The sequence below is a fragment of the Domibacillus antri genome, from assembly GCF_001936625.1.
In the GTDB taxonomy this organism is placed as follows: domain Bacteria; phylum Bacillota; class Bacilli; order Bacillales; family Domibacillaceae; genus Domibacillus; species Domibacillus antri.
Window position 1 is genome coordinate 1 of record NZ_MSDU01000048.1, and the last position, 55,885, is coordinate 55,885.

Sequence of the window (55,885 nt, forward strand, 5' to 3'; positions counted from 1 at the left end):
TAATCGTCCACATCCAATAGCGTATTTCTAAATCGTGCGACTTCGGAGAAGCCGCATTCCATTTTTCCTTATCGACTTGTGTTACGTGCGACACAGTATCGGACTTATGCGTCGTAACTTCCTGGTCAAGTTCGGGCAGGCTTCTAAGCATTTTCCGCTTATCGATGATCATACTCTGATCAATTGCCGTTGCACCGGCCGGGACAGGCACCGTAGATAAATGCATCGCTCCGGCAGGTAAAGCAGGTTCGGTCGGTGTTGCGGCAGGTGTGCCGGCTATATACTCGATGACGCCACTCTCGTTGATAAAAATAATGTCCTCACGCGGATTGGTTGAGTCCGCGGCTGTTACAGTAATTGTTGCCGCAGCAGTATAGGCAAACCGTTTCCCGTCCGGCATGTAAATAACACCGGGCTGGACTTGCACATTCATATCCGGCGTGGCTGAAGCTGTTGTGTTTAAACCGGACTGTACTCCATAGCCGATGTTTTCGGTTTGGCGGGCTTCGTCTTCTTCTTGTAAATTTCTTAGTTGTGTAATTGGCACCCTTCCATTCACATCTAGGGTTGCAACACCTTCGGCCGTACCTTTCTCTCGTGTTGAAATAAAGACGAGTGATTCATCGATCACGGCCGTTATATTCGCTACATTATCGGTTGTTATCTGTACATCTATATTCTTTTCTATCACATCGGTACCGGTACCCGGCGGAATATATTCAGCTAAATCACCAGCGTTTGCATAACAAAAAAGGATTTCGCCTTGATCTGGATCGTTGGCAAAAATCCCCATTTCTCTAAAATAAAATCCTTCTGTTAGGTCTGCATTTCGTAAAAAAGATCCGACCGTTGTTTTTCCAAAAGGAGTAGTTTTTAATTTTGCGATGGGAAGAGATTTGATTTCTCTTTTTAACGCATTCAGGGCCAAGATAGAACTGCTTCCTAAAGTTCCATCACCGACAGCCATTCGAGTGAAGTTCAGCTGCACTCCTGCTAATGCCTTTGACATTAAATTCTTCCCTCGATTTGTAAAAATAATGCCGCCAAAAGCACTCATCTCATCACCTACTTAATTAATATATTCTCACCAATATGGACGACACCGCCGAAATAATTACCCATGTGCTCTGTTTGACGAATAATCACGTTGTCCAGGACAGAGCGGCGATTTTTCACGGTATTTAGGGCTTTAATAAAGGAATGAGCTCGTTCATTCGTTACCTCATCGTTATTTGTGACCACACGGAAATGATAAGGGAGTCCATCATAATCAAACCATTCCTCTACCAATCCCTCACCGAATATGGTTGTGATCAGTTCTTCCACAGCGGCAGGCGTCCCTTTTATTTCATGCAGATAATCTGATTTTGCGATGAGTTCCCTTTTAACCACTTCTGGTAAAGACGGTTCATAAAAATCAACATGATTTTCGTACGCAACAAAATCAAGGAGATGCGCCGGAATGGTTTTTTTAGGATCAACTATATCCGTCCGTTGCAACGCATCTTTTAATTGCGTATTAAGCGCATCCGCAAGAGCAACAGTGAAAGTATCATTTTTTAACGCAGTCGGCAGCAGCTTTTTCAGATCGATATTTTCTAAAGAATTAGTCATCTGTTAACCCCCCATATGTGACAGTCACTGTTGTGTCTGATGCAACTTGTATTCTTGACAATGCGGTATATCCAACAGGAGCCGTAAGGTTCACACGTGAGGCTCCCGCTTCTTTAACAAGAGCAATGAGCTCACCAGAATCAATCCCTCTGCCTAATTTGCTTTTTTGCCATATACGATACTCTTCAACCGCTTTTTGTACGGATGCTTGAATGGATTCAGTCATACTCTCCTTTTCAGAAGAAATGAAATATTCCAAAGTAATTGTGTAAGGGACTAATTCAGGTGCGACGACTTGAACTTTATCCGTTAGCGGTCTCACCTTCTTAGCGCTGCACTTTTCGCTCACTTGATCTAAAACTGCCTGGTTCGGTATTTCCCCATTTGCCATGAGCGGTACGATCCTAACTACGCCATCCGACGGCGAATCAACAGCTACATCGACGATTAACTGATTTGCCGATTTCGCGTGATAAATATACGCTTCGTCTGGTCCTGCTGTACTGTAACGTTCATTCGACAATCGAATACGCTCTGCATAAGGATCATTGTCCTCTAAGTCAGCGCCGCCCGATGAAGTAGTGATGTTATACACTTTGGATACAAACGAGAGCGGTTTAACAGCATTAGATATTTGCCCAGGAAGGAAATCGTTACCGATCACACCTTTTTGAGTACAAGTCAATGTAAGGTCGATCTGAGTGGCTGCAGAATCCACCGTCACAGACTCTGTCGTTTGAAAAATAATCGTACTGTCATTTTCGGCCGATATCTGATACCCCGCGGGAATGACCATTGTCGCAATCGGATTGACTTCAAACCGGAAAACGCTTGTTGCTGCAATTGGTTCCAGACGTGGCACGTTTTTATCAGCTCCTTTAATATCCAAAAAATCGTCTTCGGCATAAGCCAAAGTCGTCTGTTTCGCTGTGTAGTCGATTTTATTAAACATAAGAGAAAACGCGTATGCGATCGCTTTAACAACCTGTCTCCGTGGATCTGCTTGTGACAGTGAAATACTCATTTTAGACTCCACTTCCGCAACAATCTCTGTTTCAATTTCATCTACATCTTTATCTACAAACTGCACATCCGGAAGATTAAACCGTACCATCCGCTTTCATCACCTTTACCACTGGAATGAGTTGTCCATTTATTTCATTCTTCTCATATTTGACATGCTGCACCCGAAAATAAGGTTCGCGGGATTCAATCAGTTGAATAATTTCGCTAGAAATCAATGCCTCGACTGTATTGTTTATCGGAGCATCCACAGTTTCCCCTGACAATCCAAGCTCTTGATCTAAGACACATTCCGTTTGCCAAACAGACAAGAGAAAGCGGACATTTTGCTTAGCTGCCTCTTCTCCCGTTGCTCCCCAGTTAATCTCTGATGATATTTCAAAAGGTTTAAGTTCCATCTACACTCACACCTTTTCAAACTTTACATATTTTGTATTTGCCGAACAATACACGCCCCCGCCTAACGCATACCATGTAATGTCGGTCTTTTTACTGCCATATACTTTATATGATTGTCCTTTCCTTAAAACGCGAACGATTTTCGATTTTAAAGAAGGCCCGCTCCTTAAGTTGAGTGGTGCTTTAATAGTTACTTTTCCGATCGCCCCTTTTTTCGATGCGTTTGTTGGTTTGGATTTTATCGACGAAGCTTTTACCTTCTGTGGCGGCTTATATAGAATGGGATACTCTATTAATAACAACTCAATATCCGCCGATATGAGCCGTCCTTCATTATCACGGATTCGGTAAATTTCGTTTATTTCGTCTATTGCCCAGTTAGAGGCACTGATGGATGCGTTACTCATTATAAATTTAGATGTGATGCCGTCATTTTTTGCCCGGCGTAATCTCAGAATTTCTGCTGATGGATTAGCGCCAAGCGATGCAGATAAGCGAATAATAAATTTGATTTTCTCAAGATCTGCCCCCATAAATTCTAGGATAGACTTTCGTGACACAATTTTATGTTCCTGCCAGTTTGCCGAACCGAACCGCTCGAAGTCATCTAATGTTAAAACTTTTGCGGAAGATACTTCAAACACAACTCCTAAAAAACTTCCGATTACACCCATTCCTCACCACCTCATACTTTCCCGATTATAAAACCTTCACCTTTACTGTTAGGCAAATAAACAACAAGTACCTGATCACCGACCATCAACTGAAAGACATCGCCCCGCTGAACGATCGGCAGTTCTGAACTGACTGCATTCTCTCGATCATCATAGGTTATACGAGCGGTTGATCCTGATATAGAAGAAACTGTTCCGACGCGAATAATATCTTTCATCTTTAATATCCCTCCAGGCATCGACGAACTTCAATATATGTTTCCGTTCCGTTTTCAGCAGAGAAAGAGTACCGAACCTTTGTAACAATGTATTTCCCATCGAATTTTCCATATCCTTTTACATTAACCGTCATACCGGCATAGTAGCCGCGAATTCCAGCGAAAAGGAACGAGCCCGTACAAGCTTCCTTATTCGCCGCCCGCAAGCGTTTTTTTGTTAAACGCATTGCTTCTGCCGTATTTTTCACCTCTTCATTAATCACTAATGTCCGGCCAGCCCTAATGGCCTTTGGTGGGACAAAGGTATGCCTGATGGTCTTTTTACTCTTGGGATTTTTATATGTGACTTTAGCCGCCCGGTATTGCTTGGATAGTGACTCATCAAGAGAAAAATCTTTTAAATTTACATCTTTTGCATTAATAGTCCTTTGTGCTACTGCTTTTTCTAGTTTCGCTTCATCAATAACAACGATCGTATTTCTGCTGATTTTCAGCGTTAAACCGGCATCTTCCGTTATTTTTTTTAAATACTCGATATCCGTTTCACCGGACTGTTCCTCCCGTTCAATTTCCGGGCTATCGTCGGTTTGATAGTAAAGTTTTAATCCGTTCACCTTCGCAATATCTTCCATTATGGTTTCAAGTCTCGTTTTCTCCCAAGCACGGTGATGACGCTCTCTCAATTTGGATGTAGGCGGCAAAGTGATGGCACCCATGCGGAATCCTGTTGGATCTATCTCAAATTCGTCAATTTCAAACTGCCCCATCGGTTTCTTTTCAATCTTTACGTCGCCATTCCAATAGAGCAGGTTAATATTCGCAACAAGTACTGCTCCCTGCTCCGGCCGCCATGCTCCTTGCCAAAGCTTTCGGCTGTTTTCGAGGAAAATGTCAATGCTGTCCGCTTCTCCACTTAAATTGTCAGTTATGACCCATTCTTTTAAAAAGGGGTGGATATATTGATCAATTGTTTGATTAAGATAGCGGAGCCCGAGTGTTGTTCTACGCCCCAACATCGTTATCGACTCCTGAAGGTTCTTCCTCATCCTCTTCAACAATATCATTCATCCACGGCGGATTATCTACCGTTTCAACATCAACGATATCCGGTATATTTAAAGTGATACCAGGCGGAAAAATTAGAAAATCTCTAAATTTTTGATTTTCGTCCAGCAGCAAGGGGAATAAATACTCGCTCCCAAGCTCTTTATACGCAACTCTTGACCATGTATCGCCTTTTATTGTCGTGTATTGTTTCATTTGAACGACAACCTTTCTTTGTTCCGCTTATATTTCTTCATATCACGTTCAAAATTGGCTCTCTCTCTTTTAAGAATTGGTTCAACTTCGCGCTCACTCACACCGCTAATGACCGGCGCATAGGTGAATGAATCTCCACCTGATGATGCGGCCGAAATCTTACCGCCTTTCTCAAATAAAGAACCAGCACCAATGAGTCTTCCGGTTTCTTTCCATAAACTTAGAGCGCGCGGATCCCGCTTCCTGATCGGGATGTTCGCCTCGTCATAACCTGCCTCTGCAACCATCCCTACATGCGGGCTCCTTGCAATGCCACCGCGAGCATATTTTTTCGGCTTCGCTCCACCAACCGATGCTGATACACTTGGTGTCGGAACAGAAGCGATTCGGGCAGCCAACGAGTTAAGCGCTGATTTCACGGCAGCTGCACCTGATTGAATACCATTAATCGATGCGACCCAACCCGATGCCTGACCAGCGATAGAAGCGAGAATGGATAAATTTCCTCGAACCATATTTCCCGCTGCAGTAAGTGGAAAAATCGCTCCTACCATCCAGCCGCTTGCTTGTGCTGTGATCGTTGCCAGAATAGACATGCTTGAATTTAAATTCATGCCGTGTGCTTGTAATCCGTAGAACGTACCGACCACCCATCCAGAAGCCTGAGCAGAAATAGAAGCAAGAATGGATAAGCTACTATTTAAATTCATGCCGTGTGCCTGTAAACCATAAAATGTTCCGACCATCCATCCACTGGCTTGAGCTGTAATGGAAGCGAGAATAGACATACTTGAGTTCAGATTTTGGCCACTACCTTGTAACCCATAAAAGGCACCTACAACCCAGCCGGAAGATTGAGCCGTAATGGAAGCAAGGATGGTAAGATTACCGGCCACTATTTTAGCCTGTGCCACTGCTTGTTTTATTGCTGAATCCAGACCGGCTGTTTCTACTTTTCCTGCACCTGATGCTATTTGAGTATTCGCACTACTACTTCGGGCCGCATCGACGGCTTTTCCTCCTAAAAACTTACCGCCTAGGTAACCAACAGCACCACCCGCCAAACCACCCAGTATCGTACCGACTCCAGGAGCGAGCATTGTACCAAGTGCCGCTCCTACCTTAGCCCCGCCCCATCCTCCAGCAAGCCCTGTTGCAGATTGAGCGGTAGCTTTTACTTTGTCATTCGATTTAGCAATGGAATAAGCTTCGCTTGCAAGTGTTAATGGAAGGGCTACTTTCCCTAAAACACCCCCGAACTTCGCTAATTTTCCGGAAGATTTTAATAAACTTTTGTTTGCTGTTGCCTGTATCTTGGCTCCTTTTTGCGGGAAAGGGACTACATTACCCTTAGCGCTGTTTTTCGGAACACCGGACTGAACAACAGGTGCTTTTTTTGTTGGTATTGGTGCAGTACCTCCTCCACCACCCGGTCCCGGCCCTTTCGGTATATTCTTCAGTGATTTCTTACCTGCCCGATTTGCCGCGTTGACCCTGCCTTTAGCAAGCAATTCTTTTGCTGCCAATAAAGGAGAAATCGCGGTATTGACAGCAAATTTCAAACCAAGAAAACCTAATCGCGCGGCCACCAGTGCGGCTCCGGTCCCGACAATCGCTTTTGTGGCATCCGGATATTTAGCTGCCATATCCGCGAGTTTCGTTGTGAAGTCGGCTGTAGCCGACATGCCCTCATTTAAAGTTGGCAGTACAACATCACCAATTTTAACGGCTGCTTCTGTTCCAGAGTTTTTCAGCATTTGCAATTGAGCATTGCTAGTTTGATTACGAGCATCTGCCTCACGCTGAGAGGAACCCTTCGCTTCTTCTGCATCCACAAGCTTTAAGTGCTTTCGATATTCCTCAAGTCCGCCGACAAGAACAGCAACATCATCGCCGTATTCCTTGCCGAACAATCCAGTTAAAACAGACGTTTGTGTTTCACGATCAAGCTTCTTGATCGAATCGAGAACCTTGAGAATGGTGCTTTGCGCATCTGTAGCCATACCTTTAGAAACTTCTTCTGAGGTCATGCCTAACTTTTCAATGGCTGTTTGAAAGCGCACCGGTTGTTCTTTCGCTAATGCTAACTCACGCATCAACGCAACACCGGCGGTACCTGCAACCTCTTCCGTTTTACCGAGTGATAGAAACGTACTGGAGAGTGCAGCTACTTGTTTCTCAGTCATATTTAATGCTTTACCCTGACCGGATATCCGCATCATTGTTTCGACGATTCCGCGGCCGCTCGCTAGTGTTTTATCATCTAAATAGTTGATGATATCGCCAAGACCGCCAATTTCAGAAGGCTTTATACTAAATGTGTTGGCCAGCTTCCCCATAGATGTACCGATTTCTTCAGGTGCCATCTCAAACGCTTCGCCGAGATTTGCAACAATTTTTGTAAAGCCGACTAATTCGTTTTTAGGAACGCCCATTTTTGCTGAGAAAGCCATTAGCTGAGCAAGTTCGCCATTCGCTACACCCATTTCACGACCCATCTTAAAGACTTCATCGCGCATTTCATAATAGGTGGATGTCAGTTTTCCATTGCCATCTCGTGCCCCCTCTACTTGCTTCGCGACACCGAGCATCTGCGTTTCAAAATCCATAGCCGTTTTCGTGGCAATTACTAAAGGGGTTGCCACAGCCGCTGTATCAACAATTTGACCTCGAACCTCACTACTATCTCTTTGAAGTTGTTGTCGACGGCTCTGCGCTTCGGCCATACGACTTTGAGCCTGCGCTGCGCGTTCCATGTTTTTAGTTAAACGCGCGTGTGTAGACTGGTACCGCGAGGCTGAAATAGAGCCGTTTTTATAAGCTCTGTCCAGGTCTCGCAGACCAGATTTTAAATTTTTAGTCGTATCATTAAGCCGGCTTAATTCCTTATTTGCGCTTGAGAAAGCTGAACGGAAGGAGCCAGCCAGGCTGCCAGCAATATTAAAACTTATTTCAAAAACCTTTTTAGCCATTCGGACTCAACTCCTTCGATGCTTCAATTGTGGCATCAAGCCACAATTCCAATTCTTCAAACGGCATTGATAAAAAGAAAGAAGGTGGCGAATAATTTACTCGTGCCACCTTCAAAATCAGTTTTCGGTATTCGTGGAGATCTCCTGGCTTGGAGATTCCGATCTCACTAAAAAAAGTGCAACCTGTCCGGTTACTTCCATGAAGTCAAACATAGATAAACGTTCCAGATCATCCGGAATCATTTTAGCCGCTTTCGCCGCTAAAATTGAAAGACCCTCTTGTGTGTAAAGAGGATCGATTCCCCCGAATCCTTTTGAACGAACTTCACGATCAGCATCCAAAACATCCTTACCTGTAAGATTTTCCAAAGGTAAATTAATTTCTTTAATTTCCTTTCCATCGATTTCAATTGCGTTACGTAATTTCACAACTGTCATGTAAAATCTCCCCTTTCTTATAAACCTAATGCCTGACGAACTTCTGCGAACTGGTCAACGCCGTCAACGATAAATTTATAGTTGTATTTATCAAGCTCTATCAGCGTCTCTCCGTCCTGTTCGATTTTAATATAGACGGTCTCTACTTCCGTTGTTCCTTCGGTTGGGGTTGACGTTTCAAGCTTACCGGGCTCAAGATTTTTCGTTGTACCGCGAACCACAACACGCAACTTCGATACGCCAACTTTGCCAGTAGCTGCGTCATTGACTTGTAATGCTGCACGAATATCAAAACTATGGACATTTTGACCAAGAAGCATCCATAGTTCTTTTACAATTGATCGCCATGACAGTTGTAGCTGCATGCTTTGAAAGTGACCAATCGTTGGGGTGTCCACTTCTCCAAGTATACCGATACCTCTTACCGTCTCCGTCATGTTTTGAAAATTAGGAAGCGTGACATCTGCCAAGGCTCTAGTATCAATATTTTCATCAATATATACCCGCGCCTGAATGAGACGTTCCGGTATTGTATTTACTCCCATGTACTATTCCTCCTTAATTAAATAAAGTTCCTAAATAAGACATATCGAACTCAAGAATAAATTCAAGATCCTCTGCCGGAGTCGGAGATGCGATAAATACATTCAGCCGCACTTTTCCATTTACCAGATCCGTCGTTGGATTTTCGCTTTGTCTAAATTCCACACGACCGCCCAATAGAGCTCCGCGGGCAGAAAGACCGTTAAGCCAAATGTTCAATGTATCTACTACATTGTCAATTAGAGTCCGATTTGACGGGTTATCAACCTTTTCCCAAAACGTAAGAATAATTGTGTTGTTTACCCAGTTGAACATGCGGCGTAAAGGTATAAAGTTATCCTTTACATCGCCACTAGCTGGATATGCTGCTGTTCGATTCCCCCATAACTTCCATCCACCAACAAAATTCAGCGCTGTGACGATACCTTGACCATTTAAGTAATTCGCTTTTGGCAAATCTAAAGTGACGGATTGTCCGTTTTTCAGTACGGTATCCACCGCTTTAATCGGTTTGTTAGACGGACTCACGAATGGAATGTCACCATTAACAGCATCCGTCAAACAACTAACAGCCGCGGCTTGCGTCGATAGGTGGTAAATGTCCGCGTCCATTTTCACTTTTGGCCAAAACACAAATTGAGCAGGAGCCGAATAATTGTTATCGTTTTTCCACTGCGGAACAGCCGTATAAACTGCTGCGGCTTCTGTATCGGCATCATTTAATGTCACCGCTTTGAAAACAGAGTTAATATTCGTTGCTTTTGCTGCCATGACGGCAGCTATTGATGGTTTTTGACTGAATCCCGGTGCTAAAATCTGTCCTGGAACAAGTCTGAATTTAGGAAATACACTATTGATAAGTTCCAATCCGGTAGCTTGTCCTGTTGTGCTGTTGGTTCCTCCGATAATATCTGCATCTGTAACAAGAGTAGTATTTAAATAGCTGTAAGACGCGGTTACTGCAGCAGCTGACGTTAAAGCACCCCCCGTAATCGGTGTAATGATAGCGTATCCGGCATCATCAAAAGACAATACATAATCTGTACCTTCTACAGCTGCAGTTGTCCCCGCTTTGACCGTAACTGTATTGAGTAAAACACCGCTTTGATTAATTTTATACACTCCATTTTCCGCAACAGTTGCCCCGTCGGTAACGGTTGTTGTATGCGTTTCCGGATTAAGTGTATTAATAAATACAACGGGGGCCACTTCAAATAAATCAAAGTGTGACTTCATAAACTCGCAAAGCGTGAATTTACCCCATTCATCCGAATAACCAAGTTTAGCTATAGCTTCTGATTTTGTATAAACTAAGATTGGCTCATAAATGGATGGAAGTGTTTCTGCTAAATGAATTGGTGCTGTACCGATGACAACCGGTAAACCAGCAACCACGGTAGCCACCGTGCTTACGGATGTGCTTCTCTCTGTCGTTCGGATCCCATGATTATAGGTCATTTATTACACCGCCTGTTCTTTTAAATATTTTAAGACCGCTTTAAATCGAGCATTTTCAACTGTTCCATTCTGTCCGATTTTTTGTTCAATTCCCGCAAATTTCTCCACAGGAACTAACAACATCTTGATTTCTTCACATTTTGTCACTTCATCTTTTAAATACTCCGGAATCCCGTCAATGAACACTGCGTAACGCTGGAGCATATTATTCGGCAGATTGGGCCCGCAATAAATAAGAGATTCTTGTTCATTCCTTTTTACATTTTGTCTTTTTTCAACAGGCTTTTTAGGTGTTTTTGAGTTTGTATCTGTTGCTTCTGATTTTTTATCTACTTGATTAACTTGAGAATCCGTTCCAGAATTCGTCATCGAATTGCCCTCCTCTTAATTTTGCATCTTCAATTTGAATGCGCGGCATTAAAAACGACACTTCTATCCAACCGACCCATTCGGGAAAAGGTTGCTCTTCAGGAAGCGTCGTTTTTATAGGTTGATCCGTATCAAGTGTGAAAGCACCAAATGATGGTCTATTCAACAGTTTCATTTCTACACGAGTCAAAACATTTGCCACGTAACGCCATCCTTCTTTTGTGTCTTCGGAATACGTACCTGCTAAGATTCGAACTTTACCAGTTTTTTGTTTTTTATTAATTTCGGATGTTAAAAAACGAACTAAAATATACGGGAAATCAGGCAAAGGATCACCGCTCTGAATCCTTTTTTGTTTTTCACCCAAGAAGCCTGCTGCAACCTTTGGCGCTTTTGTTAAGCCTTCAACGTTTGTGTTTAAATCATATTCTTTCACAACTTTTTCAAGAAAAACGACTAATTCATCAACCAATCCATTAATGGTCATGACGCCCCTCCCACAAGACGGCTGATTTCATGATCCAGACGTTTCTGCAGCGTATCATATGCTTTGTTTTCTACCCAAGCAGAAACTGTATCACTGCCAAGCATCTGAGGAATGGATGGCCCATACAACTGCTCAATAGGCAGACGCGGCTTACCAACACGGCTAAAAACACCAATGTAGCCGCTTCTCATCTGTGCAACAAATGCGCCAGGTATCGGTCCGCCACCGCCTTTTTTTACACGAGCCGTAATCGGTCGTTTTCGTTTTGGATTTGGTGCTTTCGGGTTTACCCGGAACTTAATTAAAGGAATAACGGAGCCTTTTGATACAACCGATGCCCCGAAATCCCCCATGCTTGCACGATGAATGCGGATAGTCGATGTAACGTCCGCTTGTTTGATGTGGTATTCCTGCCTTGCAGCACGACCTGCTTCCGTCCGGGCACTTTGTGCAGATCGATTTACTGCCCGCATAACTGCTTTTGGCAATCCGTTTGGTACTTCAATTAATGCCGCACGTGCCTTTTCTAACTGTTCAACCGTCAATGTGATCATGACTCATTCGCCCCCAGTTCTATACGATACAGTCCGTCTACATCTGCGCATTTAAGAACGAAATATAAATCACCGTCAACATTCAGCGAATTACCTACAATTGGCTGATATCCCAGTACACTTGTTTCAACAAAAAGAACGATCCTGGAAAAAAACACGCCGTCCGCATGTTCATTGTCCGATCGTTCTCTCAATAAGTCTGTATCGATAAGTGCTGGCGTTGCTACGCCATCAATCGTGTGAATATCCGCAAATTCAGCAGTATTCAAAAAAATCTTTAAATCTTGCTGAAGCTGTTCTTTAAAATTCATTGCGACTCACCAAAATGAAGTATTGTATCGACAATATCTTCTTTTTTGGTATTTTGAGAAACACCTTCAATACCCTTTTCTTCAACGATTTTTAACAATTCTTCTTTTGTCAAAGAAAGAAGTTCGTTTTTTTGTGAATCTGCTTTATCTTTTTCAACAATTGATTTCGCTGCTTTACTTTCAATGAATTTTTCAGCAAGAGTTTCATCACATGAGAATTTTTCACCCGGATCAATTACAACACCGTTAATAAAGACTGGCTGTATTGCCTTAAGAATCTTCATGAGCTCACCCCTTTATCCGATTTTCAATCGAGCAACAGCTCCAGCCGCTGCTTTTGCTTCTATAATCCACCCAGCTGGAACAGTACCCGTAGCATTTGAACTAAGAGCTGTTCCATCCCAATATACAGCTTGTCCCACTGTAAATGCTTCTGTTGTCACAGCCGGTAAATCAAACACTCCAATAACATGTACACTACCGGCGGATCCAACAGGAATGTCGCACCCTGCCACACCAATGCGTGTTGCAAGGCCAACGACATCGTTTGATTTAATTTCAGCAGTACCATTATTTTTATAATCAATCGTTTCGCCGCGATGAATGTAACTTGTTTTAGGATTATTTAACATTTTACTTTCCACCTTTCGTTAATTATACAGCGCCGTTGTTTTTAACAGCTGTTTTGTAATCGACAATCGTAACACCGTAGTCAATGTAAATATCCCACATGTAACCGAGCTGTCCAGCTGGCGGCTGTTTCATCACAATGGTCGGCATGTCGACTCCGTTTAAGAAATCTACTTGAATCGGGCTGCGCAATTGGTCAGAAGTGAGATACCATTCTTTTCCGCCATTGGCCGTCGCATCATCCAATTCCGCATCGCTGACGATTGTAAAAGAGTTAAAGAATGGATTTTTGATATTCGGATTCGTTTGAGCGGGGTCCACAGTAGAACCGATAAATTGACCCGCTACTGTTTCTAAAGCAGTCGGTACAATCATGAACCGTGCCGGAATGTTCATTTTTACGTCTCCGCCCACGGCTTTTTGATTCCGCATTTTAATACGCATATCAGACACGGATTCTACATTTGGTGCAGACGCAACACCTGAAATGTTACCGTGCTCCGCATGGAATAGCTGTTTACCATCCCAAATCGCAGGGTTCTTTGCAAGAAGCTGATACACAAGACGATTAATACCCAGACGAGCTGATTGAGCATAAAGAGCCGGCATTGTCGAAATAAAATCAACATCGTCATTAATGAACGCTTGACGAGACATAGAAAATTGACGGCCGAATGTAAGAAGCTGGCGTTGTGGTCCTTCTTCCGCATTGACCATATCGTGCTTCAATTCACCGTTTTCCGGCACCTGTAATAGCTCGCCGGCAGTACCCACTGTATATGTTTTAGTCGGACGGAAGTCGCGCAATGTGCCTCTCTTTGTCCAAATTTGATATGTTGTCTGAGCATCTGTGTATGCTTTTTCAAAAACTGTGCGCGCCGTTTGGTCCATGATACCGGTAAATAAGCTTGTCGGTGTCATATACTGGCGTAGAATATCATCATTGCTGAGACGAGAAGCGTTTGCCACGCCTTCCAGGCGAAGGGACTCAATTGCCAATTCGCGCAGTGACATATTGCGAAAATCATTCGCGCCACCCACCGGCTTTTCAACATCTAGTCCTACGCGAAGGGCCAAGCCATCACGTGCGGCATCACGGAATTTGTCTCCTTCATCCCGAATAACTCCAACGCTTGACGGTGCTTTTTCCTGAATCTGTTTTTCAAGGATGAGCGCCCGAACCTCATCAATTGTTTTGCCGGATTTAATATATTCATCTGCATCATAACCAAAGCTGCGGCACAGATTGCCGATATCAAGCGTACGCTGACGCTCCACTTCCATCGCCTGGCGCTGAATATCTTCTACGTTGATTGGACCCGATTTTTGTTGCTGCTGATCGGGTTCAGCGTCCCGCATCGCTTCGATGGCCGTCTGCAACTGATCAAATTCGCGCTGCTCTTCAGCTGATAAATCACGTTGTTCTGCTTTTGCTTTATCAAGAATAGCTTTCTGGCGTGCTAATTTTTCTTTAAGATTCATCTTGGAAACCTCCAATAAAATTATTGTTTAACTGCAATTGTTTAAAATAAATAGATTTTGGTTCCGAACGCTCCGCTGGAGCAGAAGTATTCGAAAACGGAATCTCCATCTCTCTGCCGACGCCGACCGTTGCATCTGCCGGGATGGACACGACCGAAATTTCAAACGGCAGCCATTTCAGCGCAATGCTGCATGGACCAGTAAAACGACCATCGCTGGATGTTTTTCCTGCCGCGACTTCTTCCCAGCTATCAACGCGATAGCCGACGCTGACACCCTTTAATGTGCCGCTTTTAACTTTTTGATAAATTACATCGCTGTCCGCATCCTCATCGAATGTGACAAGCGCTTTACCGCGTCCATTTTCCGTCCATGCTTTATCGATGCGGCCGATCACTTTGTCTCGTGAATGGTTATACAGCAGGCATCCAATTTCATTGAGGCGGGATAAATCCATTGACCCTTCTGAATGACTTAAAATTTCAAGTCCGAACCATCGCTCATATGGTTCTTCAGAAGAAAAACTCAATTCAACTTGCCTTTTTACTTCATCGACCGCCCGAAAATCAATGGCGGCATCACGATTTAGCTGCATTACCTTATCCTTCGTCATCCTCAATCACCCCCTTCTTTTTCATGTAGTCAATTTCTCTCGCCCGCTGATCCACCACCTCCTTCCAGTCGTGGCCAGCAGATGCAGCGATTTCAGCAAGCGTCGTCTGATTCGTTTCAAGCGACACTTTATTGGCATTTGCTTCTTTTATAGGATCAATCCACTTCATTCCAGGTGATACCCATTCATGGTTCAAGTATTCATTTTTATTGCTCCAAAAATCTTTGATGGAAATTGCACCGCTCAAAACAGCGGAAATCAAAAACGTTTCATATATTTCGGAAAGCATGTGGTCAATTAAATACTGTTGTTCAATTTGGTACGTTTTGAAGTCTTCCAGCAATCCCTGGCGGGCACTGCTGTAATTGACTTGTGACATGTCACGAGCTGTAGCTTCATATGAAATCCCCTGCCCGCTCCCGGTCAATCGTTGCTGCAGGCGGACAAAATCAGCGGCGCTTGCTCCTTGAGCCGGTGGATTCACGGCTACAACATCGTCGCCCGGATTCAATTCCATGATCATTCCTGGACTGAGTGTTTTGCCTTCATATCCAGCAGCAGTCGTTCCTGATCTGCCCTGCCGCCCAATTCCGCCTGTTGTCGGATCTTGCCGCTTAATAAAAACAGACAAGCAGGCCGCAACCCGTTCTTTCACGCTCACGGCTTCCATGTATGAATTTGTGTCGCGGATTCGACTGATCGTCGGGGACATTTCCGACATTTCACGAATTTGAGACGGACGCTTTTTGTTCCATAAAAAAATGACATCATCCGCTTCGATCCGGTCTGATTTTCCGGAATAGAAACCATGAATGTCATAGTTTTTAAAATAATAGGCAATCGGTCTATTAAATTCATTGTACTCGATGCCGTTAATGATTCTCCCGCTTCTACTTTGCTGCATCGTGTCTAAATCATCCACTTCCCGCAGCTGCAAGGTGAAAGGAACAATACCGCCTCGCGTATACCGCTTGATTATAAAGATACCGCCATCGACTTTCTTTCGTCGAACGGACATGCGGCACATTTCATTAAAGCTTTGTTGGGCTGTCACGTCACAGTTTCGAGGTTTGCACCATTCTTTCCAGAGTTTTTCAATCGTTTCGTTCAGCTCTTCATCAGTTGTTTTCGCCTGTAGCTTAAATCCATTGCCGACGACGTTTCGCTCAAAAGCACCAACAATACTTTCCTGAATATCCGAATTACGTTCAAGATCACGCGCTCTTGCCCTAATTGTTTCTCGATAAACGCTATCTGTTTGTTCGGCGGTCGCATTCACTACACGCCACCCGGCATTTAGATGATCATTTGCGCCGGCGTCATAGTTTCGAATTTCTTCGTACGCTTTCCGCCATGCCTCACGACGATAAGCTGATTCCGGTGAAACTAGTGCGATCGCTTTATCAAGCCATCCCATCTTTTTACCTCCTGTCAAAAACACTTACAGATGTATTTGGAAATACTGATCCCGGATTGTTTTCATAATTGATTTGTGCCAGGAGCTGTTTTTGTCTTTTATACAATAGATCCAAGTCAGCTCTTCTTAAACGCCGGCCTTCAATCCAGTATTCTTGACCGCCCACTTCAATGGCCGTAATCGCTTCATTCACCTGTTGCAGTTGTTCTTCCAATGTCATTCATTATCACCCCCTACAATTTTACAGCCATTTATTTTTCCCAAGCCACGAATCATTGAAATTCATCGCATCAGTATTTTGTGGATGCTCAACCGGTTTTTTATCGGCATCTTCATCCTCTTGCATTAAATGAATGGTCCGGACGTTCAAAACATCTGCTGCTGCAAGAGCGTATACTTCGCAGTCAAGATAATGGTTGTCAGCATGCGTCGTCTTCGGTACCCAGCGCTGAGCATTTCGCCCACCGCTTGTTTTCACATTGACCCGGTGTTCCGCAGTCACCTGTTCGGCATATTCCCGGTCACAGTCTTTGTACACCATCCAAGAGCCTTGTCCGTTCTTTTTTTGCAGCCGTGAAGCGATCATATCCTTATACTTACCACCATCGACAAGTAAAAGGCGGGTTCCATGAGCACGGGAAGAAACTTTGTTGATCGTGCTTATTTTAAAATGAGCATAGCTATTCGCCACCCCTTTGACTGGGATCGCCCATTCGCTGTTTGTCGCACAAAAATCATATACATCATCCGTTTGGTCGCCGGAATCGACGCCGCAAAGATTGACCATGAACGCTTCGCCGCTCCGATTCTTATATTCAACGTTCATGATGTTTTCGATTTCACGGAAACTCATCGCCTGACCATGCGCAATGTTCTGACTCGTTAAATACGGCCCCCATGCACGGATTGTCCAATAAAGGCTCGTTTCCTGCACATCGACACCGCCCGTCAGCATAACCGCCCAGTCCGGCACTTCAAATTCTTCATGATCAGTCTGTCTTTCCATAACCATATCAGCATTCGTTTTCATTTTCGTGTCTTCCCACGGTTCGGCCAGCCACGAGTTAATAAAATTCTGAAACGCTTCAGGATCATCCTTCGTGGTCAAATACTCTTTCGCAATTTCACCGAACCGCACAAACGGCGAATACAGAGTATTCATCCAGTAGGCGACTTTCCGGGGGAATTCCGTCCGCTTCTCAACAACTTCCCACCGCCCAAACCGTAGCATTTGCGGCTTGTGCTGATCGGTGATGATGCAGCCACATTCCTGACAGACATAATTGGCAAATTCCGCACGGTCTACATTGCTCATGCCGTCTTTTTTTGGCCAGCGAATATTTTGCATTTTCAATTCGATGTATTCGCCGCAGTGAGGACACGGAACTTTATAATGTTTCACCACATCCGCGTTTTCTTTTGCTTTCCAGATGTGATTTGTTTTTAAAGTTGGCGTTGACGTTAGAAAAATTTTCTTGTTCGGAAACGTTTTTGTCCGCTCGCGGGCAAGCTTGATCGGGTCTGCTTCTTTTTTGCTGGCACCGGGATATTTATCGACTTCATCCAGAAAAAGAAAACGAATCGGCTTACTGGAAAGAGAAGATGGAGAGTTGGCCCCGCTCAATGTGATGTACATGCCTTCGCACTGCAATTCCAGTCTGCTCGATCCCGCTTCAATGAATTTCTTTTTTAATTCCGGCGAAACACGTAGCATCGGCTGAATCCGGTTTTCCGAAACACTTTCCGCTAATGTATCTGTCGGGTAGACGATCATGGCCGGATTCGGATCTTGCATAATAACGTAGCCCAGCATATTATGCAACGCTTCTGTGCCGCCAACCTGTGTCGGTTTTACGAATACAATTTCTTCTGTTTCGACATTATTAAATTCATTCATGATGTCATTAAGATAAGGAGTGACATCATTGCTCCATTTTCCAGGGATTGCCGATGACTTTCCATCCAAAACACGGTATTTCACGGCCCATTCACTTACAGTTAAATTTTCAGGCGGTTTCAAATAGCGAAGGGGCTGCTTGATAAAGTCCGGCCAATTATGCTCTTTTCTTTTTCGCATGATAAACACCGTCCACACTCATCTGTTCCAACGCATCGTTTATTGTATCTGCCAGCATCTTCTCAATTCTTCTGGCTTCCAGCGGTTCTACATAAGGTCCAACTTCGGATGCCAGCTTTCGAGACAAAGACATAGCTGATTTTTTAAAGATAAGGAAAAACCGAGACAATTCTGCCTCGGCAATTTCCTTATCAATGTATTTTCCATTCGCAATATCGGCTTTAAGCCTTGAAAGATCGGATTGGGCTTCCTTAAATGCAATTTCGGCTTCTAATTTCTTTTTCTGAAGATTTACAGCCTTGTTCTCTTCGGAATCATCATTGTAAATGAGTCCTCTCCATTTGAGTACGTGCTTCAAATCCCACCAGCCTCTACTGTGCTGCGTCAATCCTTGCCTTTTCCAATCCGTCAGCGTCCTGTCGCTAATCTCAAGCAATTCAACCAGCTGTTTTGTTGATACCACCACAACGCCACCCAGTTCTTTATACCCATACAAATCAATCACCTCAATTCCGAAGTTCCGAAGTCGAATTTTTTTATTTTATGGAGGAGAATTTCGGGGCCTCGCAGACCCGCATAGGGTCATCCCCCTCAGAAGGACCCGTCAACCCAGTAGCGTCGCCGATTTCTCGACTGCATAAGAAAAAGCACCCTCTGGTGAAGGTGCTTGAATTATAAATCGTTTAAAGCAATTTGTATTTCCTGTAAGAGCTGTTCTTTAGATTTACTACTTGGGTAATCCCTGTATACTTTATCGTGCCCTTTTAGGTGACTTAACCAACCGTCTAATAAACTAAGGTAAGTGTTCTCTGTGTGACTTAAACTGCTCGCCGAACCTACATATCCATTTCCAGCTACGAATGTTTCGAAACGAACAGCATAAGGGCCATGTTTTGCGTCATTGAATCGCTTCAAATGGAGGTTCCCATTAAAGTCAATCACCAATGAATTATTATAGTTATCATCACCTTCAATTAGGACTTTTTCCAAATCTTCTTCAGTAATAAAATTCTTTATTGGCTTTCCTGTTCGATGCGGACGAACCGAGACTACAGGATCCATTAAATTGGATACTACAGGATTAACTTCAGTTTGCTTTCCATCAAGGTCAATGTGCTTTGTTTTATCGACCCAGGACTTAGCATCATAATAGCTTTCAAAGATCATATCATCTTCGTGAACATCCTGTTCATCACCTTTAAATTCCTTAAAAGTTCCATCTTTTTTTAATCTGTGTGATGTATAAATAGTTTCTGATACATCAATTGTAAATATCATTTTCCTCACTCTCCCTTTCTCCTGCATAATTCTAGGAAAAAGGTAATTATCCTACAAAAATCGCTCGACAAATATCGACAAACAAAAGACCCCGACACCAATGCCGGGGCGAAAAAGGAGGATGAAACAGTTTGGATCAATATGGGTCAGCCTATTACATTGGCTTACTTACAGTATATACGCATATTGTCTATAAAGCTGTTCCCTCTTTGTTACCTCTTTTTGCTTCATCGGCATGATCCCACTCCCACAAACTCAATTTCCCTTTAGCATCAACTGGTGAAGGTAATGTTTTTATATTGTCTAATTCCCAGGCAAAACGGCCTTCTGTATAGTCGCCGAATTTAATTTCTAATCCGCTTATACCAGGACCGGTTGTAATGGCAATCTGATTGCAAAAGTTAGTAACTACTTTGTGGCAATCTTGAATTTCCGCTATTGCTAATACGGCGCCTGTCGGCAAATCTTTATACGATCTGATGCCATGTTCCGCTAACGTGCTTTTAATCCACGTATCTTCACAAGCCTCTTTATCAATCGACTTGCCTGCATGTATAGCAATCTGACCTCTATACTTTGTCTGCCATGAACGTGTTTCAAATCTCTTTTCTCCTAATGCAATGAGTGTCGCCCACGGCTGTTTAATAGTGATAGCTTTCATAATTCACTCCTTATTGGATATAATCGGGATCACTCTGGCTATTCTGGTCATGCCGTTCCTTATTGGCTTTTGATACGACTTTACGAATGTAGCCATATGAATAGCCAAGCTCCTTGGCTATTTCCTGATAAGATTTATCTTCAATGAAGCGCATGCGGGCAATACGATATGCCAGCCCATTCAGTGCATTAATACTGTCATCCATTTCTTCTTTCAGCTGCAGGCAGAAATCCAATTGCTCCTGCAGTTTATTTATTTTCACATTAATTCGATCTGTATTTTCAGCAGCCACTTGAATGCCATATTCCTGTGCGCCTCGTCCAGTGAATGGCAGCCTGCCTTCAACGCCAAAATTACGGCCGTACCAAAAATCCCGATCCACCTGCAGCATTTCTATCTGGAGCTGGATCACATCGATCTGCCGCACAAGATCTGCATAGTTTTTCATAATCTCCATGTTTCAGCACGCCCTTTCTTTTTTTATGTCGGTAACAAATGTAGTAACAGGATCGTAACAGTTCTTTTGCTACCTCAAAATCCTTTTATATCAGCGCTTCAACACGATCCGGTAGCAGGTAACAGATATTTTGCTCATCCTTTTTATATTTTTCTTTTTTTATCTCTTCTTCTTTTTTTTTGTTTTTTATACTAATATCTATTATTATTTGTTACTTAAAAAATAAATAAGAGATAAAACTATATATAATAAGGGTTTGTTACGGTAACAGATCGAAAAATACATCTGTTACCTTTAATTTTAGAAAAAACGTGCTCAACCCTTGAAAATACTGTGTTTGATTAAGGTAACAAATATTAAGGTGCATCCCGGTACCTTATCTGTTACTCCTCACTTTGATCCCTTGCATAAATACGTACATTTTTCCCATCAATTTTCTTTTGCTTTGACTCCCAACCAGCCTTCTTCATTCGCCGGCCGAACTCGGTGCTGCCGGACGCTTTCAGGCCTTCATCCTCACAATAAGCCACATACATTGCATAAATATCGCGTGTTTTTTTCCCTTCAATCTCCGCGTCATAGTTCTGCAAGAAAGAAAGGGCACTGTCCGATGAAATGAAATATTCCTCCGTCTGCTGGTTGATCGTTTCGGATTCCGTCAAGTGACCGCCGTTCCCACGGATACGGGCAGCGCCTTCCAATGCCAGGCGTAACAGATAGGACTTTGCATTGACCGTAGACAGCTTTTCGTCGATGTGAATGTCTTTCTTGGTCACTTTGTTATCGCATGGAATGACAACGATCCGTCTGGCCACGCCCCCGGACTTATCCCGGAACATGGGCATCTCGTTACAAGTAAACACGAGTGTCGCACGATTTTCGACCATCGTGGCTGCCGAATATATCGGTCGGACCATGACCGGATCCCCGGATGCCAGCGTCTTGAAATTTGATGACTTGTCCAGGTATGAAGCATTAATATCATCGGCAATGTTTACAAGCTTTCCGACCAGGCTGTATATGGATGTGTCATCGTCGAATTTGTCGAGTGGCACGCCGGTGTGAAGGCTGTCTGTGAAGCGTTTGACCATTTTGATGAAAGTCGATTTTCCGTTATAGGCACTCGGGCCATAAAGAAAAAACACTTTATGTGGAAATCCTTTCGTCATGAGAATGTGGCCAAGCATTTCTTCGATAACGGTCCTTAAATCTTTCCTGCCTTTCGCTAAGAAATTAAGAAAATCATCCACGTCTTTGTCATACGCCTGCTCATCGTACCGGGCATCGAGAAAGTATGGCGTGAAGCCGGCATCAATCTGAATGACTTCGCCTTCATCAATGACATACCCACCTGGAAGCATCACCGGAAAATCCCCGTCTTCCACGAGCGATGCCTTGATTTTAAACAGGTCAAGCAGCTGCTTATGATTCGATGGCTTCAGCTGAATGTGCTGGTCAATTTCCCGCAGCAGTTTATTGTCATCGGTGATATACCGGTCTTTTTGTTTGAAGAAAAGCCGGCCGGAATAATAATGGATGTCGAGGCGTTCGGTCAGCACTTCACTGGTCATGACCATGTCTTTGGCATCGAGATATTTTTCTTTTTTCTTGACCGGCTTTTTCTCGAGCACAGACTGAAGAACAGTCATGGCTTCGTCACCCATCGGATCCGCGAACACGTAATGATCGATGAATCCCGCTAATGTCTCAAGTGTCTCTTTATCCAGTGCATATTGTTCGGCAGATGTCAGCAAATGACTGTATAGGGCTGAATTTCGTCCCTGATGTTCTTTGAGACCCAACAGGTCATGTTTTAATTTGGACGGCCACAGAAGCAATGGCAGCTCCGGAAGAGAATCTAAATCGTACAATAGATGATCGTTTTCCATCTTCCGCAGCTGTCCATTCTGTTTAATCGTCGCCTGTGACTTGGTACCGGTCTTATAATCAACTTTTACACCGCCAACCGTGAGCTTCCCGGTATAGTTCCGGATGGGTGTGCTGATCTGCTCCGTCGTCGGGCGCTTATACCACAGGTGAAAGCCGCGGGACGTATGTACTTTTAACGTCGGATACGTGTCGAAGATGACATCCGCAGCCTTTGACCGTTCGTCGAAATCCACAACGACCAATTTCGTGTTTAAGATTACGCCGGCGTCTTTGTAATTGGTGTGATCGGTGCTAAAAATATCAAAAGAGTGTTTCGGCACTTTGCCGTCCAGTTCGATGTATTTAAGAATAGAAGATTTTTTGTTAGATTGGCCCATTAACGATTGTTCCCTCCTTTCTTCTGTGATAAAATCCTGAATAGACAGTTTCTAACAGTTTCTTAGGCAATCTCAATGAATGTCCGTCCTCTTATATAAAAGGAGGATGAAACAATGGACATTTTAGTTGTACTTGTCATTATTACAAAAACTGTTTTGAACAGAATCAAGAAGTTATCGAAAATAATTAAAAAAAGCACCAAAAAGCTTAAGAAACGATGGAAGAAACGTCTGATCAAAAAACTCAAAAAATGGGTTAGGGATTCACAAAACAAAATATTTTAGCCGTCATGGACTGTTCATGGACGGCACATTCATTGAGGTCGGCATTGCTCCTTGTCTAAGGGACCAATGTCGGCCTCATATAAATAAAATAATAATTTATCCCTTTTTTTCGTCGAATATTATTATTTCATCTATGTCTTCTGCGCCGCATAATGGTCGGATTGATTATTACCAAATCCAACTCCAATGTTTTTGTTTCATGAAGAATTCGAGTGTGAATGTACACTTCTTACGCTCGCCGAAGAATCTTTCTTTCGGACCCATTGTCTCCATGTAAAGTTCATCGCCGAAGTAACGCAGGCGAAAATTCGTTACTTCTGTACCCACTCGCACATTCATCTTTTCAGTTAATTTACTTCCGCATTGACTACAGAAATTACCGTCTTTCATCGCCTTATTACACTTGCGACATCCTTTTCGGTATTGATAGATATGGTTTTCTGTTCTAGTGAACACATACGCACCTTTGAAAAGCATTTTAATAGCTTCTCGATGGTCACACTTTTTAACTTCATCCATTTAATAAACCTCGTTTCCACATATTTTGATTCAAATTCGTCATAAAAGGGACGCAGCCGAGCAACCCTTCATATGCTTATTGAGTAACCTCTTCCTGTTCATACTCCAGCCAAAGCTCTTTTAACTCCTTCACTTTTTCATACACATAGGACCGGCTTTTATTAATGATTACGCCAATTTCTCTATACGTTTTGCCCTGATATCGATAATTTAAAATTAACAAAAGTTCGCCTGACAAATGACTCAAAAAGTCACGTACTATAATTGAGGACTCGTCATCATCAGTTGAAAGTAAATTTTCGACGGTCAAACCTTCACTGCCGGCGATCGGTTCATCTAATGAATCATAGTGTGCTCTTACATGGCGAAGGACCGCCTTCGCTGTTCGGGGAGCACATTTATGTTTTGAAACGAGCTTTTCAACCGTCACGTTTTCATCAAGACTGGACTTGACTTCAATCGCCATTACGTAAGCATGATGAGGCATATACAACTTTTCATTTTTACGAATTTCCAAGAAAACCTTATTTCGTACACTTATGCCCCAAATGGTTGAAAACTTAAAACCTGCCTCTGGCTGATATTCATCAAAAGCCGTTAGAAGTGCTTCTCTTATCAGACTCATTATGTCGTCCCGATCCAACCCGACACGCTTTCCAGGTATCGAATATTTCTTTGCGAAAAAGCCCATCAATGACCCTTTTTTCTCAAGAATATCTTCAATCGTCATCATTTCTCCATCGATCAGCCGCGCTTCTGAAATTACTTTTGCTGCTTCCACATCAACACACCATCCTTTTCAAAAAATCATTCCTTGTATCGTTTTGACATACCAGTTCAAATCAATGAATCTCTTATTTAATGCATCAATCGCTTCATTCCACACCAATGCCTTTTCAGGGGCCCCGGCCACTTTATGAAGCTTGTCAGTCCCGGATGTATTTCTCACTTTATACACGCTACCGCTTGATCGGTCCGTTGACGCAAACAGGCGATTGACTTTTTGAATTGGCTCCATTTGACCATTGCGCTCCCACACCATGCCGTCAAACTTGCCTGTTTTTGTGACGATCTGAAACAGATCCAGCCTGCCTGTCTTGAAAGAATCGATAACTGTTTTTTGCACCGGCGTCCCGTACATATAAAAATCAGTGAGCGCTTTGTCGGCGATGGCGAATGAGTTTCTCTCCCAGTCGCCGTCTTCATGCTGGCGAAAGCAACCTTTCGTTTTAATGGATCCATCCGCAAACTGGACCACATAATTGTTCACGTCGCGCTGGGCGATTTTCGCGACCTCATCCACATCGAGCGTCAATTCATAATGAACACCGAAGCGTTTCACGACTTCATCGATCATGCCGCGCATCTCCCTGTCATACGAAACGATAATTCCGTCGGTATTCGACTGAATCAGCTCACAAAACGGCTGAAGCAGAAGAAGTAAATGTGTCATAATCAGTTGGCCGTTCATCGTGGTCTGGTTAAACTGCCGCGGATCATATAAATCATTGAAGGCGTTCTTTGACGCGCCAAACGTGGCGTTGAGCACGATTTTGTATACTTCCTGCTTCGGGTCTTTGACACCCTTTAATCTCAGCCGGTCCTGGTATAGTTGTCGAAACAGTTCTGGCGATTTGGCCCGCCGGCTGATAAATCCGTTATTAATCATCAGCGCCGGATAAAAAGACGAAACATCGATCTGCAGCATATCGCCTTCATGCTTAAAATTCTCCCGCGCCCCGTGCAGTCCCCCGAAACCGAATGTGTGCGGCACGCCGCTGATTTCTACGTCCAGTTTTTCTTTCTCCAGCACCTCCGGTTTTTCACCATGATTGAAGGCCATTTCGATATTTTTATAAAACTCAACGATTTCAGCCGGAAGTTCCATTAATTTCAGCCGCTTGTCAAATGTCAGATGAAGACGATCGTCCGGATTCGCATTCCATCCGTTTTTTTTCATTGGCTTTTTCGCTTTTAGTACGGCTGCTGATAAAGAGGCTCGTGTCTTCTTCACAGCTGACACCTGCAGTTTAAACGTATCGACAATTTCAAATTTCGATGTGAAGTAGGCTTCCCGCTTCTGGAACAGATTCGCCGTGGTCCGAACGTCATTTTCGCAGTATTGAAAGACACGCTCTACTTCTTCCGGAGTCAGTTCTTCCTTTTCGAAATCAACCGGTGTTTCCACGATGTCCATGCCCATGTTTGCCTGGGCTTCTTTCAGTGATAACCCTTGCCGCACTTCCTGCATCACATCCAGCGTGACCATATTTAAGCGATGGCTGATCCACTCTTTCCGGAAGATTTTCTGCGTGAGTTCATACGGTCCATCTCCCTTAATCAGTCCGGCCAGGATAATGTCGTCGTAAAAATAATTGTTATAGCCGACTAAAATTTGAGAAGAAAGGCGCTGAATTTTGCTCATCAGCGCCTCTTTATCGTTGTGAATTCGTTCAATATCGCCGGTCTCCGTATCCAGAAAGACGATCATCCAGTCATTCGGGAACACTTCAATGTCATAGACTGTGAACATGGTTGATCACCCTTTCCGGATTAAAACGGTGTCTGAACGGATAATTTAAAGTTCTGCCATTCTTTCTGCTCGTTCGTTTTTTTATCTTTGTACCGGCTGGTTTTCAGATCAAGCTCTAGCTGCATACCAAGCGCCGACTGCATTTTTTCAACAAAGTCTGTTTCGATGTTGCCGATATCTTCAATCGTAATTTCAACACCGAAAACCTGCTCCGCGTCTGCCCACAATCGCTTGATCGTGCGCTCGAGTGATTTTTCCGTCAGCCAGTAATTGGCGAAATACTTTCGCTTCTCATAGCCTTCATTCAGAATTTCAAGGGCAATTGAAATCCATTCCGTTCCTTTGTCGCTGACACGGTGCTCCACGCTTTCGACCACGACATCATATACACCATCCGGGAAATTATAATCATCCTGGTCAACAACAGCTGTTTTGGGATCAAATCCTTCGGACGCCATTTTGGCAGCTAATTCTTTTAAGTTCATAACAGGAAAACTCCTTTGTTTAATGGTTTAGTTTTGTAAGTTATTCAGAAATTTTCAAGCGATCTGCATGCTCTCGGCCTTTTTGTTTTAAGTCAGCAATACGCTTTTCCTTCAAAACGTGAAGGAGCTTTTTACACTGCTCTTCATCAAACATACCGATGTGCGCTTTTTCACTGGGCAGGTTCATTGCTCCCTGCAGCCAAATATAAGCGCCCGACCTGCTCACTTCATTGCTTTTCCACATTCGATCAAATAGAAGGTGACACTTTTTTCGCAGATCACGCAATGTTGCATTTGCCATCGTGCCCAACGCTCTTTTTGAACTTTTATGGGTGCCAACCCGTGCATCGCAAGCGCGACACACATACAGGTTGGTTCCATAATCGGTTCCGTAATATTCTTTGCTGGAAAGAAATCCAGCTTCTTTCTGGCAATATGGGCAAATCATTTACTTCACCCGTGGCGGACGTGGTGCGCGCGGCTGTGCTGTTTTTGGCGTCGGACCTTCGACTTTTGGTGGCTCCACTTTTGTTTCAGCTTTCGGTTCAGGTGCCGGCTGATTTTCGACTGCAAGTGCTTCAGCTTTCGCGTGTTCGTTGCTTTCTGAATCTGATACGAGTTTAGTCGCCTCTTCTTTCGTCGCACTCTGCGATTTGTCAAAGGCACCGACCACGCTGTCCAGGATGTTCAAAATGCGTTCGTCCTGAATCCAGTCGCGCTGATAATTTTTCCGACGATCCACCACACGGCGAAGGTGCTTTTTGCCGATCTTTTGCGTCATGATATTCAAATCACAGTTCCCATTTACTACATTTACGTGTTTAGGAGAAAGAGACGGGATCGGCTTTTCAACGTTGTTTTCATTTACCGTGGCATACCGGGAAACATAAATGACGTTCATCGGCAGCGACTTCAATTTCACAACAAGTGCAGTGAAGTACGATTTAAAGAGACCGAATCCCTTGCCGTATGGAATATCTCCGATATATGTCACATCATTTGATTCACAGATAAATTGTTCAATCAATGTGACCAGGTCATCCACCACATCGATGACGACTGTTTCAAATCCATGACCGCCCTGCTCCAATTCAATGAGCAGCTGGTTTAGCTGATCGATGACTGAAAATTCGATAGCGCCGGTCTGTTTATTTCGTGCATTCTTCAAATCAACCGACGGTGTTTCAATTACGTCCGCATTCCCATCTGTATTAAAAATGACCGGGTTCGGAAATTCAGATGCCAAGTATGATTTGCCCGACATCGTCGCACCCCATATGAAAAAGTTTCGTGGGGTATCGATGGTTTTCTTCGGTTCATTTTTTGGTAAGAGTGTCATTGGTTATTTTCCTCCTTGATAAATAAGATGGATAAGCCGGCTCATTTTCCAAAATTTCAATACATCGCTTCATTTGGGCAATGAGTAAAAGACGTGTGTTTTCCTTACTTGGCTGCTTCGTCGCTTGTCCCATGACCTCACGCTTCCTTTACTTTGATAGTGACGTAGCCTTTTTTCTTCGATGTTTTCATATACTGTGCCGCAACATCAGGCTGCTCTTTTTTAAATTTAGTGCTGTCAAACGTCTCCGACGTTGTCGGTAAAATGCGCGTGATCGTCATGAAGTCTGTTTCAAATTTCTTGATATCGTACTCTTCCATTGCGTCATACAGTTTTTGCTTCGCATCCTTATACTCCGCTTCCAGTGCTTTAAACTGCATCAGATCACGTTCCATGACTGCAAGTTTATCAATCAGCACCGTCACTTCGTTCTGACCGATAGCCATAAATTCAGTCGCGTTCATATCCGGACGGTCTTTCAAAAATTCACACCGAATCCAGAAGGTTTCAATTGCATTTAAAATGCGCTCGATATATTCGTCATCTCGTTCAATGACTTCGATCTTCAGACGTTCCGGATCAAACTCTACATCGAAATTATCCGGCCGCTCATATAATGCCAGCCATCCGATCTGTACTTCGAACTGGTACATGTACAGTTGCATTTGCGCCACATACGGTTTGATGTTTAACGTTTTACCATGTGTCTTGATTTCCAAAATCAGCCCCGCTTCCGGATCATATCCGTCGGTATTGGACCGGATGCCTTTGGTTCGATCGATGAGGGTATCCGGACGAAAATATGTTTCGTTTAATGCGTTGATATAGTCGCGAATCTGCGGCTCCAAAGCGTTGCCGTATTCGGTATATTCATTGCCTTTAAATTCAGCCGGCTTGATTCCTGTTTTATCGAGTGCCAGTTCATATTGCGTGGCGAATTTGCTGATACCAAGGATAGCCGGCACATCCGATCCCCCAACTAATTTACCGCGATGCTCGGTTACGTTTTTATCTGCTTTGGTGAACATATCGTTTCATTCTCCCTTTCCGGAAATGTATTGTTCAAACAGCTCATCCGTGAAACCTTTCTTCGCAGACAGCGCTTCGTAAATTTTTTCTTCAATGGTTGCTTTGGTCATAAACCGGTACACAGTCACTTTCTTCGTCTGGCCATTCCGATAAGCACGGCCCAATGCCTGCTCGTAATCCTGGAATGAGTAAGTTGGTGTGTAGAAAACGACGATGTTGGCATACTGCAGTTCAATACCCGCCGCCCCGGCCATATATTGAACGAGTGTCACGGAATCTTTCAGCTGATCCCATGTTTCATGAGGCGGCAACTCTGACTTTTTACCGCTCACTTCATAGATCCGTTTCTTTTTTCCAAGCAGTTGGATCAAATCCTCTTTTTCCTGCTGGTAATAATAGAAGATGACGATATTTTCGCTTGTACCCTCTGCCAGCATTTCAACGTAAGACAGCTTGTCCTTTTGATTTGCCCAATAGCGCAAACCGTGTGCCAATTTCGGCTGCGTATCAAAGGCAATGGTTCCCCCGTCTTTTTCGATCAGCCGGTCTTTTTTAATCTTCAAATATTCAGTCGAACGCTTGAACACAACATCTTCATAGACGAGTGGCGGCAGATCCAGACACTCATCTTTTGACAGCTTGGTGCTGATCGCCTGGTACTTTGCTTTTAAAAGATGGTCGTCTTTCCACCCTTCGACCTTTTTAACAGTCCTCTGACCAAGATAAAGCGTGCCCCATACCGCATGCTGCCGGTGGAAGTCTGTCTTATTTTTGTACTGGCCAAACATGATGAAATAATTGATCGTGTCCTCCCAGCCGTTCGACGACGGTGTAGCAGACAGCAGGCTGAATCCGGAAGACTGCTTGATCAATTTAGCCGCAGCCTTTCCACGCTGAGATGTGCTGTTCTTGACGTAATGACATTCGTCAAAAATCACAAACCAGCCTTTGTATTCCGGCGCTTTGCGTGCGATGACACCATAAGACATCGTGTCGTATGAAAGGGAAATACCGTAATGATCACAGACTTTCTGAATATCCCGGTCCCAGCCTCCCTCAAGAATTTTTTGAGGCGGCGCCACAATCAGCAACGGCTCTCCATTCGAATTTTTCAAATAATGATGTAACGACATGATCGTTTTGCCGGTACCGGTATCGCAGGCGAACAAGTGTGAACGACCCGCATCCAAGACAACTTTCTTCTGAAAGTCATACAGCATGGATTGGTCATTGAATAAGGAGTCGATCACGAAGCTCTCGTTCAACATCTTCAACGGAATAAGCGACAAATGCATGACCTCCAGACTGTTGAATTTCATCGATGTTCCAGTTTTGTAAAGGCGCCACAATACCGCCGGGCCGTTTCACCTCAATGCCCACAAAAGCTCCGTTTACGCATGCCAGAATGTCCGGAACGCCGGCTTTCTGATACATGCTGCCATGCACTTTCATGAACCAGATGCCATGCTGTTCCAGCCACCTCTTGATTTGATTTTCGATGTGCTTTTCAATTGTTTTTTTACTCATCGAGCTTGTCCTCCACGATGGACCATTTGCCGTTAATCAGGTTACTGAGCGAATATTTACCGATTTCTATACATTCCATCCGTAACAATATGAATTGGGGAGGAGTGATTTTCTTTTTAGGCTGCCCTTCAGGATGAAACGTTACGTCATTCCCTTCTTTTAGTGCTTCCATTGCCACTTCGAAAGAAACGTAATTCGGCAGGATCTGCCATCTTTCCATTACAGTCCTCTTGTTCAGATCAACCATTTGGTCATTGTCGAACCAGACCAGCGCACCAGAAGAATGGATTTTCACTCTTTGACCTAATGTATTTCTTGCGACTTCACCCTCAAGAATCCGATCAATCATTTGCCCTGTTGTCAGCCATTCGCTCATAGCGCACGACCTCCTAACAGATCAATGTCTGATTTTTTGGCCTTGCGTGCTTTCAGCACCTGCTTGGATTCATCGATCAAAAATTCTTCCATTTCATCAGAAGTGGTTTTCTTTTCTTCAACCAGTTCAGCTACACCGATCAGGTTCAGGTCTTTCTGCGGCACACCTACACGATCGGCAAAAGACGCTTTATCGAATTTAGTGCTTGTCCGGCCAACAACCGTGAGCACGTGTGGCACGTTGTCTTTATAAGCCAGAACGTTTCCATTTTTTAAAATATGAGCAATGATTTTTTCTGTTTTCGCATCGATCTGATCTTTCAAATTTACACGCTGCTTCTTCAAGCTTTCCACTTCGTTGAACAGGCCGTTGATCTCGGACTGCTTATATTGCACAGTGACATTTACATCCACTGGTTTCACTCTCCTTTTCGCGTTATAATAAGCGTGTATAGTTTTTTTGAAGGCTGTCACCTTCTACGACTCACCGTTGGCGCGGTGGGTTTTTTACTTTGGCAGCACTTTCAGAACCAATGAAGAGCCTTCCTGTTTTTCCTCAAAGTCTTCGATATTCAGTTCGTGCGCTTTACCAAAGATGTCCCGGACGTTCAGGGTATGTTCAAAAGCATTTCGGACATAAAAGACACCGTCTCGCTCCAAGCCCCTTGCATCTGCGCCTTGAATCAGCACCATCATCCCCTGCAAGTCCGGATTAAAAATTGGCTTCTGAATAATTAAATCCATTCCTTACTCACCTCCTTTTAAATGATCCGCGACAATCCTCGAATCAATATCCATGAAAACGAAACCGCCGAAATCCAAAATTGCATTTTCTCCTTTAATTGCATCCTTTGGTATTAACGCTGTAATTTTGATTTGATGATAATCCTTGTTCTTTCCCCTACCTGTCGGAGCTTTCGTTACTACATCAACGAACGGGACTAATATTGGAGTGCGATCAGGATTCTTTTGTTCAATTCTTTCGACCAGATTTTTTAATGTATCTGGTTTGACACCGAATAGGACATTTCTCAATTTTATCCACCTCCCTTCATTCCGCATATTTGAATTCTGCAAATAACACATTTATCAAATACAATTCGAGATTGCTCCCCAAAATGACTTCGCCCTCGATCTCAACAATCGGATCGCCGACATGGATTTCGTCTCCGAAATAATCGGTACCGGCAAATGGATTTTCGATAAAGCCATCCGTTTCCATGCGCACGATGTCCGGATGATTGGGAAGATCTTTATTCAATTGGAAATGACTCATTCCGCATCAAGATCCTTTCTTTTAACCGTTGGATTCGCATACTCCCACGCGCGTCCAAACTCGAAAACAATGATGGTGCAGGAAATCACCATGATGGCGTATAAAATGTTTATAATAAAACTGATCAATGTCTTGTCCCCTCCTATTGTTCTGAAAGCCACTGGATAATAAATTCCTCTGCAGCCTTCGCTGGGATTACCCACTTACGGCCCACCTTCACCTTCGGAAACCGTTTATCGTAGAAAAACTGTTCTTTGATAAATGATTCGCTCATGGAAGTCTGCCTGCATAATTCTTTCATATCCCACAAAAGCCGGCTTCGATCCAGCTGCTCCATCCGCTTTTGTACTTCTTCGCGAAACTGCTTTTCCACCACTGCCTCGTCGATCTGCACAGACAACATATTTGATCACCCCGTTTCTGCTTCATCACGTTCAATCAAAGGCAAAATCCCTTCACGCTTCAGCAATTCGTAAATAAAAAGTCGCCCTTTCTGTGTCCATTTGGTGCTAATTTTCGAGTGGTCCGCATCGATCACATGAGTAGAAGTCTGCGTGTAACCCTTGTCCTGGTATTTGGCGTAGAGAAGCCACAAATCACCTTGTTTGAACTGAACGCCAAGCTGATGCAGGACTACATTCATTTTTCGTGCACTCATGCCGTAATCCTTTGAAATTTTGCTGACGGACAGCAGTGATTTGTTCTGCAACACCATATCGTAATAACTGGCTTTCGGCTGCAACTCGTTCACCTGTTGAATTAACACCAGGTTGTTTGTGGTCAACTGCTGAACTTTCTGATTGGCGATTTCCAGCGCACGCTTCATGATCATTTCAGGACTGTTCCACATCTTTTCAATGCTGATGAAATACTGACGAGCCTGCTTCCCTTTTTCAGAGCGCTGGATCATCGCGATTTCCTTGGCCATATCGAGTTTGATGTGGTGGTCTGAAACTGTTGTATAAGGGTTACGCGGATTATTGGTTTCACATTTCTGTGAGACCAATACAAAATCCATATTGTCTTCAAATCCGTATGTGGTCATTCGATCGAACCACTGAGTATAAGGTGTTTTCACTTCTAAAAATTCATGCAGCACACGACCGCTAATGATGATGTCTCCATTTTCCGACTGAAGTGTTTTGATCAACGGATTATCAGCATCGTGCCGGAATGGCTGTAAAGCACCCATTCCAAAACCATTTTGATTCACAGTTATTCCTCCTCAAGTGGGCATAATAAATAACGTCAAATAAAATGACATTTTCTGTTGCGTTATTTTAAATGACGGTTTATAATAATGACATCGACTTATTACCAGTTGTTCTCCTAACTTCCACATCCGCCAGATCTGGAAAGAGATTTTCTGGTGTCGTGTTAAAATAAGCTGCCAATTTGAATAATAATCTGGCATCCGGGTTGCCCCGACCACTTTCAATATTTCTAATGTGGCTTTCACTTACATTCAGATCCATTGAAAGCTTCCGTTGGGATACTTTAAACTGACGACGGTAATATCGAAACCGATCTCTTCGTCGAGAATCGACCATTCGATCACCTCCTTGTTTGTGCTTTTCGTTGACAACCAAAGCATAACACGTCATTTAAATAAACGTCAACCCTAAAAACGTCATTTTAATTGAAAATTTTTATTTTAGGGAGATAACGTAATGAATGAAGAACAAAAAAAGCTTATGGGAATGCGGATTAAACAAAAAAGATTGGGAATAGGATTGTCTCAAGAAGAGATGTCGGAAAAACTCGGAATGAAAAGAACTAACATTGCAAACTATGAAGCCGGAAGAGTTGTTCCTCCAGGAAACGTATTAATGGCAATGTCACAATTGTTTAAAGTTTCGACAGATTATATTTTAGGGTTGAGTGATGAAGAATGGCATGAATCCGCAACATCTGATAAAGATATCTCATCGATTCAACGGGCTAGAAAGAACATGTCAGAAGATGACTGGAATCGAATGATGCAGATTATGAAACTTTCTTTTGTAAAAGCATTTAGTGAAGAGGATGACGATGATGAGGATGATTTTTGAACCGAATTTTAAAAAAGCCGAACAAGCTGCATACCAATTACACGAAATTGCAAATATTACAGCATTACCTGTAAAAGTCCGCAAAATAGATAAACATTTCAAGGATTTGAAGATTAAACCTTATAAATGGTTTGCTAAAGAATGGGGCATCACCCACGAAGAAACAATTCGACTACTGGGAAGCGATGAAGGATGTTGTTTTCATTGGAAGCAACAAGATATTTATCTAGTTTTATACAACGAAAAAGTTGAAAACCAAGCTCGAATTAGATGGACTATTGCACACGAACTTGGACACTATATGTTAAAACACAATTTAAAATCACAAAGATCTATTTTAGGCAGAGGCGGAGTTCCAGATAAAGAATATGATATGTATGAAAAAGAAGCAAACTGTTTCGCAAGAAATTTTTTAGCCCCTCCTGTCGTAATAACGAACCTGCCTCATTGGGATACATATTTGATTGGTGAATTATGCAACATTAGCTTTGAAGCTTCTACACACACCTTTGAATTTTATAAAAATGGAAAAAAAATCGGTGTGCGTTATTCTCTAGGGTCAAAAATTGGATTGCGTTTCAAACAGTTTGTTTTTAAGGTATCCAATAAAAAATATTGCAAGAATTGTAATGTTAGCTTTGTTTCTGAGACAGCTAGATTTTGTGAATGTTGTGGAAGTGATCAATTAACTCGTACTTTATTTTTAAATCAAGGAGATGACATTGAAATGATTTATCCAGTTGTATATAGTGCCGATGAATCAGGCAAAGTAAACATCTGCCCCAGATGTTTAAATGAGGAAATGCATCCCGCAGGAGACTTTTGTCCTCAATGCGGTTTAGAAGTTGTAAATCGCTGTGACGATATAAGTTATTATTCAAACCATGCACCTGTATTCAATTGCGAAGCAGTATTATCCCCTAATCAAAGGCACTGTCATGTTTGCGGCTGCCAAAGTACCTTTTTAAGAAATGGAGTACTCGAACCTTGGGAGAAAATTAAAGAAAAAGCAGGACAAACTACTGTATTATCAGAAGGATTTTCGAAAAACCCTTCTCTATAAAATTCACAAAACTTTTTTATTAATTAAGCACCCTCCTAATCTGGACAGCTGCTTTTCTTACACTCATTTCATGAAAGGACTGACATATTATGGCCAGTTTTCGCCAGCGCGGTGATAAATGGGAGTATCGGATTGTTTACAAAGATCCTTTTACTCAAAAGAAGCGCGAAAAAACAAAAGGAGGGTTTTTGAAGAAGAAAGAAGCACAGCTTGCTGCCCGTGAAATGGAACGGCAGCTGGAAGATGGATTTGAGCAGAGGAATATTAGCTTAAAAGCTTACCTGTATGAATGGCTGCACGAATATAAAAAAGGGACTGTTCGACAAAATACGTTCGATACACATGAAAACAGCATTAAAAATCATATCGTCCCTTATTTCAAAGAACTGCCGCTCAAAAGTGTAACGCCGACGAAATACCAAAAGTTCTTAAACAGCCTGCATGATGCCGGATACAGCCGCAGGACGGTTGAGATTGTTCATGGCACGATGTATGGAGCCATGAAAAAAGCCGTTAGCCTCCGGAAAATTCAGTATAACCCCTGTGAAGGAGCAACGATAAAAGGCGTGGAGAAAAAGCGCGAAATCAAATTTATAGATTCCAACTACATTTCTCCTTTTTTGAAAGAAGTTTATAAATATGGGTATCTGTACTGGATCTTTTTCATGGTCTTGATCGAAACTGGAATGAGGAAAGGAGAAGCCGGAGCGTTACAATGGAGTGACATCAATATCAAGGAACGCACAATCGGCATTCATAAATCACTTAATTACAAGGCGTACAAATCGAAAGATCCGGAAGTACTTTTTGGCGATACGAAGACGTACCCGTCTGACCGGACAATCCGGATCAGTCAAACGCTCACACGTGCCCTTCAGGAGCATCTAAAATATCAAAACCAAAACAAGCTGGCGCTGGAAGACGACTATTGCCACGAATTAAATCTGGTTCTTTGCAAAAATGACGGGACGCCCATCCCAAAATCATCACTGTTCAACGCTTTTAAAAAGTCGCTTGAACGAATTGACCATCCCCGGCTACCGATTCACTCTTTGCGCCATACGCACGTTGTATTGCAGATGGAAGCAGATGCAAACATGAAGTATATTCAGGAACGTTTGGGTCATGGCGGCATTGAAATCACGTCTGATGTGTATGCCCATCTCTCAAAAAAATTAGAAGATCAGCAGATGGATCGCTATGAAGATTACATGAAGGATGTCTTTGCGGGAAAAATTTTTACGAAAAAGGATGGGCAAAAGTTGGGCAAAGCAGAGAACGAGGACTAAAAACTAAAATTTGCCCAACAAAGAAAAACCCCTTGAAGCCACACGGCTCAAGGGGTTTAACTTATTAATACATTGACATGTATTGCTCGCGCTCCCAAGGGTGAACTTGTGTGCGGAACATATCCCATTCGATTTCTTTTGCTTCAATGAAGTGCTCAAGAATGTGCTCGCCGAGTGCGTCTTTGATTGTGTCGTTTTTCTTCAAGACGTCAAGGGCAGCTGCAAGTGTTGCCGGAAGGTCGCGTACGCCTTCTGCTTCGCGCTCTTCTTTGTCCATTGCATAGATGTTGCGGTCTACTGCCGGCGGCGGAGTCATTTTGTTTTTGATTCCGTCAAGACCCGCTTTTAAAAGAACAGCCATAGCCAGGTATGGGTTCGCTGCCGGGTCAACAGAGCGTACTTCTACACGCGTGCTCATGCCGCGTGAAGCCGGGATACGGATTAACGGGCTGCGGTTTTGGCCTGACCATGCCACGTAGCAAGGTGCTTCGTAGCCAGGTACAAGACGCTTGTACGAGTTAACCGTCGGGTTGCAGATCGCTGTGAATGCTTCTGCATTTTTGATTGTGCCCGCGATGAACTGGTACGCTGTTTCGCTCAATTGAAGCTCGCCATCTTCTTGGAAGAATGCGTTTTTGCCGTCTTTGAATAAAGACAAGTTCATGTGCATACCTGAACCGTTCACACCGAACAATGGTTTTGGCATAAATGTCGCATGCAGGCCGTGTTTGCGTGCAATCGTTTTAACAACGAGTTTAAATGTTTGGATATCATCGCAAGCTGAGATTGCATCCGCATATTTAAAGTCGATTTCGTGCTGTCCTGGAGCAACTTCATGGTGAGATGCTTCGATTTCAAAGCCCATTTCTTCCAGCTCAAGCACGATGTCGCGGCGGCAGTTTTCGCCAAGATCGGTTGGGGCAAGGTCGAAGTAACCGCCGTTATCGTTCAATTCAAGAGTCGGTTCGCCATTTTGATCCAATTTGAAGAGGAAGAATTCCGGCTCAGGTCCGAGGTTGAAATCCGTAAAGCCAAGCTCTTCCATTTCTTTTAAAATGCGTTTCAAGTTGGCACGCGGGTCACCTGCGAAAGGCTCGCCGTCCGGCGTGTAAATGTCACAGATTAAACGTGCCACTTTGCCTTTTTCAGCTGTCCAAGGAAACACTACCCATGTATCAAGGTCCGGATAAAGGTTCATGTCAGATTCCTCAATGCGGACGAAACCTTCGATCGAAGAACCGTCAAACATCATTTTATTGTCAAGTGCTTTATCAAGCTGGCTCACTGGAATTTCAACGTTTTTAATTGTTCCAAGAATATCCGTAAATTGAAGGCGGATAAATTTTACGTTTTCTTCTTCAGCTAATCGTTTAATGTCTTCGCGGGTATACTTGCTCATGTTCGTTCATTCCTCCTCAAATATGTAAAACCTTGTATGGCAAAAGATTAGTGGAAAAACCGTCTGTCCATTCCTGAAGACCGGTTGAAGCGGCCGGCATTGATTAATTCTTTCCGGAGCAGCTTCCGCAATTCTTCATCGGTGAACTCTTTTTTCGGCTTCGCGCCACTTTCTTTTGTTTCTGATTGCACTGCCTGTGATTCATCTTTCAGCAAAATTTTTTTAATCCCGGCCATGTTGATGCCCTGATCGAGCAAGTCTTTTACTTCGAGCAGGCGGTCAATATCGTTCAATGAATAGAGACGCCGGTTTCCATCAGAACGATCCGGGGTAATTAAATGATGCTGCTCATAATAGCGAATCTGCCTTGCGGATAAATCGGTTAACTTCATAACAGTTCCCATTGGAAAAAGCGGCATCGTCCGGCGTATTTGGCTGCTCATGTTTTCCCCTCCTCTTAATCTCTGATACACTTACTATAAATCATGTCATTTTATTTGTCAATAACATGTTATGTTTTTTAACATAAAAAAACTCTCTTTTTTCAAGAAGAGTTTTTTGACTAAACAATTGAGTTAATCTTGTTCCTTCATTTTTTTCCGAAAAAAAGAAACCAATGGGACAACCACTAAGAAAAAAATGAATACAGCGAAAATCACCATTTCAGCTATATCCATGACAAGAAAAGGATTAAAGGCATTTCTTAGTGAGGTGGTAAAACCAAAACCTAAAAAGACATCCACGCTAAGTGAAAACAATACTAAAGCGGTCCACAATAAAAGCGCAATACCCAAATTTTTCATTCTTCTACTCTCCAATTGGTTTAGTTGAGGTTTTTATTCCGATTTTTCAAATAAGCGGCAAACAGCAGCAGCGTCGGAATAATGATTTGGAAAGGCAGATGCACGTAAAGAGGAATCACTTTCACTCCTTCCTCAATATGTTCAGAAAAACTGCTTGCAATGATCATCGAAATCAGTAAAATCACAACCCCGATTGGATACACCAGACGTGATGGCTCTTTCACATTAAACAAGTTTGCAGCTCCCGTGACAGCTGCATAGGAAAACACAGCTATTTTAAAAAAGCCACCGATGACCAAGGTAAGCATAAAATAGACATCAAGACGTTCCAAAAACTGCTCCACCTGAATTGTCTGTATAGTAGACAAAAGGGGGAATTGTGAACGAGCTGTAAGGCTTACACCGAGAACGCTGATATTCATCGCCATGACCAGGGCGAGACTGAAGCCGCTTACCCCAAGAGCGTACAAACCTGTTCGTTTTAATTTTTCAGGCCGGTTCAAATAAGGAATAATCATGGCAAATACGATGATTTCTCCAAATGGAATATATAAGGTTTGCGTAATCGCTGTTTTCACAACTGGAAGCATCCCATTTTCGAGTACCGGCTGTAAATTGGTCACCTGGATTACACCAGAAAGAGTGATCAGCAGAAACCCGCTGACCGCCAGCAGGCCGATGAATACAAAGAGCAGCTCACCCGTTCTTGCTAAAACTTCGATTCCTTTTCGTACGGTATAAATAATGACAATGATTAACAACGAATTGGTAACAAACAAAGGTGTTTCTGAATAAGCAAATATGAGTAACATTTCCCCAAAATCCCGCAGTACTCTGGCTGCGAGATACATAAAATAAAGAATATAAAGGAAAGACAGGATCCGGCCGAGAAATTTCCCGATTATTTTTTGCGTATATTCTGTCGGGAGGATATCCGGATAGTAATGATAAAGGCCATAATATATGAAAAACAAACAACATCCGCCTGCCATCCCTATAAGAATGGCCAGCCAGGCATCTTGCTTCGCCTCAATGGCAAGAGGAAGCAATAAGGCGCTTCCAAGCTCAAACAATACTATGAGGACGAACAGCTGATAGGCGCTGATTTTTGCCTTTTCCACTTCCTTGTCACTTCCCTTTCGTTAACGATTCTTTTCCATATCATAAAGATACGATTTGTTTCGCAACCCCGTTCGGCGTATAAAAGCATTTACCTTGACTTCCACTTGTACTTCCGGAAAGGAGACATCACTCCAACCTTTTTTCAATTTTTTCCACGCCTTCGGATCGGAACGATGGACCGCCTCACCAAATCCAAAAATATCTGATTTATTTTCCTGCGCACGCTGAACGGCCTTTTCTATTTCTTTCTTGATTTCCTTTTCCACTGCCTTTTCTATGGACAAAAGTACGTGTGGGTCGTTCAAGTTCACAGGGACTGTGACCTCACGAATATCTCCTTCCGCCCGGATATCAATGGTCATCTTAGGACGGCCTTTTTTCACGTCCGCTGAGACGGTTGTTTTTTGACGGATGACGTGATAGCCAATCGCTTCTTTTTCATTTTCCCAGTTTATATTCACATCTGTTTCTTTCATCTTATCAAGTATCCATACAGTTCCTCTTGACTCTTCCTCATGAAACCAGTCGATCAGCTTCCCTTCCTTAAAAATAGCAATCCCATCGGCTTCCGGATAAGCATCAAGAGTGGACGACTGAATATTTTCCATCTTTTTTCCCTGTTCGGCGTCCCCTTTTAATCGAAAACCGGTCAGGATAAGTTCTTTTCCTGGAGATTCCAGCGTATTAATCGCTTCTTGAATATTGATATTTATGTTTTCACCCCACGCTTGTTCAGTCGTTCTTAATGTATTGATCACTTTGTCCGCCGGGATTTTATCAATGGCGGTCAACGTCTTTATAATATCCTCAGCTTTTGTATCATGAGCAATAACAACCGTCGTCGTTGGCCGAAACTCGGGATCCCGTTCAAAAGCATCAAAAATATCTGTGATGCCTTCTTCTTTTACCAGCTGTTCACCAATCACTACCAGATTGGCATGGGCTTGATACAATCTTCGTGATATTTTTGTGGAAGCACGGAAATGCGCTTCGAGGATATTATCACCTGTTGCGGTAAATACGGAAACGGATGGCGCTTGTCCGCCCCCGCCACCCTGCAGCCCCCCCGCTACGTTTCCAGGATTAATAATTTGAATGGTCTTGACATATTTCCCGTCTTCATTTTTATCAATGCCGACCGCTGAGATGAACGCAAGGTCTGTTAACTCCTTTTTACTCCAACACCCTGATAAAAAGACCGCGCTTATTAATATGATGAGAAGAAACATCCATTTACGATTCATTCCGTTCACCTTTTCCAGCGTTCATTTTTATTTCTCGATCTTCAGGAGGCTGCGGCTGCTGGTTTTCACCCGAACGAACATTATTTCCCGCCGCCATTAACCGTGGTCTTTCTTTAAACATCCACCATGGTTTTCGGACAATTGTATCGCCTGCATTTGTTGGAATAAATGGAGCAAGCGGCGACATATATGGGATGCCGAATGAACGAAGACTGCACAAATGAACGGTCAGCACAATGAGCGCCAGAATAATTCCATAAAAACCGAATGTGGCAGCACTTACCATGAAGAGGAACCGGATCAAACGGGCAGAAATGGCAATGGCTACGGAAGGAGTGGCAAAGTTGGCAATCGCTGTAATGGAAACGATAATCACCATCGCCGGCGAAACAATCCCCGCTTGCACAGCGGCCTGACCGATGACAAGTGCCCCTACGATGGATATGGTCGAACCAATCGCTTTCGGCATTCGAACACCTGCTTCACGTAAAATTTCAAAAATAATTTCCATTATCACGGCTTCGACAAACGCCGGGAAAGGCACGGATTCCCGCTGCGCAGCCACGATGATTAACAGCCCCGTCGGAATCATCTCCTGATGAAAGGTTGTGGCCGCAATGTAAACGGCGGGTCCTAAAATAGAGATAAAAAAAGTAAAGATCCGTAAAAAGCGAATGGCGGTCGCGATATCGAAGCGAGCATAATAATCATCGACAGACTGAAAAAACTGAATAAATACAGCAGGAGCGAGCAGGACAAACGGCGTTCCATTGACAAAAATCGCGACCCTTCCTTCAAGAAGGTTACCTGCGACGACATCCGGTCTTTCTGTATGATAAAGGGTTGGAAATGTGGTCATGGTCTGATCCTCAATGAGCTGTTCGATATAGCCCGATTCAAGAATTCCATCAAGATTAATTTTCTTCAATCGTTGACGCACTTCTTTGATGATTTCATCTTTGGCAATCCCGTTGACATACATAATCGAAACGTCTGTTTTTGTCACTTTTCCCAGCTTCATGGACTCCACCCATAAATTTGGATTGTTAATAATACGGCGCACCATTGCGATATTGGTCTCACTTGATTCAATAAAACTTTCTTTTGAACCGCGTATTGCCAGCTGCGTCGTCGGTTCCTGGATCGATCTTTTATCTCCAGCTCTAGTACTCGCAATGAGCGCTTCGCTTATGCCATCAACAAGAATGGCGGTTTCACCAGACATTAAAGAAGATAACAACTCGTCCAAGCCGCTGACCGGTTTGATCCCCCCGAATGCAACAACCTCCTCGGTAATCACGGCCATCGTCTTTTCTCGAATCAGCTTTTCATGTAAATCACGATTATTCATCATGGACTCAATCAAAAAATCATGAATGGCCTGGCTGTCAACCATTCCTTTCACATATACAACGGCCGCTTTTATTTCAGAATGACGGCCCATTTTCAACGTACGAAAAACGATATCCGAGCTGTTTCCGGTTTTTTGTTTAATGACGTCAAGATTCGCCGATAATGACGCATTTATGGGTTGCTTTGACTGACCTTGGCTGTCTTCTTGCCGGTCTTTGCTGCTGCTTTTTTTCTTGTTTCGTTTAAAAATTGAACGCATCGCATAAGATCCCTTTCTTTCCTAGTTACTTTTATTCTGCCCTGTCAATGAAAACTTTAGCCGTCAGAAACAAAGAAAGACAAACCCGCTCCAACTTGATGAGTTGAAAGCGGGTTTGTCTTTCTTCTGAAGCCTGTTTAATTAAACTTTTTTTACAAATAATTTTCTTGGATTAAATGATCAATCGCGCTTGTCACGGCGATTTTAACATGAGCGTAGGTGAGACCGCCCTGCACATAAGCGGCATATGGCGGCCGCAATGGACCATCAGCCGTAAGTTCAATGCTTGCACCTTGAATGAATGTGCCGGCTGCCATGATCACGTCATCTTCATAGCCCGGCATATAAGCGGGCTGCGGAGTGACGTGCGAATTGACAGGTGACGCAAATTGAATCGCCTGGCAGAACGCGACCATTTTGTCCCGGTCGTCAAATTGAACAGCTTGAATGAGATCGGTGCGCGGTTCGTTCCATGAGGGCGTTGTTTTCATGCCAAACAATTCAAGCATGGCTGCTGTAAACATCGCCCCTTTTACACTTTCCGCCACAACGTGCGGGGCAAGGAACAGCCCTTGATACATTTCTTGCAGGCTGTACAAGCTTGCGCCTGCTTCCGCACCGATTCCCGGGGATGTCATACGATAAGAACAGCTTTCCACATATTCTTTTTTACCAGCAATGTAGCCGCCTGTTTTGGCCAGCCCGCCGCCCGGATTTTTAATTAAGGAACCGGCAATTAAATCCGCACCTGCATGAAGCGGTTCTGTTTTTTCAACAAATTCACCGTAACAGTTGTCCACAAATACAACAGCATCCGGCTTGATTTCTTTCACAAAGCGGCACATTTCAGCGATTTCTTCTATTGTAATGGAAGGACGGACAGCGTATCCTTTCGAGCGCTGAATCGCCACCATTTTTGTTTTATTCGTGATGCTGTCACGAATTCTTGCAAAATCAGGGCGGCCATTTTCATTGAGGTCCACGTGACGGTAGCTGATGCCGAATTCCTTCAGGGACCCGTTGGCAGCTTCACGGATGCCGATAATATCGTCAAGCGTATCATACGGTTTCCCCGTAATATAGAGGAGTTCATCCCCCGGGCGTAAAATCCCGAACAAAGAAATCGTAATGGCATGGGTGCCGGAAATAATTTGCGGCCGCACAAGCGCGCTTTCCCCTCCAAAAACGTCTGCAAATACCTGCTCAAGTGTGTCCCGGCCGGAATCATCGTAGCCGTAGCCGGTCGACGGAGTAAAATGAAAATCGCTCACCTGATTTTTTTGAAAGCTTTGCAGCACACGGAATTGATTGTATTCAGCCATCTGCTCCGCCTGTTTATGTACAGAAGCAATTTTCCGCTCGGCTTCTTCTGCTTTTTCACGGATTAAAGCACCGTTTTTTAATAAATCAAACATACTGGTCATGATTATAATCCTTCTTTCTTTTTCACTTTTTTTATCATAGCAAAAGGACCGTTTTGTTGAAAGAAAAAGTAGCTCTTTGCCAATTCATGTATTATAATAAAAGCCGAACATTTAACATTTCGGATGAAAGAAGGTTCGTGATGGAGATTACATGGGATGTGTTTACGGTGATTGGAACCATCGCTTTTGCCATTTCAGGAGCAATTGTGGCAATGGAAGAGGAATATGATCTATTTGGCATTTATATATTAGGAATGATTACCGCATTTGGCGGGGGAGCCATCAGGAACCTATTAATCGGCGTACCCGTGTCTGCATTGTGGGAACAGGGAGAATTTTTTACGATTGCGATTTTATCGATTACAGCGGTCATTTTGTTTCCGCAAAACCTGCTCCGTCATTGGCCGGTATGGGGCAACTTTTTTGATGCGATCGGACTGTCTGCTTTCGCCATTCAGGGCGCTTTGTACGCAGCCGGCATGGGACACCCGCTCAGCGCCGTCGTTGTGGCGGCGGTATTAACAGGAAGCGGCGGCGGACTTGTCCGCGACGTGCTCGCCCAGCGGAAGCCGGCACTTTTGCGAAATGAAGTATACGGTGTATGGGCAGCGCTCGCCGGTGTATTTATCGCATTAAGCGGCACACAAACACCCGCTCAGCTCATCATTTTGTTTATGTTTATTACGTTTTTGCGCATACTTTCTTATAAATACAGCTGGCATTTGCCAAAACGAACAGTAAAGCTTTAAAATGAAGCACCTGCCTGAATCCCGGGACAGGTGCTTGTTCGTTATACAAACAAAAACAGAGCCTTCTTATTTGACCGGCTCTGTTTTTAGAAGAAACATATCTCCTTTACCTGACTTCATCGCTTCTTCGGTCAGCAGGGAATGGAGCATCATGTCGTTAAAAATACGGGCAATGTCTTCAAGGGAAAGCTCTCCTTCTTTTTTAAACCATTTATACATCCAGTTGATCATGCCCATGATCGCCATCGTTGAAATTTCTGCGGGTACTTCACGCCGGAAATCGCCGGCTGACTGTCCTTCACGAATGATCTGCAGCAGCAGCTGACGGTATTGATCCCGTTTTTCATTAATTTGTGTTTCAAAATGTCCTTTTAAATACGTGCTTTCCTGATAAAAAACGGTAATGTGCGGCTTATACAGATCAAAGATTTTCGTAAACGATGTTATAATCGCACACATTCTCGAAACGGGTTCGGTTTCTTTATCATACGATTCCTTCGCTTTATTGAGCAAATAGGAAATAAAGACGTCGTGAATATGATAAAGCAGCTCATCTTTCGATTTGAAATTGTGGTAAAAGCCGCCTTTTGACGTGCCGCATTCATCGACGATTTGATCGACCGTGACACCATGATAGCCATGCTTTTCAAACATAATTAACGCGGTTTCAATGATTCTTTCTTTTACAGGTTTCTTCTTCATTATCAACATCCTTTTCGACATTTTACCATATGTGTCATTATTGTGACAATTCAAAAATCTTCTCCTTTTAACAGCCTCAGTTCTTTCTTGGAATGCGCCGTCTTTTTCATTAAGCGAAGTGCCTGTTTTCTCGCGGCTTTTTCAATCATCGTGCGAATATTGCGCCCATTGGCAAAGCGGAAGCCTTCTTTTCTCTTTTCTTCCTCGATTTTATTCAATAATATCGGTTTTGCTGCAGCATCAATATCATAGCACTTTTCGTTTGCCGTCAGCTCGGCAATTTGATACAGCTCTTCCACGTCATAATCCTTAAAATGGTGGGAAATCGGAAACCGGGAATGAAGACCGGGATTAAGGGTTAAAAAATGCGCCATTTCCCGCGGGTAGCCGGCTAAAATTAAAATAAACTCGTTCTGATGGTCCTCCATTTGTTTCACAAGGGTGTCGATCGCTTCTTTGCCGAAATCTTTTTCCCCACCGCGCGCCAGCGAATACGCTTCATCAATAAACAGTACACCGCCCATCGCTTTTTTGACAAGATCGCGCGTTTTTTGGGCTGTATGACCGATGTATTCGCCAACAAGATCCGCCCGTTCCGCTTCAATAAAATGGCCTTTCTCCAAAATGCGAAGCTGTTTAAACATCGCCGCGATAATACGTGCCGCGGTTGTTTTCCCTGTGCCTGGGTTGCCGGTGAACATCATATGAAGCATCTGTCCTTTTGTCTCAATGCCTGCTTCTATTCGTTTTTTATTAATGTACGCTGCGGCATACAATTCACGGACGAGTATTTTTAAATCGGCGAGGCCGATCAGCTTTTCCAGTTCTTTTTCAATATCAAGAAGTGTTTCGTGGTCAGGATGCCGGCGCCAGTCGGGTTCCGCTGCCGGCGCTGTTTTTTCTTTCGGCTGCAGGACGACATGAATGCGGCCCGGCTGATTGATCTGCTTCATGACTCGCCCTCCTCTTCCTAAAATGTATGCGAACTGCACAAAAAAAGACCCGCGCGTTTTAGCGGGTCCGTATTCCTTATTCTTGTTCATCAAAATTCAAGCTGACACTGCGCTGAGGAGCAAATGTAGAAATGGCATGTTTGAAAACGAGCTGTTGCTTTCCATCTGTTTCAACCAGTACGGTGAAATTATCAAACCCTTTAATAAGGCCGCGGAGCTGGAACCCATTCAATAAAAAAACCGTGACCATCGTGTTATCTTTGCGCAGCTGGTTTAAAAATTGATCTTGAATGTTAATCGGCTGTTTCATGCTTCGTCCTCCTCTTTCTATCTAAATCCATTATTACTTATTCTATCTCAGATTCAGCTTTCCTGCCAGCAATGCGCAAATTTGTTGTTTTTTTTCATCACGAAGCGCTTCATCTGTCATATCCACCCATTCAAGATCCATTTTGTTGCGGAACCATGTCAGCTGCCGTTTCGCATAACGGCGGGAATTTTGTTTTAAAAGATCCACCGCTTCTTCCAATGACTGATGCCCTTTTAAATAGCCGAACAATTCTTTATAGCCGATTGCCTGAACAGCCGGCGCGTCCTTCAGTCCGAGGTCATAAAGCTTTTTTGCTTCCGCTAAAAGGCCGGCAGCGATCATTTTATCTACCCGTTTATTGATCCTTGCATATAATACAGACCGCTCCATTGTCAGGCCGACAATGGCGCTGTCGTATTTTTCATCCGGCCTTTCAGCGCTTTGCTGCTCGGATGCCAGGCGGCCGGTCGTATAAAAAATTTCGAGTGCTCTAATCGTGCGGCGTACATTATTCGGGTGGATCGCTGCAGCGGCTGCCGGATCAACGGACCGCAATGTTTCATGCATGGCAGCGGCGCCCGTTTTTTCCGCTTCTTCTTCTAACCGTTTACGGACTGCATCATCACGCCCGTCTCCGGCGAATTGATAATCGTACAAAACTGATTGGATATAAAGACCAGTGCCGCCGCAAATAATGGGCAGTTTGCCTCTCGCGTTTATTTCTGATATTTTTTCCCGGGCGAGCCGCTGAAATTCAGCTGCGGAAAATGATTCATCCGGATTTTTAATATCGATTAAATGGTGCGGCACTCCGTCCATTTCTTCTTTTGTCACTTTCGCCGTCCCAATATCGAGCCCGCGGTAGATTTGCATCGAATCCCCGCTGATCACTTCCCCGTTTAACTGCTTCGCCGCAAAAATACTTAAGTCTGTTTTTCCGGATGCAGTCGGTCCGATAATGACCGCTACTTTTTCTTTCGTCACCTTATCTCACAGCCTTCTCATTTGTCAGTATCCTTATTATAGCGGATTCAGACCGTTACGAACAGGCGGCGATTTCCTCTTCCAATTCAAGAGCGTGCTTTTCTTTTTCTGCATCCGTCCAGCCGAAATAATCGGCCAGAACGTCCGTACACGCCTCTTTATATTGATGGACCGTTTTGATGTCAAACAAAAGGGCACCCGTCCGGCGGATAAAAAAGTCGGACGGTGTATACGCCATTTCTTTTTCAACGGCGTACATAAGCTGTGCGTATAACACATCCGGCAGCAGCTTATCCTCATGTTTATGGGCGAATAACTGATCCGCGTTCGATCCGTACATTTGGACTAAAAAGCGGGCATCGTCTTCTGAAAATCCTTTCGCCATCCCATCGGCTGTTTTTGCTTTCACAAACGCCGGGAAGTGCGCAGAACCACCCACATCTCCGCCGGATATCGGCAAATGTTTTGTTTCCGAAGGACTGTAAATGATGCCAGTCTCTTCTTTTAAGCGTTTCGCCACCAGATCGACAATTGTTTCCGCCATTTTACGGTAACCGGTCAATTTCCCGCCGGCAATGGTGAGCAAGCCCGATTCCGATTCCCAAATTTCATCCTTACGTGAAATTTCGGACGGATCTTTTCCCTGTTCATAAATAAGCGGACGGACCCCTGACCACGATGATTCAATATCTGATTCTTTCACATGGAGAGATGGAAACATGAAGCGGATCGCATCAAGCAAATAAGCCCGGTCTTCATCCGTTACATCCGGGCGAATCGGATCCTGTTCGTAAAATGTATCAGTCGTGCCGACGTACGTTTTTCCGTCCCGTGGAATCGCAAACACCATTCGTTTATCCGGCGTGTCAAAATAAATAGCCTGATGAAGCGGAAAGATCGATTCATCTATGACAATATGGACACCTTTTGTCAGGCGAAGCTGCTTTCCATTTTCACCGCCGTCTTTTTTGCGGACCGAATCAACCCACGGACCGGATGCATTAATGACTTTTTTAGCGGAAATCGTCAAGCGGCTGCCGTTGATTTGATCGACTGCTTCAATGCCTGTGACGCGGCCATTCTCATATTGGAAACGATCCGCTTTCACATAATTGACACAGACCGCCCCTTTTTCGGCCGCTTTTTTCATCACTTCCAGCGTCAAACGGGCATCGTCTGTCCGGTATTCCACATAGTAGCCGCCGCCTTTAAGTCCCTCTTTTTTTACAAGAGGTTCTTTTTTCAATGTTTCAGTCACGGACAGCATCGAACGGCGTTCTGAACGTTTGACTCCGGCTAAGAAATCATAAACACGAAGAGCGGCGGAAGTGGTAAACTTTCCGAATGTGCCGCCTTCATGAAGCGGCAAAAGCATCCATTCAGGTTTCGTGACGTGGGGACCGTTTTCATAGACGATCGCCCGTTCTTTCCCGACTTCCGCCACCATTTTCACTTCCAGCTGTTTTAAGTAGCGGAGCCCGCCATGCACCAGCTTTGTCGAGCGGCTTGATGTCCCGGCCGCAAAATCCTGCATATCTATGAGCGCTGTTTTCATGCCGCGCATCGCCGCATCGAGTGCAATTCCGGCTCCTGTAATGCCGCCGCCAATAACAAGCACATCAAATGTGTCATTTTTCAGTTTGTCCGTATGGTCTTTGCGGCTATAATTAGAAAAGTTCATATCGTCATCCCCTTGATTGTCATTTACCCGAAAAAAACAAAAAGAGACCTGAAATCGCAAAACAGTCATCGCTGTTTTGCTTTCAGGTCTCTCCAGTTCTCCGGACAATGTATTAACTTGAGTTTATTGTATCATACCTGTTTATTGAAACGCAATAGCCGCCTTCACAGCTTTTTTCCACCCATTGTACAAATCATCCCGAACACTGTCTTCCATGTTCGGATCAAACGTGCGTGCAATTTTCCAGTTTCGGGAAATTTCCGAACGGTCGTTCCAGAAGCCAACCGCAAGACCGGCCAAGTACGCGGCGCCAAGTGCTGTCGTTTCATTAATTTTTGTCCGCTCCACCGGCACATCCAATAAATCACTTTGGAATTGCATTAAAAACGTATTCTTGACCGCTCCGCCGTCTACGCGCAATGTTTTCAACGAAATAGAGGAGTCAGCTTCCATTGCCTCGAGGACATCTTTCGTTTGATACGCCAATGATTCCAGCACCGCACGGATAAAATGTTCTTTTTCGGTGCCGCGTGTTAATCCGAATACCGCCCCGCGCACGTCACTTTCCCAGTATGGTGTGCCCAATCCGACAAAGGCCGGAACAACGTACACCCCGTCCGTTGACGCAACACGCTCTGCATACTGCTCACTGTCACCGGCATTTTTCAGCATACGCAATCCATCACGAAGCCATTGAATGGCCGAACCTGCCACGAAAATACTGCCTTCCAGCGCATATTCCACTTTTCCATCGATGCCCCAGGCAATCGTTGTTAAAAGACCATGCTCCGATTTCACCGCTTTTTCACCTGTATTCATCAGCATGAAGCAGCCGGTTCCATACGTATTTTTTGCCATTCCTTCCTCGAAGCAGGCTTGTCCAAACAGCGCCGCCTGCTGATCGCCTGCCGCACCCGCCACTGGAATTTCCTGGCCGAAAAAGTGGAATGGCGCCGTTTTCCCGTACACACCTGATGATGGACGCACTTCCGGCAGAAGCGATTCTGGAACACCTAAAATATCAAGCAGCTCTTGATCCCATTCGAGCGTATGAATATTAAACATGAGCGTACGGGAGGCATTGGAATAGTCTGTGACATGTGATTGGCCGCCTGTCAGCTTCCAGATGAGCCACGTATCCATTGTACCGAATAATAATTCGCCGCGTTCCGCTTTTTCACGCGCTCCTTCCACGTTGTCGAGAATCCATTTTACTTTTGTCCCGGAAAAATAGGGGTCAACAAGGAGACCAGTTTTATCTCGGAACGTCTGCTCATGTCCGCTTTGTTTTATTTCCGTACAAATATCCGCCGTCTGCCGGGACTGCCATACAATCGCATGATAAATCGGACGGCCTGTTTCTTTATCCCAGATAACCGTTGTTTCACGCTGGTTCGTAATACCGATTGCTTCAATCTGTCCGGCTTGAATATCTTTTTCAGTTAAAACGGTTGCCATACAGGCTAACACCGAACCCCAAATTTCGCTGGCATCATGTTCCACCCAGCCCGGATTCGGAAAATGCTGCGTAAATTCTTTTTGAGCGGAATGAACGATATCCCCGTCTTTATTAAACAAAATCGCCCGTGAGCTTGTCGTTCCTTGGTCAATCGACATAATATATTTTTCCATGTGAAACTCCTCCTTATTTTTGCGTATAAGCCTGCACAACGGCTCCGGCTGACACGTACTTAATCAAGATCACGATGACGGCGCATACAGCCAGTGCAATGTAAAAAGCGCTTGTCCCTTCATTTAAGAAAAAGCCTTTATAAAAAAGAGCCGCTAATATGGAGCCTGCAATCGGACCCACAACCGGCACCCATGCATACTTCCAGTTCGAGTGCCCTTTTCCCGGAATCGGCAATAAAAAGTGGGCCACTCTCGGACCGAGATCACGTGCGGGATTGATCGCATATCCAGTCGTTCCGCCGAGTGATAATCCGATCGCTGTAATTAAAAAACCGACGATCAATGGATTAAGTCCTTCTGTAAACTCATTCGCACCAATCGTAAAAATCCCTGTAATTAAAATAAATGTTCCGATGATCTCGCTTAATATATTCGCATGCGGCCGTTCCACAGCCGGCGATGTGGCAAAAACACCGAGTTTCGTACCGGCATCCGGCGTTTCTTCCCAATGAGGCAAAAAATGCAGGTAAATAACTGCTGAACCAATCATCGCGCCGATCATTTGCGCTGTTACATATAATACAACATCTGACCATGGAAAGGCACCATTGACAGCAAGCGCAAGGGTGACAGCCGGATTTAAGTGGGCACCGCTTACAGTACCGACCGCATAAACGGCCATCGTCACGGCGAATCCCCAGCCGAAAGCAATCACGACCCAGCCGGCTCCTTCAGCGAATGATTTTTTTAAACTTACATTCGCACACACCCCTGCGCCAAATATAATTAATAAGGCTGTTCCAATTAACTCTCCCATAAAAGGTGTCATTTTAAATCCATCCTTTCGATTTTTCGCTGCCTTATACGCACCCGGGATCGCATAAAAGGCCGGACAACAAAAAAACTCACACTGATCCCGCTGGCGGGTGTCAATGTGAGTCTCCATGTTCTCTTTCACAAATTTATGAACTTATATTTATCCTACACGCAAATGGAAGCGGTGTCAATTGTTTTTTCGATTGTTTCAAAGGTGTCTGTTTTTCGGTATGATAAAAACAGGAGGAGATGAAATGGAAGTCAATTTAAATCAATTAAAGCAGCATAAGTCTATAGAGAAGAAAGAATACAAAACAGAGCTCGAAAAATATCAGCGCCGTCTGCTCAGTTTGCAGCAGCTTTTGTTTCGGGAGAAAATCGGCCTCCTTATTGCAATGGAAGGAGTGGACGCTGCCGGGAAAGGAGGCGCCATTAAACGGTTGACCGCTCAGCTTGATCCGCGCGGTATTGTTGTTCATCCGATTTCCGCACCGGCTCCTCATGAATTGCGCTATCACTACATGCATCGTTTTTGGCGGAAACTCCCGCAGCATGGTCAAATTGCGATTTTTGACCGCTCCTGGTACGGCCGTATTTTAGTCGAACGAATTGAAAGATACGCAGCGAAAGAGGAATGGAAGCGGGCATACGATGAAATCAATCATTTTGAAAAGCTGTTGACGGATGACCGGTACATCTTGATTAAATTTTGGGTTCAAATATCAAAAGACGAGCAGCTGCGCCGGTTTGAAGAACGTCAAAATAATCCGCTCAAAAGATGGAAAATAACAGAAGAAGACTGGCGCAACCGCAACAAATGGGATGCGTATACAGATGCGGCCGAAGAAATGATGCGCCGTACCGATCACGACTACGCACCATGGCATGTAATCGAAGGAAATGATAAAAAATATGCCCGGGTCACAATTTTGCGGAAAACGGTCGAACATATCGAAAAATATGTACTCGAATCAGGATTAAATCTTCCTGAATATTCATTATTTGGCGCATAATAAAAGGTGGAGCTTTCCCATAAACTGCAGGTGGCGAAGGACCAGCCGGCCATCGATATAGAAAGTAGATGGGGATGTCTCAAAAGCTTAATAAGAAACCCCTTTTTCATTTCTATGACCGGATTTCTTGCACTTTGGACCGGTTTCCTTGTAATTTGGGCCGAATTCCCGTAAATTCGGCCTTCAAGAGGCGGAATCCGGCTTTCATATCGATAAATCGGCCTAAATGGCTCAGAATCCGGCCTTCCCCCCATACTTATGGGACATCCTCATCTCTCCCATTCATTCACCTTCAAATTCTTTCCACAGGGCAATATCAGAAGTCGTAACAGCTGATGCCCCCGCTTTAAGCGCAGCCGCTACTTCTTCCTTCGTGTCAATTAACCCGCCGGCAAAAATCGGCTTACCTGTCTCCCGGCGGATCGCTTCAATAATTTTCGGCGCTACACCCGGCAGCACCTCAATAAAATCCGGATCCGCTTTTTGCGCGAGTTTCACACTCCGGCTTAATGCATTTGAATCGAGAATAAACGCCCGCTGCGTAGCAATAAGTCCTTTTTGTTTTGCTTTGATGAGCGCCGACCCTTTTGTAGAAATAATGCCGTGCGGTTTCGCGTAACGGGCGATGAATTCCACCCCATGTTCATCCCCGGTCAGCCCGCTGATTAAATCAAGATGGACAAACATTTTTTTCTCGTACTGGCGCGCCAGATCCATCACGCTTTTTACCATGCCGATGTGCAAATCTAAAAACACACCGTATTCAAAGTTCATGTCCAGCATTTTTTCAAAATCTTTCATTGAACGGATAGCCGGCAATATTTTTTGTCCATTAAATGACATAAAGCACCTCCTTACATAATTCGTTTAAACATTTTTTCGATATCATAGTTGGATAGATGAATCGCAATCGGCCGGCCGTGCGGGCATGTAAATGGATCTTCGCTTTCCCGCAGATCATGCAGCAGCTGCTCGATTTCATCGTTCCGTAAATGACGGTTCGCTTTGATCGATCCTTTACAGCTCATTAAAATCGCCGCTTCTTCACGAATTTTTTTCACATCCGGCTTTTTCATCTGCAGCACTTCTTCAATCATTTCTTCAATAACTTCGCGCTCTTCATTTTTTGGAAACCATGATGGATGCGCACGGACAATATACGACTTATCGCCAAACGGTTCTAAAAACACACCGACTTCTTCAAGAGAAGCACGGTTTTCTTCAATTTTAAGCCATTCATCCGCTGAAAAATCAAATGTCATCGGAATGAGCAGTTCCTGCAGTTCATTTTCAACCTGTCCGACTTTTTCGCGGTAATATTCGTATTTCAACCTTTCTTGAGCGGCATGCTGGTCAATCATATATAAGCCGTTTTCGTTTTGTGCAAAAATGTAGGTGCCGTGCATTTGCCCGATAGGATACAGCGGCGGCATTCGTTTAGCAGACGGTTTTTCCGGTTCGCGTTCAGGTTCTGGTTCGCGCACATCCGGTGGTTCAGGCGCATCCGAAAATGGGATCATCGGTGCCGGTTCTTTTACCGGTTCATCGTAAAATACGGGATCATACAGCTTTTTGACTTCTTCTGACGGCGGAAGCACCGGTTTAGACGGCCTTGATGCCTCAAATTGAAACGCACGCTGTTCGGTGAAATCCTTTCGTTTTTTTAACGTTGGTAAAGCATCCGGTATGAGCGTTTCTTTACGGAGCGCCTCTTTAACAGCGGCAGTGATTTGCGTACATAGTTCCTGTTCTTTGCTGAAACGAACTTCTAATTTGGACGGGTGGACATTTACATCGACTAAAATCGGATCCATTTTTACATTGACCAGCACGATCGGATAGCGGCCGACCGGCAAAAAGGTATGATAGCCTTCTAAAATAGCGTTCGACACTTTGAAGTTTTTAATGAACCGGCCATTCACCATTATCGACATGTAATTTCGTGAGGCCCGGGTCAATTCCGGCAGCGAAATAAAGCCGGACACGTCAAAATCCAGTGATTGAGCCGAGATTGGAATCATGTTTTTGGCGATGCTGATTCCGTAAATGGCCGCCAGCACTTGTTTCGCATCCCCGTTCCCGTTTGTTTTCAGCAGTTCGCGGCCGTTATGGCGCAGACGGAATGAGACGTCGGGGCGGCTGAGTGCCATCCGGTTAACAACGTCTGTAATATTGCCAAGTTCGGTATGCACGCTTTTCATATATTTTAAACGGGCGGGTGTATTGAAAAATAAATTAGAGACAACGATTTCGGTTCCTTTTCGTGCCAGACCCGGTTTTTTTGACTGGATGACACCGCCGGACAGAACAATTTCCGTGCCGGCTTCTTCACCGGTTGATGTCGTCATGATTAAATCGGAGACAGAAGCAATACTCGGCAAGGCTTCACCGCGAAAGCCGAGTGTTCGAATACGAAACAGATCGTTTTCATCTTTAATTTTGCTTGTCGCATGCCGGTAAAAGGCGCG

At 43.9% G+C, this 55,885-nt stretch carries 68 protein-coding genes (1 of these 68 cut by a window edge); 6 read left to right on the top strand and 62 right to left on the bottom strand.

The window, feature by feature from the left end:
- The 28 genes from BTO30_RS14840 to BTO30_RS14975 all read right to left on the bottom strand — a co-directional run.
- A partial coding sequence (locus BTO30_RS14840; protein WP_245796508.1) for a phage tail protein occupies positions 1-1,009 on the bottom strand: 1,009 nt, incomplete at its 3' end.
- 56 nt (positions 1,010-1,065) lie between these two features.
- Complete coding sequence (locus BTO30_RS14845; protein ID WP_075399488.1) at positions 1,066-1,614, bottom strand: phage tail protein I; 549 nt, start codon at positions 1,612-1,614, stop codon at positions 1,066-1,068.
- Complete coding sequence (locus BTO30_RS14850) at positions 1,607-2,728, bottom strand: baseplate assembly protein (protein ID WP_075399489.1); 1,122 nt, start codon at positions 2,726-2,728, stop codon at positions 1,607-1,609. Before BTO30_RS14850 ends, BTO30_RS14845 begins: the two co-directional genes overlap by 8 nt.
- Entirely contained in the window at positions 2,715-3,035 is a 321-nt protein-coding gene (locus BTO30_RS14855; RefSeq protein ID WP_075399490.1) for a hypothetical protein, read from the bottom strand. The genes BTO30_RS14850 and BTO30_RS14855 overlap by 14 nt, the downstream gene beginning before the upstream one ends.
- 6 nt (positions 3,036-3,041) lie before the next feature.
- Positions 3,042-3,710, bottom strand: coding sequence for a phage tail protein (locus tag BTO30_RS14860; protein WP_075399491.1), 669 nt, complete (start codon positions 3,708-3,710; stop codon positions 3,042-3,044).
- Between the two features lie 11 nt (positions 3,711-3,721).
- Positions 3,722-3,928, bottom strand: a complete 207-nt coding sequence (locus BTO30_RS14865; protein ID WP_075399492.1) for a hypothetical protein — start codon at positions 3,926-3,928, stop codon at positions 3,722-3,724.
- A 2-nt stretch (positions 3,929-3,930) separates the two neighbouring features.
- Positions 3,931-4,944 (bottom strand): phage late control D family protein, encoded by a 1,014-nt coding sequence (locus BTO30_RS14870; protein ID WP_075399493.1) that lies wholly within the window; start codon positions 4,942-4,944, stop codon positions 3,931-3,933.
- The gene (locus BTO30_RS17510; protein ID WP_075399494.1) at positions 4,931-5,188 is read right to left on the bottom strand and encodes a tail protein X; all 258 of its coding nucleotides are present in this window, start codon (positions 5,186-5,188) and stop codon (positions 4,931-4,933) included. Before BTO30_RS17510 ends, BTO30_RS14870 begins: the two co-directional genes overlap by 14 nt.
- On the bottom strand, positions 5,185-8,160 hold the full coding sequence (locus BTO30_RS14880; RefSeq protein ID WP_075399495.1) for a phage tail tape measure protein: 2,976 nt from the start codon (positions 8,158-8,160) through the stop codon (positions 5,185-5,187). Before BTO30_RS14880 ends, BTO30_RS17510 begins: the two co-directional genes overlap by 4 nt.
- A gap of 117 nt (positions 8,161-8,277) precedes the next feature.
- Positions 8,278-8,598, bottom strand: a complete 321-nt coding sequence (locus BTO30_RS14885) for a phage tail assembly protein (protein ID WP_075399496.1) — start codon at positions 8,596-8,598, stop codon at positions 8,278-8,280.
- A gap of 17 nt (positions 8,599-8,615) precedes the next feature.
- The gene (locus tag BTO30_RS14890) at positions 8,616-9,143 is read right to left on the bottom strand and encodes a phage major tail tube protein (protein ID WP_075399497.1); all 528 of its coding nucleotides are present in this window, start codon (positions 9,141-9,143) and stop codon (positions 8,616-8,618) included.
- Between the two features lie 13 nt (positions 9,144-9,156).
- The gene (locus BTO30_RS14895) at positions 9,157-10,599 is read right to left on the bottom strand and encodes a phage tail sheath family protein (RefSeq protein WP_075399498.1); all 1,443 of its coding nucleotides are present in this window, start codon (positions 10,597-10,599) and stop codon (positions 9,157-9,159) included.
- Positions 10,600-10,602: 3 nt separating this feature from the next.
- The gene (locus BTO30_RS14900; protein ID WP_075399499.1) at positions 10,603-10,968 is read right to left on the bottom strand and encodes a hypothetical protein; all 366 of its coding nucleotides are present in this window, start codon (positions 10,966-10,968) and stop codon (positions 10,603-10,605) included.
- The gene (locus tag BTO30_RS14905; protein WP_075399500.1) at positions 10,937-11,455 is read right to left on the bottom strand and encodes a hypothetical protein; all 519 of its coding nucleotides are present in this window, start codon (positions 11,453-11,455) and stop codon (positions 10,937-10,939) included. Before BTO30_RS14905 ends, BTO30_RS14900 begins: the two co-directional genes overlap by 32 nt.
- Positions 11,452-12,009, bottom strand: a complete 558-nt coding sequence (locus BTO30_RS14910) for a phage tail protein (protein ID WP_075399501.1) — start codon at positions 12,007-12,009, stop codon at positions 11,452-11,454. The genes BTO30_RS14905 and BTO30_RS14910 overlap by 4 nt, the downstream gene beginning before the upstream one ends.
- On the bottom strand, positions 12,006-12,320 hold the full coding sequence (locus BTO30_RS14915) for a hypothetical protein (protein WP_075399502.1): 315 nt from the start codon (positions 12,318-12,320) through the stop codon (positions 12,006-12,008). Before BTO30_RS14915 ends, BTO30_RS14910 begins: the two co-directional genes overlap by 4 nt.
- The gene (locus BTO30_RS14920) at positions 12,317-12,604 is read right to left on the bottom strand and encodes a hypothetical protein (RefSeq protein ID WP_075399503.1); all 288 of its coding nucleotides are present in this window, start codon (positions 12,602-12,604) and stop codon (positions 12,317-12,319) included. Before BTO30_RS14920 ends, BTO30_RS14915 begins: the two co-directional genes overlap by 4 nt.
- Positions 12,605-12,616: 12 nt before the next feature.
- Positions 12,617-12,952, bottom strand: a complete 336-nt coding sequence (locus tag BTO30_RS14925; RefSeq protein ID WP_075399504.1) for a DUF2190 family protein — start codon at positions 12,950-12,952, stop codon at positions 12,617-12,619.
- Positions 12,953-12,974: 22 nt separating this feature from the next.
- Positions 12,975-14,432 (bottom strand): phage major capsid protein, encoded by a 1,458-nt coding sequence (locus BTO30_RS14930; protein WP_075399505.1) that lies wholly within the window; start codon positions 14,430-14,432, stop codon positions 12,975-12,977.
- Complete coding sequence (locus BTO30_RS14935; RefSeq protein ID WP_083632459.1) at positions 14,422-15,045, bottom strand: HK97 family phage prohead protease; 624 nt, start codon at positions 15,043-15,045, stop codon at positions 14,422-14,424. The genes BTO30_RS14930 and BTO30_RS14935 overlap by 11 nt, the downstream gene beginning before the upstream one ends.
- Complete coding sequence (locus BTO30_RS14940; RefSeq protein ID WP_075399506.1) at positions 15,032-16,462, bottom strand: phage portal protein; 1,431 nt, start codon at positions 16,460-16,462, stop codon at positions 15,032-15,034. The genes BTO30_RS14935 and BTO30_RS14940 overlap by 14 nt, the downstream gene beginning before the upstream one ends.
- A 4-nt stretch (positions 16,463-16,466) precedes the next feature.
- A complete protein-coding gene (locus BTO30_RS14945) occupies positions 16,467-16,682 on the bottom strand; it encodes a peptidylprolyl isomerase (RefSeq protein WP_075399507.1) in 216 nt (71 codons plus the stop codon).
- A gap of 21 nt (positions 16,683-16,703) precedes the next feature.
- Positions 16,704-18,539, bottom strand: a complete 1,836-nt coding sequence (locus BTO30_RS14950) for a phage terminase large subunit family protein (RefSeq protein WP_075399508.1) — start codon at positions 18,537-18,539, stop codon at positions 16,704-16,706.
- Positions 18,517-19,002, bottom strand: coding sequence for a hypothetical protein (locus BTO30_RS16930; RefSeq protein ID WP_143331985.1), 486 nt, complete (start codon positions 19,000-19,002; stop codon positions 18,517-18,519). The genes BTO30_RS14950 and BTO30_RS16930 overlap by 23 nt, the downstream gene beginning before the upstream one ends.
- 209 nt (positions 19,003-19,211) lie before the next feature.
- Positions 19,212-19,817: a hypothetical protein gene (locus BTO30_RS17755; RefSeq protein ID WP_245796510.1), complete on the bottom strand. Its 606-nt coding sequence runs from the start codon at positions 19,815-19,817 to the stop codon at positions 19,212-19,214.
- Positions 19,818-20,007: 190 nt separating this feature from the next.
- Positions 20,008-20,478 carry an ASCH domain-containing protein gene (locus tag BTO30_RS14965; protein WP_075399509.1) on the bottom strand — a complete coding sequence of 157 codons (471 nt, stop codon included), beginning with the start codon at positions 20,476-20,478 and terminating at the stop codon, positions 20,008-20,010.
- Positions 20,479-20,488: 10 nt separating this feature from the next.
- A complete protein-coding gene (locus tag BTO30_RS14970) occupies positions 20,489-20,935 on the bottom strand; it encodes a sigma factor-like helix-turn-helix DNA-binding protein (protein WP_075399510.1) in 447 nt (148 codons plus the stop codon).
- A 383-nt stretch (positions 20,936-21,318) separates the two neighbouring features.
- Entirely contained in the window at positions 21,319-23,202 is a 1,884-nt protein-coding gene (locus BTO30_RS14975; RefSeq protein WP_075399511.1) for a phage/plasmid primase, P4 family, read from the bottom strand.
- Positions 23,203-23,316: 114 nt separating this feature from the next.
- Between BTO30_RS14975 and BTO30_RS17285 the strand changes: the two genes are divergently transcribed.
- Complete coding sequence (locus BTO30_RS17285; protein ID WP_158023609.1) at positions 23,317-23,487, top strand: hypothetical protein; 171 nt, start codon at positions 23,317-23,319, stop codon at positions 23,485-23,487.
- 168 nt (positions 23,488-23,655) lie between these two features.
- Here BTO30_RS17285 and BTO30_RS14980 read toward each other — a convergent pair whose 3' ends face one another.
- From BTO30_RS14980 to BTO30_RS15060, 18 genes are all read right to left on the bottom strand, one after another.
- On the bottom strand, positions 23,656-24,006 hold the full coding sequence (locus BTO30_RS14980; RefSeq protein ID WP_075399512.1) for a hypothetical protein: 351 nt from the start codon (positions 24,004-24,006) through the stop codon (positions 23,656-23,658).
- A gap of 76 nt (positions 24,007-24,082) precedes the next feature.
- Positions 24,083-24,787 (bottom strand): sigma-70 family RNA polymerase sigma factor, encoded by a 705-nt coding sequence (locus tag BTO30_RS14985; protein WP_075399513.1) that lies wholly within the window; start codon positions 24,785-24,787, stop codon positions 24,083-24,085.
- Positions 24,788-24,805: 18 nt separating this feature from the next.
- Complete coding sequence (locus BTO30_RS14990) at positions 24,806-26,539, bottom strand: DNA polymerase B (protein ID WP_075399514.1); 1,734 nt, start codon at positions 26,537-26,539, stop codon at positions 24,806-24,808.
- Positions 26,540-26,559: 20 nt separating this feature from the next.
- Positions 26,560-27,024, bottom strand: a complete 465-nt coding sequence (locus BTO30_RS14995; protein ID WP_075399515.1) for a DUF669 domain-containing protein — start codon at positions 27,022-27,024, stop codon at positions 26,560-26,562.
- Between the two features lie 40 nt (positions 27,025-27,064).
- Complete coding sequence (locus tag BTO30_RS15000; protein WP_075399516.1) at positions 27,065-27,472, bottom strand: zinc-finger-containing protein; 408 nt, start codon at positions 27,470-27,472, stop codon at positions 27,065-27,067.
- Entirely contained in the window at positions 27,473-28,363 is an 891-nt protein-coding gene (locus BTO30_RS15005) for an AAA family ATPase (protein ID WP_075399517.1), read from the bottom strand. It abuts the gene before it with no gap.
- A gap of 137 nt (positions 28,364-28,500) precedes the next feature.
- Positions 28,501-29,391: a YqaJ viral recombinase family protein gene (locus BTO30_RS15010; protein ID WP_075399518.1), complete on the bottom strand. Its 891-nt coding sequence runs from the start codon at positions 29,389-29,391 to the stop codon at positions 28,501-28,503.
- A 6-nt stretch (positions 29,392-29,397) separates the two neighbouring features.
- Entirely contained in the window at positions 29,398-30,681 is a 1,284-nt protein-coding gene (locus BTO30_RS15015) for a helicase-related protein (RefSeq protein ID WP_245796511.1), read from the bottom strand.
- Positions 30,620-30,919 carry a VRR-NUC domain-containing protein gene (locus BTO30_RS15020; RefSeq protein WP_075399519.1) on the bottom strand — a complete coding sequence of 100 codons (300 nt, stop codon included), beginning with the start codon at positions 30,917-30,919 and terminating at the stop codon, positions 30,620-30,622. The genes BTO30_RS15015 and BTO30_RS15020 overlap by 62 nt, the downstream gene beginning before the upstream one ends.
- Positions 30,912-31,295, bottom strand: a complete 384-nt coding sequence (locus tag BTO30_RS15025; protein ID WP_075399520.1) for a hypothetical protein — start codon at positions 31,293-31,295, stop codon at positions 30,912-30,914. Before BTO30_RS15025 ends, BTO30_RS15020 begins: the two co-directional genes overlap by 8 nt.
- The gene (locus BTO30_RS15030; protein WP_075399521.1) at positions 31,292-31,708 is read right to left on the bottom strand and encodes a hypothetical protein; all 417 of its coding nucleotides are present in this window, start codon (positions 31,706-31,708) and stop codon (positions 31,292-31,294) included. The genes BTO30_RS15025 and BTO30_RS15030 overlap by 4 nt, the downstream gene beginning before the upstream one ends.
- A gap of 93 nt (positions 31,709-31,801) precedes the next feature.
- Positions 31,802-32,038, bottom strand: coding sequence for a hypothetical protein (locus BTO30_RS15035; protein ID WP_075399522.1), 237 nt, complete (start codon positions 32,036-32,038; stop codon positions 31,802-31,804).
- Between the two features lie 3 nt (positions 32,039-32,041).
- Entirely contained in the window at positions 32,042-32,329 is a 288-nt protein-coding gene (locus tag BTO30_RS15040; RefSeq protein ID WP_075399523.1) for a hypothetical protein, read from the bottom strand.
- A 16-nt stretch (positions 32,330-32,345) separates the two neighbouring features.
- On the bottom strand, positions 32,346-32,570 hold the full coding sequence (locus tag BTO30_RS15045) for a YqaI family protein (RefSeq protein WP_075399524.1): 225 nt from the start codon (positions 32,568-32,570) through the stop codon (positions 32,346-32,348).
- The gene (locus BTO30_RS17890) at positions 32,567-32,698 is read right to left on the bottom strand and encodes a hypothetical protein (RefSeq protein WP_281248628.1); all 132 of its coding nucleotides are present in this window, start codon (positions 32,696-32,698) and stop codon (positions 32,567-32,569) included. The genes BTO30_RS15045 and BTO30_RS17890 overlap by 4 nt, the downstream gene beginning before the upstream one ends.
- Before the next feature lie 14 nt (positions 32,699-32,712).
- Positions 32,713-32,973 (bottom strand): group-specific protein, encoded by a 261-nt coding sequence (locus tag BTO30_RS15050; protein WP_075399525.1) that lies wholly within the window; start codon positions 32,971-32,973, stop codon positions 32,713-32,715.
- A gap of 6 nt (positions 32,974-32,979) precedes the next feature.
- Entirely contained in the window at positions 32,980-33,762 is a 783-nt protein-coding gene (locus BTO30_RS15055) for a phage antirepressor KilAC domain-containing protein (RefSeq protein WP_075399551.1), read from the bottom strand.
- A gap of 100 nt (positions 33,763-33,862) precedes the next feature.
- A complete protein-coding gene (locus BTO30_RS15060) occupies positions 33,863-34,120 on the bottom strand; it encodes a helix-turn-helix transcriptional regulator (RefSeq protein WP_075399526.1) in 258 nt (85 codons plus the stop codon).
- Between the two features lie 120 nt (positions 34,121-34,240).
- Here BTO30_RS15060 and BTO30_RS15065 point away from each other — a divergent pair, with 120 nt between their 5' ends.
- From BTO30_RS15065 to BTO30_RS15075, 3 genes are all read left to right on the top strand, one after another.
- Positions 34,241-34,621, top strand: coding sequence for a helix-turn-helix domain-containing protein (locus BTO30_RS15065; RefSeq protein WP_075399527.1), 381 nt, complete (start codon positions 34,241-34,243; stop codon positions 34,619-34,621).
- Positions 34,602-35,684, top strand: coding sequence for an ImmA/IrrE family metallo-endopeptidase (locus BTO30_RS15070; RefSeq protein ID WP_158023610.1), 1,083 nt, complete (start codon positions 34,602-34,604; stop codon positions 35,682-35,684). Before BTO30_RS15065 ends, BTO30_RS15070 begins: the two co-directional genes overlap by 20 nt.
- An 89-nt stretch (positions 35,685-35,773) precedes the next feature.
- The gene (locus BTO30_RS15075) at positions 35,774-36,973 is read left to right on the top strand and encodes a site-specific integrase (protein ID WP_075399529.1); all 1,200 of its coding nucleotides are present in this window, start codon (positions 35,774-35,776) and stop codon (positions 36,971-36,973) included.
- A gap of 64 nt (positions 36,974-37,037) precedes the next feature.
- Here the strand turns inward: BTO30_RS15075 and glnA are convergent, their stop codons facing one another.
- From glnA to BTO30_RS15110, 7 genes are all read right to left on the bottom strand, one after another.
- Positions 37,038-38,372, bottom strand: coding sequence for a type I glutamate--ammonia ligase (gene glnA / locus BTO30_RS15080; RefSeq protein ID WP_075399530.1), 1,335 nt, complete (start codon positions 38,370-38,372; stop codon positions 37,038-37,040).
- 47 nt (positions 38,373-38,419) lie between these two features.
- Positions 38,420-38,815: a MerR family transcriptional regulator gene (locus BTO30_RS15085; RefSeq protein WP_075399531.1), complete on the bottom strand. Its 396-nt coding sequence runs from the start codon at positions 38,813-38,815 to the stop codon at positions 38,420-38,422.
- Positions 38,816-38,947: 132 nt separating this feature from the next.
- On the bottom strand, positions 38,948-39,175 hold the full coding sequence (locus BTO30_RS15090; RefSeq protein ID WP_075399532.1) for a YczF family membrane protein: 228 nt from the start codon (positions 39,173-39,175) through the stop codon (positions 38,948-38,950).
- A 20-nt stretch (positions 39,176-39,195) separates the two neighbouring features.
- On the bottom strand, positions 39,196-40,296 hold the full coding sequence (locus BTO30_RS15095) for a GerAB/ArcD/ProY family transporter (RefSeq protein ID WP_075399533.1): 1,101 nt from the start codon (positions 40,294-40,296) through the stop codon (positions 39,196-39,198).
- Positions 40,297-40,317: 21 nt separating this feature from the next.
- Positions 40,318-41,541, bottom strand: a complete 1,224-nt coding sequence (locus BTO30_RS15100; protein WP_075399534.1) for a Ger(x)C family spore germination protein — start codon at positions 41,539-41,541, stop codon at positions 40,318-40,320.
- On the bottom strand, positions 41,531-43,153 hold the full coding sequence (locus BTO30_RS15105; protein ID WP_075399535.1) for a spore germination protein: 1,623 nt from the start codon (positions 43,151-43,153) through the stop codon (positions 41,531-41,533). Before BTO30_RS15105 ends, BTO30_RS15100 begins: the two co-directional genes overlap by 11 nt.
- Positions 43,154-43,305: 152 nt before the next feature.
- Positions 43,306-44,568, bottom strand: coding sequence for a methionine gamma-lyase family protein (locus BTO30_RS15110; RefSeq protein WP_075399552.1), 1,263 nt, complete (start codon positions 44,566-44,568; stop codon positions 43,306-43,308).
- Positions 44,569-44,723: 155 nt separating this feature from the next.
- On the opposite strand from BTO30_RS15110, the gene BTO30_RS15115 reads away from it, so the two are divergent.
- On the top strand, positions 44,724-45,326 hold the full coding sequence (locus BTO30_RS15115) for a trimeric intracellular cation channel family protein (RefSeq protein ID WP_075399553.1): 603 nt from the start codon (positions 44,724-44,726) through the stop codon (positions 45,324-45,326).
- Between the two features lie 66 nt (positions 45,327-45,392).
- On the opposite strand, the gene BTO30_RS15120 is transcribed toward BTO30_RS15115, so the two are convergent.
- The 7 genes from BTO30_RS15120 to BTO30_RS15150 all read right to left on the bottom strand — a co-directional run bounded on the left by BTO30_RS15120 (position 45,393) and on the right by BTO30_RS15150 (position 52,417).
- Positions 45,393-46,028: a TetR/AcrR family transcriptional regulator gene (locus tag BTO30_RS15120; protein ID WP_075399536.1), complete on the bottom strand. Its 636-nt coding sequence runs from the start codon at positions 46,026-46,028 to the stop codon at positions 45,393-45,395.
- Positions 46,029-46,078: 50 nt separating this feature from the next.
- Complete coding sequence (locus BTO30_RS15125) at positions 46,079-46,981, bottom strand: AAA family ATPase (protein ID WP_143331987.1); 903 nt, start codon at positions 46,979-46,981, stop codon at positions 46,079-46,081.
- Between the two features lie 76 nt (positions 46,982-47,057).
- Entirely contained in the window at positions 47,058-47,291 is a 234-nt protein-coding gene (gene hfq / locus BTO30_RS15130; RefSeq protein ID WP_075399537.1) for an RNA chaperone Hfq, read from the bottom strand.
- 42 nt (positions 47,292-47,333) lie between these two features.
- Entirely contained in the window at positions 47,334-48,275 is a 942-nt protein-coding gene (gene miaA / locus BTO30_RS15135; RefSeq protein ID WP_075399538.1) for a tRNA (adenosine(37)-N6)-dimethylallyltransferase MiaA, read from the bottom strand.
- 55 nt (positions 48,276-48,330) lie between these two features.
- A complete protein-coding gene (locus BTO30_RS15140) occupies positions 48,331-49,956 on the bottom strand; it encodes a glycerol-3-phosphate dehydrogenase/oxidase (protein WP_075399539.1) in 1,626 nt (541 codons plus the stop codon).
- Positions 49,957-50,097: 141 nt separating this feature from the next.
- Positions 50,098-51,588, bottom strand: a complete 1,491-nt coding sequence (gene glpK, locus BTO30_RS15145; protein ID WP_075399540.1) for a glycerol kinase GlpK — start codon at positions 51,586-51,588, stop codon at positions 50,098-50,100.
- Positions 51,589-51,601: 13 nt separating this feature from the next.
- Complete coding sequence (locus BTO30_RS15150) at positions 51,602-52,417, bottom strand: MIP/aquaporin family protein (protein WP_075399541.1); 816 nt, start codon at positions 52,415-52,417, stop codon at positions 51,602-51,604.
- Positions 52,418-52,658: 241 nt separating this feature from the next.
- On the opposite strand from BTO30_RS15150, the gene BTO30_RS15155 reads away from it, so the two are divergent.
- Complete coding sequence (locus tag BTO30_RS15155) at positions 52,659-53,417, top strand: polyphosphate kinase 2 family protein (RefSeq protein ID WP_075399542.1); 759 nt, start codon at positions 52,659-52,661, stop codon at positions 53,415-53,417.
- A 282-nt stretch (positions 53,418-53,699) separates the two neighbouring features.
- Here the strand turns inward: BTO30_RS15155 and BTO30_RS15160 are convergent, their stop codons facing one another.
- Together BTO30_RS15160 and mutL are read right to left on the bottom strand one after the other, a co-directional pair.
- Positions 53,700-54,260, bottom strand: a complete 561-nt coding sequence (locus BTO30_RS15160; protein WP_075399543.1) for a glycerol-3-phosphate responsive antiterminator — start codon at positions 54,258-54,260, stop codon at positions 53,700-53,702.
- Between the two features lie 11 nt (positions 54,261-54,271).
- Positions 54,272-55,885, bottom strand: the 3' portion of a protein-coding gene (mutL, locus tag BTO30_RS15165) for a DNA mismatch repair endonuclease MutL (RefSeq protein WP_075399544.1). Its footprint extends 210 nt past the window's final position; only the last 1,614 of its 1,824 coding nucleotides appear in the window; its start codon lies off the right edge, out of view; it ends in the stop codon at positions 54,272-54,274.

Excerpts from the sequence above, each read along its gene's own strand:
- BTO30_RS14845 (WP_075399488.1), bottom strand. The coding sequence starts at position 1,614 with ATGACTAATTCTTTAGAAAATATCGATCTGAAAAAGCTGCTGCCGACT.
- BTO30_RS14850 (WP_075399489.1), bottom strand. The coding sequence starts at position 2,728 with ATGGTACGGTTTAATCTTCCGGATGTGCAGTTTGTAGATAAAGATGTA.
- BTO30_RS14855 (WP_075399490.1), bottom strand. The coding sequence starts at position 3,035 with ATGGAACTTAAACCTTTTGAAATATCATCAGAGATTAACTGGGGAGCA.
- BTO30_RS14860 (WP_075399491.1), bottom strand. The coding sequence starts at position 3,710 with ATGGGTGTAATCGGAAGTTTTTTAGGAGTTGTGTTTGAAGTATCTTCC.
- BTO30_RS14865 (WP_075399492.1), bottom strand. The coding sequence starts at position 3,928 with ATGAAAGATATTATTCGCGTCGGAACAGTTTCTTCTATATCAGGATCA.
- BTO30_RS14870 (WP_075399493.1), bottom strand. The coding sequence starts at position 4,944 with ATGTTGGGGCGTAGAACAACACTCGGGCTCCGCTATCTTAATCAAACA.
- BTO30_RS17510 (WP_075399494.1), bottom strand. The coding sequence starts at position 5,188 with ATGAAACAATACACGACAATAAAAGGCGATACATGGTCAAGAGTTGCG.
- BTO30_RS14880 (WP_075399495.1), bottom strand. The coding sequence starts at position 8,160 with ATGGCTAAAAAGGTTTTTGAAATAAGTTTTAATATTGCTGGCAGCCTG.
- BTO30_RS14885 (WP_075399496.1), bottom strand. The coding sequence starts at position 8,598 with ATGACAGTTGTGAAATTACGTAACGCAATTGAAATCGATGGAAAGGAA.
- BTO30_RS14890 (WP_075399497.1), bottom strand. The coding sequence starts at position 9,143 with ATGGGAGTAAATACAATACCGGAACGTCTCATTCAGGCGCGGGTATAT.
- BTO30_RS14895 (WP_075399498.1), bottom strand. The coding sequence starts at position 10,599 with ATGACCTATAATCATGGGATCCGAACGACAGAGAGAAGCACATCCGTA.
- BTO30_RS14900 (WP_075399499.1), bottom strand. The coding sequence starts at position 10,968 with ATGACGAATTCTGGAACGGATTCTCAAGTTAATCAAGTAGATAAAAAA.
- BTO30_RS14905 (WP_075399500.1), bottom strand. The coding sequence starts at position 11,455 with ATGACCATTAATGGATTGGTTGATGAATTAGTCGTTTTTCTTGAAAAA.
- BTO30_RS14910 (WP_075399501.1), bottom strand. The coding sequence starts at position 12,009 with ATGATCACATTGACGGTTGAACAGTTAGAAAAGGCACGTGCGGCATTA.
- BTO30_RS14915 (WP_075399502.1), bottom strand. The coding sequence starts at position 12,320 with ATGAATTTTAAAGAACAGCTTCAGCAAGATTTAAAGATTTTTTTGAAT.
- BTO30_RS14920 (WP_075399503.1), bottom strand. The coding sequence starts at position 12,604 with ATGAAGATTCTTAAGGCAATACAGCCAGTCTTTATTAACGGTGTTGTA.
- BTO30_RS14925 (WP_075399504.1), bottom strand. The coding sequence starts at position 12,952 with ATGTTAAATAATCCTAAAACAAGTTACATTCATCGCGGCGAAACGATT.
- BTO30_RS14930 (WP_075399505.1), bottom strand. The coding sequence starts at position 14,432 with ATGAATCTTAAAGAAAAATTAGCACGCCAGAAAGCTATTCTTGATAAA.
- BTO30_RS14935 (WP_083632459.1), bottom strand. The coding sequence starts at position 15,045 with ATGACGAAGGATAAGGTAATGCAGCTAAATCGTGATGCCGCCATTGAT.
- BTO30_RS14940 (WP_075399506.1), bottom strand. The coding sequence starts at position 16,462 with ATGGGATGGCTTGATAAAGCGATCGCACTAGTTTCACCGGAATCAGCT.
- BTO30_RS14945 (WP_075399507.1), bottom strand. The coding sequence starts at position 16,682 with ATGACATTGGAAGAACAACTGCAACAGGTGAATGAAGCGATTACGGCC.
- BTO30_RS14950 (WP_075399508.1), bottom strand. The coding sequence starts at position 18,539 with ATGCGAAAAAGAAAAGAGCATAATTGGCCGGACTTTATCAAGCAGCCC.
- BTO30_RS17755 (WP_245796510.1), bottom strand. The coding sequence starts at position 19,817 with ATGATATTTACAATTGATGTATCAGAAACTATTTATACATCACACAGA.
- BTO30_RS14965 (WP_075399509.1), bottom strand. The coding sequence starts at position 20,478 with ATGAAAGCTATCACTATTAAACAGCCGTGGGCGACACTCATTGCATTA.
- BTO30_RS14970 (WP_075399510.1), bottom strand. The coding sequence starts at position 20,935 with ATGGAGATTATGAAAAACTATGCAGATCTTGTGCGGCAGATCGATGTG.
- BTO30_RS14975 (WP_075399511.1), bottom strand. The coding sequence starts at position 23,202 with ATGGGCCAATCTAACAAAAAATCTTCTATTCTTAAATACATCGAACTG.
- BTO30_RS17285 (WP_158023609.1), top strand. The coding sequence starts at position 23,317 with ATGGACATTTTAGTTGTACTTGTCATTATTACAAAAACTGTTTTGAAC.
- BTO30_RS14980 (WP_075399512.1), bottom strand. The coding sequence starts at position 24,006 with ATGGATGAAGTTAAAAAGTGTGACCATCGAGAAGCTATTAAAATGCTT.
- BTO30_RS14990 (WP_075399514.1), bottom strand. The coding sequence starts at position 26,539 with ATGTTCACAGTCTATGACATTGAAGTGTTCCCGAATGACTGGATGATC.
- BTO30_RS14995 (WP_075399515.1), bottom strand. The coding sequence starts at position 27,024 with ATGAACTTAAAAGAATTAGCTGCCAAAATGGCGTCCGAAGGATTTGAT.
- BTO30_RS15000 (WP_075399516.1), bottom strand. The coding sequence starts at position 27,472 with ATGATTTGCCCATATTGCCAGAAAGAAGCTGGATTTCTTTCCAGCAAA.
- BTO30_RS15005 (WP_075399517.1), bottom strand. The coding sequence starts at position 28,363 with ATGACACTCTTACCAAAAAATGAACCGAAGAAAACCATCGATACCCCA.
- BTO30_RS15010 (WP_075399518.1), bottom strand. The coding sequence starts at position 29,391 with ATGTTCACCAAAGCAGATAAAAACGTAACCGAGCATCGCGGTAAATTA.
- BTO30_RS15020 (WP_075399519.1), bottom strand. The coding sequence starts at position 30,919 with ATGAGTAAAAAAACAATTGAAAAGCACATCGAAAATCAAATCAAGAGG.
- BTO30_RS15025 (WP_075399520.1), bottom strand. The coding sequence starts at position 31,295 with ATGAGCGAATGGCTGACAACAGGGCAAATGATTGATCGGATTCTTGAG.
- BTO30_RS15035 (WP_075399522.1), bottom strand. The coding sequence starts at position 32,038 with ATGGATTTAATTATTCAGAAGCCAATTTTTAATCCGGACTTGCAGGGG.
- BTO30_RS15045 (WP_075399524.1), bottom strand. The coding sequence starts at position 32,570 with ATGAGTCATTTCCAATTGAATAAAGATCTTCCCAATCATCCGGACATC.
- BTO30_RS15050 (WP_075399525.1), bottom strand. The coding sequence starts at position 32,973 with ATGTTGTCTGTGCAGATCGACGAGGCAGTGGTGGAAAAGCAGTTTCGC.
- BTO30_RS15055 (WP_075399551.1), bottom strand. The coding sequence starts at position 33,762 with ATGGGTGCTTTACAGCCATTCCGGCACGATGCTGATAATCCGTTGATC.
- BTO30_RS15060 (WP_075399526.1), bottom strand. The coding sequence starts at position 34,120 with ATGGTCGATTCTCGACGAAGAGATCGGTTTCGATATTACCGTCGTCAG.
- BTO30_RS15065 (WP_075399527.1), top strand. The coding sequence starts at position 34,241 with ATGAATGAAGAACAAAAAAAGCTTATGGGAATGCGGATTAAACAAAAA.
- BTO30_RS15070 (WP_158023610.1), top strand. The coding sequence starts at position 34,602 with ATGATGAGGATGATTTTTGAACCGAATTTTAAAAAAGCCGAACAAGCT.
- BTO30_RS15075 (WP_075399529.1), top strand. The coding sequence starts at position 35,774 with ATGGCCAGTTTTCGCCAGCGCGGTGATAAATGGGAGTATCGGATTGTT.
- glnA (WP_075399530.1), bottom strand. The coding sequence starts at position 38,372 with ATGAGCAAGTATACCCGCGAAGACATTAAACGATTAGCTGAAGAAGAA.
- BTO30_RS15085 (WP_075399531.1), bottom strand. The coding sequence starts at position 38,815 with ATGAGCAGCCAAATACGCCGGACGATGCCGCTTTTTCCAATGGGAACT.
- BTO30_RS15090 (WP_075399532.1), bottom strand. The coding sequence starts at position 39,175 with ATGAAAAATTTGGGTATTGCGCTTTTATTGTGGACCGCTTTAGTATTG.
- BTO30_RS15100 (WP_075399534.1), bottom strand. The coding sequence starts at position 41,541 with ATGAATCGTAAATGGATGTTTCTTCTCATCATATTAATAAGCGCGGTC.
- BTO30_RS15105 (WP_075399535.1), bottom strand. The coding sequence starts at position 43,153 with ATGCGTTCAATTTTTAAACGAAACAAGAAAAAAAGCAGCAGCAAAGAC.
- BTO30_RS15110 (WP_075399552.1), bottom strand. The coding sequence starts at position 44,568 with ATGTTTGATTTATTAAAAAACGGTGCTTTAATCCGTGAAAAAGCAGAA.
- BTO30_RS15120 (WP_075399536.1), bottom strand. The coding sequence starts at position 46,028 with ATGAAGAAGAAACCTGTAAAAGAAAGAATCATTGAAACCGCGTTAATT.
- BTO30_RS15125 (WP_143331987.1), bottom strand. The coding sequence starts at position 46,981 with ATGAAGCAGATCAATCAGCCGGGCCGCATTCATGTCGTCCTGCAGCCG.
- hfq (WP_075399537.1), bottom strand. The coding sequence starts at position 47,291 with ATGAAACAGCCGATTAACATTCAAGATCAATTTTTAAACCAGCTGCGC.
- BTO30_RS15140 (WP_075399539.1), bottom strand. The coding sequence starts at position 49,956 with ATGAACTTTTCTAATTATAGCCGCAAAGACCATACGGACAAACTGAAA.
- glpK (WP_075399540.1), bottom strand. The coding sequence starts at position 51,588 with ATGGAAAAATATATTATGTCGATTGACCAAGGAACGACAAGCTCACGG.
- BTO30_RS15150 (WP_075399541.1), bottom strand. The coding sequence starts at position 52,417 with ATGACACCTTTTATGGGAGAGTTAATTGGAACAGCCTTATTAATTATA.
- BTO30_RS15155 (WP_075399542.1), top strand. The coding sequence starts at position 52,659 with ATGGAAGTCAATTTAAATCAATTAAAGCAGCATAAGTCTATAGAGAAG.
- BTO30_RS15160 (WP_075399543.1), bottom strand. The coding sequence starts at position 54,260 with ATGTCATTTAATGGACAAAAAATATTGCCGGCTATCCGTTCAATGAAA.